A 47,095-nucleotide genomic window follows, 5' to 3' on the forward strand; every position below is an offset into this window, starting at 1 on the left:
TTAATTTATTGAGGGAGGGTAGAAGCACGGAAATTATAATTTATGCGCCGTATGTGTCAGCGGCTAGCAATGCAGCGATTGCCCAAGCTGGAAATGACCATCCCATAGTAGCCAAGATGCCAACAATTGCTGAAACAGTCGCAGCTCCAGCAAGAGCCGAAACCAACCAAGCGGGAGGATCGTATATGCCAAGTTCCGCCAAAACAGCGACCACATCACTGTTCGCATTTATTTCGGCACCGACTTGAGCAAAGCTGATTAGTAATACACCCAGAACTAGAACAGTCGCGATTGAGATTTTGAAAACGTGATTTTGTGTTAAAGTCAGCATAAATTAACCTCCTTACTTTTTTAATATGTTTCTATACTTTTTTAATATGCTTCTACCCTCTCTTTACACATTGACCTTATGCAAAAAATGTGAAATGAACTTCACAATTCTACACAAATATGGTATCATGATAAGTAATTAATGAATAAGGAGTGATAATACATGTTTAAAAAAAGTGACGAAATGGAAATGTTTATTACTAATCGAGCACTAAAGATACAGATGATTTTCTTTAATTTGGCCCTCCTGGTTTGGGTCTTATATGATGTATTTCAGGCAAGTAAACTAAACTTAGCTTTCTTGATTCTTGTGATTGGGAATATACTGTTTTTTGCTACTCAACTTATTTATCGAAAAAAAATGGTGAGTAATAATGATGAAAAATAATTTGCGTGAATACAGGAAAGCCCGCAAAATTACCCAGGAACAATTGGCACAAAAAGTAAATGTAAGCCGAAGAACTATTATTGCTATTGAAAAAGGTAACTACAATCCTTCTCTACTTCTTGCGCTCAGGATCTGCAAAGAATTAGATTGTCATGTTGAAAATGTTTTTATGTTAGAAGATAAGGAGGCACAATAATTAATATATCAGCTTGTCAAAAAAGTTTATTTAACAGAAAGGCAAGCTTTTTTTATCGAAACAATTTATACGGAAAATAGCGATGAGGGGTTTATCGTGTTATTTGAACATGGAAAAATGGCCAAAACAAACTTGAAAACATTATCTTTCCAGAAAAACACCCCAGAAAGACTAACATCAGTACACCTCTAATTCAAAAAGATTTTGCCTTACTTTCCCAATATAAAAACAGCCGAAACCATAACAAGTAAATCTATCACTATATTTGGCAGGATAGATAAAGAGGAACATGTTTGACACACATATCAGAATAAACAAATATGGAGAAGAGCATAACATATGTTGGACGGACGCTTTGCGGGATGTATTGCGTTCAGATATAGAAAAGGCTCTTTTTCTGTAAAGATTGCCTAATTAGTGATGGTTTCGCCATCACCTCGTCAACTTTTTAATCAGTCTGTTGCCCTCTTTTGGACATTAATTTCTGAAAGGGGGCTCTATATTTTTATATATATCATAATATCTACATCTAAATCATATGAATTATTAATAATTAGTTAAATATTATTAGAAAAAGACATTATTTTATTGTAAATTTGATAATGTAGTATCAACTGATGAAGCCTCAGTAAGAGTCTAAGTACCTTGGATTTCGGACTGTGGGAGTCTATCTATTCCGATTGGCGCAGCTATGGAAAATTTGGTGATAAAATGCCGGTCACTAAAAAACATGAGCCTCTTATCCAAAGAAAAGGATAAGAGGTTCTTTGTTTAATAAGGATTTTGAAGTGTTATGCCATGGACTTGCAACACCTTCTTCTCTCTGTTAGACAGAAAGAGATTGAAAAGCATTTTTTGCAGAATAATTGATTGAAAAAATTAAGCCGTCAGTCTTCAATCTTTTTGTTGTTTTAATTTGAGTACTTTGCAAAAAAAATTTTATGGTTTATAATGCAAACTAGTTAAAGATACATATTGGAGCGTGATCCAATTGATGCCTTTCAAGGAAATGGCCAGGTTAAACAAACTGATTCACGAACCGGCCCGCCTGGCAATTATGAGTGCCCTCAATGCCTGCACCATGGCTGAATTTCTGTTTTTGCAGGAATTGACCGGCCTTACCAAAGGAAATCTGTCTTCTCACCTGTCCAAATTGGAAAAAGCTGGCTATATTCTGATCAACAAACAATTCGTCCGTAAAAAAATTCCGCATACCACCATTCGTATTACAAATGAAGGCAAGGCTGCTCTACACAACTATTGGGAACAGCTGGACCGCATTCGTGAAGTGACAAAAAAGTGGCAGAAAGATTAGAAGTAGTTTCCCTCCTCCACACAAACTGCGGGGAATTTTGTTTATTGGCTCATTCAGTTTGCATCAACGCTTTCCGGCAAGACAAGTTGTTACTTTCTGATAAAGAGAGAAAAAACAGCAGTGATGAGATATAGTCCAAACGCAATCATATACAAGGTCCGAACGCCGGTGAGATCCGCAACGTAACCCATTACCAGGACCGACAACCCGAATGTGACAAACATAATGGTTGTTATGGCAGCAAGCACTTTTGGCAACGTTTTTTCCGCAATGTTTCTTAACTGGTTTGGAATCCCCATGGCAATAGACAGAACAAGCGGCCAGCCAGGGATTGGAAGAAAGGCCGAACAGGATAGTAACTATACTAAGAAATGAACACCCCAGAAACAGATTTAATACCACTCTTTTTTCTTTACTACGTGAAAAGATCCATACGCCCCCCCTCCCAATATGGCACCAATAAAATATCCGGAATTAATAAACCCCCACCACTCTTCTCCTTTATGCAAAATTTCTTTCACAAATACCAAACAAAATGCAACCGGTCCAGACTGCTTCCCCGATATTTGACACAAACTTCATCATTGAAATAATTCTCAGGTCTGAATCTTTCCATAGATATATCCAGCCGTCAGCCAGTTGTCTCCATTTGCCGGTTCCTGTTTCTTTCGTGTTTTGTGACAGGTCTTTCACAAAAAACAGGCTGAGAGTTGAGAAAACCATAAGAATGGTTCTACTATACCGGAGGTTGCTCAAAGGATACGTTTCTGTTTTCGTCATAATGGAAATACGTAATGCCAGCATTGGGGGTTCGGATTCCGATAGGTGAATTGGGTGGTTTCCGAACTGGACTGTACCCGGGTCAGGCGGTTTTCAACATCGTAGACGTTGGTTTTGATTTTGTCGTTTGTCAGTTTCCCGTTTTCGTCATAGGTATATGCTTGTCCGTTGATGGCCGTCAGTTGGTCGGTATCGTCGCAGTCAAAGGTGATTCATGTTTCATTTTAAAACTCTATTTCTTTTTTTGATGAAACGCCAGATCATTAAAACAACAGTCGCATCTAAAGCTCCTATAATATCCTTAACATAATAATCTTCCACTTTTTCATAGGGCGGATCTCCTAAACCCATTGCTTCTCGAATATAAGGATCCAATAACCATTCAATATATGGGCCTGAAATCAAGAGCACAAGTAAGAATATTAATGATAAACTTAGTATTATCAATTTAATAAAATTCCTTATCATAATTAACCTTCTTTCCCATGGTTGAATGTTCATCTCATCAGATAATTATCCAAAAACCGTGAAACCAAATGGAATATATAGTAAATACCCACAAAAATAAAAGAAATATTATGAGGGCGTTCAAAAAACCAAAAAAAATAATTTTATGTACGCAGCTGCATTATATGTTAAAAAAAGCAAACAGATCAAAAACAGCAACTATCGAGAAAAGTATGCCCCACATGCGATCAGAGCAGCCTATGCTTGACGACCACTCCCTAAATTCACTTTCTCAGCTATATCTAACAGTCCAAGTCGTTACGGTATCCCTGGAAGAGATAGGATCTGGATCATACCTGTATGCGCTGTGAACCGACCATAGGAATCGTACGCATAATCAGTGTTACCGCCGGCATATAATTGACCCAGAATCGCCGAAAAAGAATTGACCCACTCCCGTCGAATAATCCCCTTCGAATAAAAAGGCCATTTTCTTCGGAGGGAGATCTATGCCAGGGAGTGGGACTGTGATTAAATTACACAAATTGAAGGCGACTGGCAAGAGTATTCGGGCGATTTCCAAGGGGATGTCCGTCTATTTCGTAAGCCTGACGCATCTCATTGAGGATCTCCGTAAAGCCTACGAGGAAAACCGATTGGACAAGCGTCTGCGAGTCTATATGAGACCACGGATCCTGCGGGATTGGTTAATTCTGTCGCTGTCAACAAAAAGGCTGAGGAAAAATGAATTGGACAAGGTTATACATCAAGATATTAGGTTAACCACTTGATTCCAATTGTTTGTGATGCAACTAAATAAAGATAATTCCTGGCTGGAAACATCAAATGTGGAAAGCCCTCTCCATTTACCGGAGAGAGCTTTTTTACGCATCTAAACTAAAATCCTCTTCCCCATCATCACCATATCCTGCTCAACTCCATCCAAGAACCCGTACTTGCAGTGCTGTGGTTTATCAGGGGACTATCCAGTTTGCTACTCGCTTTCGCTCGCCCGGTTCATGATTTCCTGGATAATCGAGGTTTTGGCATCCGCATAGTGTTGTACGTGCCGCCACACACGCTGAGCGAGGCTGCGCTTGGCACACGCATACTTGTCCCGATCCGTGTCGTTGGCTCGCAACCAATCGCGGAAGCGCAACATTCTGTCAATCTCAGGTGTACCTGCGCTGAATACGTGCAGATTGATATCGGTATCAGGCCCTTTGAAGAGTCGGTGCTCAAACCACTCAGGTTCCCGGACCCTCAGCATATATCCACCGGCTTCCAATGCCGGGACATAGGATAGTTCATCGGCAGAGTCCGCCACAACCAGCAACATATCGATAATTGGTTTGGCACGCAAACCCGGCACCGATGTCGAGCCAACGTGCTCCACCTGCAGTGCTTTGCCGCCAAGTATGGAACGAACCCGGTCAGCCTCCCGCTCGAACAGTTCAGGCCAGTGCGGGTCGTACTCAACGAGGGTAATGGGCGCGTTATGTGGTTTTCGCTCACCCACTGTGATCTTCTGAAGATCTTCATCGCTCACAGGCATAGAGTTGGAATCATTCCGCATTGATGGCAATTGGATCGACCTCCTTGTTACCTTTTTTAAAAAATACGAAGCAACATTGAAAAGGTTCCGTCAGGCCTTGATTATATCACTAAACCCAACTTGAAAATAAATGACAACGAAATAAAAAATGCCAAGCCCTGGCTGCAAGCATAATTGTGATTGCCAAATCCCCTCATTTTTTGGAAGAAAGCACATATCCTTTGCGACCGGCCCCAATCCCCGCAAATGTCATGAGGATTGTTACCAGTAACAGGAGGACGAGTGATGAGCTCCACGAATGCGTCCAATCAAAGAGAAAGCCGAGTAAAATCGGACCAATTGCGGCAAGCACATATCCAACAGATTGGGACATACCGGAAAGATTTGCTGCTTCTCCAGCATTGGCTGTTCTCATTCCCAAAAGCAAAAGAGCCAGACTGATGCTTGCTCCCTGGGCAATACCGTTCAGTGCAATGCTGATGATCAGAATAGGCGTTTCACTAGCAAACAAGCCCAAAATCCCGGCTAATTGAATGATGCCGATAATGATGGCGATCCCCTTTTGGTGCGGGAGCCGGTTCGCCAGGACAGGCGTGATAAAAGTTGTCGGCAAACTGATAAATTGCATAATTGAAACCAGCCAGCCTGCCAATCCTTCATTTATTCCATGGCTTTGCAAAATCGCTGGAAGCCAGGCAACCGTACAGTAAAACAGAAAAGATTGCAACCCCATAAAAAACGTCACTTGCCAGGCCAATGGCGAACGCCACAGCGAACCTTGTCCTGTTACAGTCGGCACTGGCTGAACAGAGGATCTTTTGTTATGCCTCTTTAACTGGGGAAGCCAAATAAATATGGCGGATATAGCAAACAAAACCCAAAACGCCAGTGAACTTTTCCATCCCAGATGCAGCTCCTCGGCCAGCGGAATGCTCACCCCTGATCCAACAGCCGCAAAAGTAGCCATGGAAGTAGTGTAAATACTTGTCATCAGCCCAACCTTTTCAGGAAACTTTTCCTTTACAATAACGGGCAGCAAAACATTTCCGATCGCAATACCAATTCCGACCAATGATGTCCCAAAAAAAGCCCCGAGAATCGTTCCGGTTGAGCGAATAAGAATTCCGCTTGCCAGAATAATCAATCCCGCAAATATGGTTAATTCATTTCCCCACTTCCGGGATAATTGCGGTGCTGCCAATGACAATAACGCAAAAGCAATTAGTGGAAGTGTTGTAAGGAATCCGGCCGTTCCGTTGGATATATCGAGGTCTGCACGAATCCACCCGATCAATGGACCGACCGAAGTGATTGCGGGACGCAAATTAAATGCAACAAAAACAATTCCCAAAACCAAAAGGATCCTTCTCTTCATTTGATTATTCATTAATGGATAACTCCTTCAAGACATAAACCCAAGTGAAAGACATTCATATATTTGTTCAGGTCACGGGAAAATCATTTCTCAAGCCTGCTCATTAAAAAGATCAAATGTTGACCAATTTATATTGTCAGTAACCCGGATTTTTAATCTGCATCATAATTCTTTCTTTTTATCGATTTTCGGGTAAAAAGGGAAAAGTCCGAAACCGTTGTCCCTTCCCCCTCCCTGCTTTCAATCCAAAGTTTTCCTTCATGGGCTTCCACCAGTTTTTTTACGATCGTCAGGCCAATTCCGCTTCCACCCAAATCCCGGCTCCGCGATTTGTCCACTCTGTAAAACCGTTCAAACACCTTGGGCAAATCGGATAACGGAATTCCCGCCCCATTATCTGAAACCACAAGCATGCCGCCCGTCGTCTCTTCCTTTACCTCCACTGCAACCTTGCCGCCGGAATTGGTAAATTTAAGCGAATTGGAAAGGAGGTTCATCAAAATCTGCATCACCCGCTTGCGATCCACGTTTACCCTGACGGCATCATCCACCTTAACCTCAAGATCAATACCTTTTTGTACATATGCGGCCTGGATCGTACGGACACCCTGCCGAACGATTTCCGCCAAATCCTCTTCTTTCCTGTTCAGGGTAAAGCCGGGCGACTCTACATGGGTCAATTGCTCCAGGTCTTTGACAAGATGGGTTAACCGCTCAATCTCTTCATAACAGGAATGGAGCCGTTCTGGTGTCGGTATCCAGATGCCGTCCTGGAAAGCCGCCAAATGGCTTCTCAGGGTAGCTAGTGGTGTCCGTAACTCATGAGCGATATCCGAGGTCAGATTTTTCCGCAAAGACTCCTGTTTTTCCAGTTCTTCCGTCAAGTGATTCAGCGCTTGGCCCAGATCGGACAATTCATCTTCTCCCTGGACAGACACCCGTGTTTTTAAACAACCTTTCGTTATTTGCTCTGCGACCTGGCGCATTTCAATCAAAGGGGCGGTAATCCGTTTGGTGACATAAAGACTGACCAAAACAGCCAGAACCATGGCTCCGAATGCAGTTAACAGGGTGGACTGGATCATCGCCTGCTGAAAATGGTAATCCAGATGGGCCGCACGGGGATCAATTCCCGGCAATTGCTTGTGATAAAGCGTCAGGTGATAATCGGTGGCCAAGATAAAAAAGAGGCTGGCAATAAACACCGTCCCGGACGCAATCCCGATACATGCGAGAGCAAGACGCATACGCAGTCCCTTGAATTTTTTCATCGCCTATCACCGCCAAACCGGTAGCCAAATCCGTATACGGTAAGGATATAAACCGGACAGGAGGGATCCGCTTCAATTTTATGGCGCAGATTTTTAATATGCTGATCAATGGTTCGCATCTCACCCGGGTAATCATACCCAAAAACTTTTTCAATCAGTTCTTCTCTGGCAAAAGAGCGGCCGGGATGCCGCGCCAATACCAACAGCAACTTATATTCAACGGGGGTTAAGTTCGCGTCTTTCTCTTTTTTGAACACCTTGCGTTTCACTGCATCGATTATCAGATCACCATTTTGAAAAGAAATACGGTCCGCAAGCAAGTCATTTCCCGAACGACGGAGAATAACTTTCACCCGGGCTACCACTTCACGGGGACTGAATGGTTTCACCACATAATCGTCGGCCCCGATTGCCAGTCCGGTGATCCGGTCTTCTTCCGCTGCTTTCGCAGTAAGCATAAGAATGGGAACCGGAGAAATTTGATGGACCTGCTGGCATACCTCTTCTCCCGACAGGTCGGGAAGCATCAGATCAAGGATTATTAAATCGATCGGAAAATGGAGGATCATTTCCACAGCTTGTTTTCCATTAGCAGCTTCTTTTGTTTGGAATCCTTCGCTGTGCAAATAGGATGCAATCACATCTCTGATTTTTTCTTCATCATCTACAATGAGTATCGATTTCACTGTCATTCACCTCTTTCCCGAGCAAATGAAAAACTACAGATATTGTACACTATTTTCAGCTTCTGCTCACTTCACAAGATCTTCATAACCTCCCGGTAAAATATGAATTTGTGAATGCAAAAGATGGGAGGACGATGATGAAAAGAAGACGTTTAGGGAATCTGATCGGGCTTCTTGTAATGGTTGCCCTTATTGCAACAGCTTGCAGCAACCCTGAGACTGGCAATCAAAAGGCGGACAAGGCGGAAACTGCCGGCGAGAACCTGGGCCAGCCGCAAATTTCCAAAGACAGTCAGGGCCGTACCGTCAAAGATTTTACGGTTGTTGCCAAAGAATCCAAGTGGCAGATAGCGCCCGGTTTTAACGTAGATGCCTTGACCTATGACGGAACGGTACCTGGAAAAACAATTCAGATAACACAAGGCGACCGGGTAAGGATGAAGTTGTTAAATCAAATGAAAGAACCTGTCTCTATCCATTGGCATGGTTATCCGGTGCCTAATTCCATGGATGGAGTTCCGGGAGTAACACAAGATGCAGTGGCACCGGGAAAAAGTTTTACCTATGATTTCATGGCAACTGTCCCGGGCACCTACTTTTACCACTCGCACCACAACAGCGCTGATCAGGTGGATCGCGGGCTTTACGGAGCTTTTATTGTCCTGCCCAAACAGGAGAGCTACCAATATGATCGCGATTACGTGCTGATGCTGGATGAATCGATGAATTGCGGAAACATGGATCACGGTAATATAAATCATTCCAACATGAACCATGAAAACCATCATGCAAATTTGAATATGGATCACGACACCATGATGAAAAATATGTATAACGTCTATACGGTAAACGGAAAATCCGGTTCCCTCATCAAACCCTTAAAAGTAAAAAAAGGAGAACGAGTCCGTCTCCGTTTTATCAATGCCGGATATTTGTCTCACCATATCCATCTCCAAAATCAGGAGGTTCAGGTGATCGCCAGTGACGGGAACGAAATAAAAAATGCACCAACCATCAAGGATCAACTCAATGCCATTGGCCCCGGTGAAAGATATGATATTCATTTTGTAGCTGAAGAAAGCTTTGCCATTGATCTGCATGACGGTACATCTGCAGCCAAAAATGTTTTGGTTCCAGTACAAGTGGAAGGAAGCAAAGAATCAGCATTAAAACCGGATCAGGCACAACTGCCAACTTTGGATTTGACCAATTACAGCAAAGATTCAGAGAAGAACTTGGATCATTTCCAGTCTACTTTCACTCTTCACCTGAATTCAAGCATAGTAAACGGAAGCCAGGTGTACACAATTAACGGCAAAACCTGGTCCAACACGGATCCCCTTCCGGTCAAAAAGGGAGAAAAAGTAAAAATCAAGCTCGTTAACGAAGGAAAATCGGATCATCCGATGCACCTTCATGGTCATACCTTCCAGCTTCTGACCAAAAACGGTAAACCTGTTTCAGGAATGATCAACAAAGATACCCTGGTAGTAAAACCCGGAGAAACTTACGAAATCGGTTTTGTTGCCGATAATCCCGGAATCTGGATGTACCACTGCCATGAACTCCATCACGCCACTACAGGAATGATGACCAGTATGAATTACGAGAATTACAAATCAACATATCAAACCAATCTGAATAATGCTCACGAATAAAGAGAACAATCTCCCAGACTCCTGGGGGATTGTTTCGATAAAGTGTGAGGAAGCGAATATCAGGACTGAAACTTCTTTAATGCATCATTGGGATTAAAATTTTGGAAATTGGGACGAAAGAGTGCCAAGCCAAGCATAGAGACTCTCAGATGGTACACCAAGGGAATTCTCCCAGGTGATCATTGCCTGGTAATTGGAGGAACTTCCATCAGTATTATCCGTGAAGCTGAAAAAAAGGTCGGTAATGTGGTGGTTGCAGATTTTTCCGAGGTAATCTGCCGAGAATTAAAACAATATGTTTCAAATAATGTGACTGTTATAAATAGTGATATTCTTCAGGCGCCGGCAGATTGGAACAATCGGTTTCATTTTGTCTTTGCCGATACATTGATCAATCGGTTCGATTGGGAAGAAGCAAAACAGTTCAGCAAGGAGATTTTCCGGATTTTGCGGCCAGGGGGTCAAATCAGGACAACTGTCAAAATCGGGTTGTACCCAATGGATAAGAAATTAATTGAGATTGCAGGAGAAGAAGCAAAAACTTTTTGGGATGAGAAATCACAAACAATAGTTTTTAGTAAGGCTGAAAAATGGCTGGAACGAGGATTGGTTGCTCATGGATCTATTTCCAAGAAGGATCTTCTAGTTTGGTATACAAATCGGGGTAGAGAAAAGCGTTATTCATTAGATGACCTGAAGATCCTGTTTGATCATACCGGTTGGATTAATTTTCATACAGAAAAAGATTATCTCTCAAAGGACCGTGTGAGATTAGTTGTTACAAAACAGGGTTGATCAGTAGGAGGGGATAAAATGACTTTTTCTACTAACAACGAATGGACCAAATATTTGTCCGAGTTTGACTGGAATCGCACAGAACCTTATGATCCAAAGGAACTTTTGAGCATGATGTACAAAGTTGTTGAAAATGGATTTTACGGAACGAATCATCCATTAGCAATTTCTTGGCTGGCTGGTGAGTTAAGCAAGGAAGAACTACAATTTATGGGGATTCAAGAATATTGGTATTTTCGTTGTACTGTTTGGTGGAATGCAGGTAAAGTGCTTCATTGTCCGGATTTGGAAGATCAGCGTCTTCTACTCGGACCACTGGCAGAGGAAGCCGGTATCGGAGATGAACCACATGAAAAACAGTTCATTCGTTATCTGCAAGGAATTGGAGTAGATATGGAAACAGTTTTCAGTACTGGAGTTTTACCTCAAACAATTACCTGTGTTGATGAATTTTATAATCTTAACTCCTACGGAAAATTAGTCGAAAGCTTGGCTGCCAATAACCTCGTTGCGGAAATTATGAGACCCAAACAATATCCTTTGGTGTTGGAGTCTTACCGAAAGAATTATACATGGGTTCCTGATGATGCGTTGGTCTTTTTTCGAACGCATTCTGAAGCGGATATTGAACATGCTGAAATAGGAGAAAAGCTTTTCTTGAAATATGCAAAAAGCATGGAGGCACAGCAATTAGCCTGGTCAGCTTTGACACGAAGCCTTGCGGCACGCTGGTGCTTATATGATGGGATCCTTCAATATATTAAGAAAAAAAACTCCCCTTTATTACCGCTATGGAGAGCGTTCCCGGTGATAGGAGATGTTTAAAATCAAAGAAGATTTATCTGCATTGGAAATAGTCGATTGTACCTTAAGAGAAGGCGAACAACAGTCGGGAGTCAGATTTTCGGCGGAAGATAAAATTTATCTCCTTCATCAATTGGAAGAATTCGGGATTCAAATTGTTGAAGTTGGGCACCCTGGAATATCTCCTGAAGATGAAGAAATTTGCTCTAGGGTAATAAAAGCTGCTCGTTCCGCCAAAACCCTTGCCCACTCAAGAGCTACCGTAGAAGAGGTGCAGGCTGCTGCCAGAGTAGGTGCTGATTGGGTAGGGATATGGGGATCGGTTAATCCAATATCGTTAAAAACAAAATGGACCAATAAGTCACTCGATGATATTTGTCGATTGATTTACCAGGCTATCTCTGAAGCTAAACGTTTAGGGTTACGAGTTCGTTTAACTTTAGAAGATGCTTCCCGATCTGATTGGACTGTGTTAAACCAAACTGCCAGGATCGCAATCGAAGCTGGTGCAGACCGTATCAGTTTGGCGGATACAGTTGGGATATGGGAGCCGACTTCCTGTCATCAGTTGGTGTCAAGAGCAGTAACTGAATGGAAACATCCGGTAGAAGTTCACTGCCATAATGATTTTGGACTAGCGTTGGCCAATACACTTGCTGCTGTGGATGCTGGAGCTCAAGCTGTTGATGTATCGATTTTGGGGATTGGGGAACGTGTAGGAATTACGGATCTTCTTCAGCTAGCTGTAGTATTGGAGGAAAGTAGAGGGGAGCAACGTTTCCATTTGCAAAAAATTTCTTCTCTCGCCGATGCAGTAAAGAATGCAACAGGCTATAATCCTGATGAATTGCGCCCTGTAATAGGGAAAAATGCTTTTACTCATACATCAAAATATCATCGGAATGCTGTAATAAAAAATCCAGTTTCTTATGAACCTTTCCCTCCTAAAAAAGTAGGAAGAAAGAGAAAAATCATCAACAACCGCCCGCCTTTAAGAGAGCCTCGATTGCCTGTCAAACTTAAGATAAGTTGTCCATTTAAAAAGGAATCATCAGAGTTGAAATATCATCGGGATGGACCCGGTGATCGCTGGGTGTTGATCGATCATCGAGTGGATAAACGCGCGTCTTTCTATATGATGCGTCGGACAATAGATAAAGGAATGAAACCTCATTCGTTTGGAAAACATGTTGACACCCACACGCATCATTGCGATAGCACACTGATCTTTATGGGGAATGAACCCGATGGAAGTGGTTTAACCTGTATGGTTTATCTCAATGGAGAAGAAAAAGTCGTGCATAGTCCGGCAACTATTTTTATTCCGGCCAAGGCAGAACATACCTATTCCTATGTTTCCGGAACGGGCGATATATATAATATCGTTCTTGCTCCAAACTATAATGAAAGTTTATATGAAAAGACGGAGATCCCAGTTATTTTCCCATGAAAACAATCATATTAATGGGCTTTGAAAAAGATAAGAGTTTATTAATCATCGCCGTATCCTTTGTAAAGGTATACGGCTCCTTTTGAGTCAATATGCTTTTCGCATACACACCTTAAAGGAGGATAAGAATGAAAACCTTACTACTAGTAAAATCAGGATGGCCTCTTCCCTTGAGATTGCCGGCTTATAGACATTTTTTCCGAAAAGGTTGGGAGGTAGCAGTCGTAGATAGTTTGTTAAACCAATCCCTTCAGATTGCAGACATTTCTATCTGTGCCGAGTTGAATGATCCCGACGAAGTATATTTCGCTGTAATGAAAAAGATTAAGAGAAAACCGGATGCTATTTTAACTATGAATGATTCAGGGTTGGTTTTGGCAGCAACATTAGCAAAACGGATAGGACTTCCGTTTTTAGAAATAGAAAAGGCCAAAAACGTTATTCAAAAGACGAAGCAACGGGAAGCATTTAAACAATCCGGAATGCCGACTCCTTGTTGGAAAAAGGTTCACAGCTCTGAAGAAGTTGTGAAAATGTTAAAGGAATGGGGAGAGCTTGTGATCAAACCCGTTGATCGCTCTGCGGGTGCAGCAGTGAAATGGTTGAAGAACGAAATCGATGCTGATAGATACTTTCAGGAAGCTTTAAACGAATCACCTACTAAACGGGTGATGATTGAAGAGTTCTTAGAGGGGCCAGAAATCAGTGTAGAAATGGTGTTTGCCGATGGTCAATATCACGTAGTTTGTATTATCGACAAGACTGTGACATCAGGACCATACTTCATTGAACTGGGGCATACTGTTCCCTCAAACCATCCATTAGACTACTTGGAAAAAGCAGGAGAAGCAGCACTTATGGCTTGCCAGGCGCTTGGGCTTAATTGGGGAATATGCCATATCGAGATAAAATTGACAGAGCAGGGGCCTGTTGTGGTTGAAGTAAATCCACGTGTTCCAGGTGGATGCATTCCCGAATTAATTAACCGGGCTCTTGGAATCAATTTGTATGATTTGGCGTTGCGACAGGCTACCGGAGAAATGTTAACTCTGGAAGATCTTCAACCGATCCGTAGAAAAGGGGCAGCCATTCGATATCTTCTCAGTCCTGGAGGCATATTTATAGGTGCATCCTCTCCTTGGACGTCTCAACCGCCACATGGCTTGGTAGAGTTGTCTGTTCTTGTTGAACCAGGATCCAATCTTCCTATTCCGTCATCCAATGCAGGCAGGATTGCTTATGCCATTGCGGAAAGGCAGACTGCAAAAGAAGCTGAAGTTTTGGCGGAAGAGGCAATCAGAAGCATTGTTGTACAAACTAAATGATAGGAGGATACCAACATGTGTGGCATTGCTGGTGAATATTGTCTGGAAGCTCCTACTGATACTGTTTATCGGATTCTTCAAATGCAGAAACATCGGGGACCAGATACTTTAGGATTGTTGCAGTTCGACTCCATTGCAATCGGAGCCAACCGTCTTTCTATTTCGGGGTCAAACTTTGCTCCTTCCCCAATGATGGCGGAACATTCAGATATTATTCTCGCGTATAACGGTGAAATTTATGGATTATCAATTAAGGAAAATCAATCGGATACCGGGTGGCTATTAAGATATTTAGAAAATAATCCCCTCTCTGTCCCTGATCTTAATGGGATGTTTTCAATGTGCTGGGTAGACGTTAAGAAAAAAAAGCTTGCCGTTGCACGTGATTTTTTTGGAATCAAGCCGCTTTATATATGGAAGAGTCCACAAAGGTTCCAATTTTCTTCTGAAATATTCCCTTTGGTTCGTGTCAATGAATTGCATCCGGTGTTGGATGAACTGGCTTGTTTGGAATATATCGGTCTGGGAACACGAGTCGGTTCCGATACACTATTTTCCAACATTGAACGTTTGGAACCGGGAAATATTTTATACGTAGAGCAAAAGAAAAATGAGTTGCATTATAAGTTAAGATGTCCACAGAAACATCGGTTATATAGGGATACAATCAAAAAAGATCTTTTGCAAGCTATTAAAGAATCTGTTCTCCTGTGTGCGGATACAAATCGTCCTCTTGGAGTTTTTTTGAGTAGCGGTGTTGATTCAATGGCAATTGTTTACATCCTGGCTGAAGCGGGAATTGACAATCTCCATACTTTTAGCCTAATTCTGGACAATGATGGTATTGAAAATTTGGAACAATTATCTCTTCCAGGTTTAGCGTGGAGAAAATGGAAACACACACCGATCACTGTAACAGATGCAGATGTTTGGGACTTATTTCACCGTTTTCTTGATATAACTTCTCAACCTTGTTTTCCACCTAGTGCTGCTTACACACTCTTGCTTTCCAAAGTCGCAGCGGAAAATGGAGTAAAAGTTGTTTTGAGCGGAGAAGGATCAGATGAACTTTTTGGAGGGTATGATTCTTACATCTCCTTTCTCCGGACAGACAATCCCGACCCGTGCAATTTCTATCTCAACAACTCTGTTTTTCGGACGGCACTCAATCTGTTTACAGACTCTGGAGAATATTATATTGAGATGCTTCGACGAAAAATGTCTTCTGTTTATGAAGGTAAAAAACCACTGAGTATGCAATTGCTAGCCCTTGAAAGGAAACTAAGTCTTCAACCGCTATTGGAACGAATTGATCATGCCAGTATGTATTTTTCAATAGAAGTTCGAACGCCGTTTCTTCATGGAGATGTTCCAATTATTGCTTGGAATGTTCTGGGAGAATTCGATCCGGCACTGGGAACCAAACCATATCTTCGCAGAGCTTTGCGTCCACTTCTTCATGATTGGGCAAATGTACCAAAGCGTCCTCTCCGCATTTCTCTCGACAGTTGGTTCCAAGGGGAACGGCTTCGATCGGCCGTTGATTATATTATTTCAGACCCATATTTGACAATTGTTAATAAGAAAAAGTGGGAGCAGTTTGTAAATCGGTTGTTGAACCATCCAAATACTTCAGAGTTGATGGTAGCAATCAGAATGTATCAATTGCTTTCTTACCTTAATCGGATAAAAGGAGATTCAAAATGAAGATAAAATTGCTCCCATTTATTTGGAAGGGCAATTTGGTTCCGCTTTATTTAATTGTTTTAATTTTCATTACAGCCATCGGAACTTACTTTGTCATTCCTTTTTTAGCTATTTATTTGACCCGTTCCATCCATATCTCCCCATCACTTATTGGAATATTGTTTTCGATTAACTGGGTGGTTAGCCGTGGTTTAATGGTATTTACAGGGATTCTGTCAGATAAATACGGAGCAAAAAAGTTCGTCATTCTGGGACTTGCTTTAATTGGCACATCTTACGCGGGTTATACTATGGCAAAAGATTACATACTGTTAATCATAGTTTTTGTGATTAGTGGAATAGGGATTGCATTGTTCCAACCAGCAAGCAAAAGCTTATTGGCTGTATTCACTCTTCCAGAATCGCGCATGGCCATATTTGCCTGGAGAAATACAGGGTTTAATTCTGGGGTTGCCCTTGGATCATGGTTAGGCGCTTTTTTAGCCAATTATTTTTCAATAAATAAATTGTTTCTGGTTGCTGCTGGAATTTACTTGATGATGATTATTCTATCCATATTTCTGATTCCTCCGGAAAAAGTGTCCTTTTCCCAAAGTGTTTCGTTTTTTAAAAATTTACGTATCACTTTTCAACACCGAGAACTTATGATCTTGACTATCAGTTCTGTGGGATTCTGGGCGTTGTTCACCCAGCTGAACGTGACTGTCCCACTTGCCGTTCACGATTTGAAAATGGATATGTGGATATCCTGGGTATTTGGGATCAATGCAGTACTGACCATTCTATTGCAAATTCCTTTAAACCATATAGCAAAACAGCTTGGTTTAAGTCCTCAACAACAAATGTTTTATGGCCTGTTATTGATGGGAATGAGTTTTTTGTTAATCGCTCTTTTGCAGTTAGGTTTAGTCTTCCTGTTATTGTTCACGATCTGTTTTACCATTGGCGAGATTTTGGTGGCGCCGCATTTTGATACAATTGCGAGTTTGCTTGCTGATAAACAAAATGTCGGCACTTTTCTTGGTGTATCCTCTATTGGCTGGGCAATCGGAGGAGGATTGGGAGGAATTGTCGGCGGTTCTTTATTGGATTTTGGAAGGAATATTGGAATTAACCAATTGATATGGATTGTTTGTATGATTACAGCGATCATTTCAAGTATTCTCTTTGCCAAACAACCGATCGTGAAAACAAAATAAAGAATAATGGGAATTATCTCGATAAAGGTGGTTATTCCTTTGATGAAACGAAAAAAAATTATTCTAATCGGAAGTTATACTCACCATTTGGAACGGGCAGTAATGCAGGGATATGATGTGATTTTTATTCAACAGAAAAACAAAATAACTCCTAAAGATTTAGAGTTGGCCAAAGAAGTTTATGCAATAGATTTTCAAAACCCTGACTCGCTTTTGGAACTTGGTAGTTATTTTAAAAAAGCCCACTTAATTGAAGGGGTTTTTTCGTTCACTGAAAACGGCCTGATACCAGCTGCAATACTGGCTGAAAACTTGGGGGTTGAATCAAATTCGTTGAATACGGTTCATCTCTTGAAAAACAAATTGGAAATGAGAAAGCATCTAAGTGAGAAAGGAATTGCTGGGGTAAGTTGCCGGGAAGGAAAACAGTTGGAAGACGTATTCTCGTTCGCGAATGCTTATGGTTATCCCCTTGTGGTAAAGCCGATAGAAGGAACTGGAAGTCAAGGAATCCTGTTACTGAAATCCAATGAAGAAGTTTTTACGAATTTGCCAACATGGCTTTATGAAAATGGCGTTCCATTTTTAATTGAAGAATTTATCGATGGCCCTGAATTTAGCGTGGAAACGTTCAGCATCAACGGGCAGCATCAAGTTATCGCAATTACGCAAAAGGAGGTGCAGGAGAATTTTGTGGAAATCGCCCATTCTGTACCTGCCATTATCAATAAAGAACAAAAGCAACTAATTTCAAATACCGTACATGCTTTTCTAGATACGGTAGGACTCCGCCATGGGCCAAGCCACACAGAAGTAAAGTGGACTCGCAAAGGTCCAAAAATCATTGAATCCCATAATCGGCCAGGAGGAGATAGAATTACGGATCTAGTATGTATGGTTTACGGAATTGATTTGATTGCCTGGACTCTGGATCCAGGGGGCGGAAACAAGTTTATCAGGTATCCATCTACTGCCAGAGGAGCAGCAATTCGATTTTTGGCGTTGCCACCCGGAACTGTTCAATCCATGAATCCTCCAGATATTCTTAAACACGTTCCGTTTGTAGTAAAGTATCAGGTCAACATCAGACCAGGCGATCGTATTGGCGCAATCAAAAAGTCTTCAGATAGGCAGGGGTTCGTGATGACAATCGGTGAGTCTTCTCAAACTGCCTTGGAAGCATGCGATCGTGCTATTCAATTGCTGGACATCTGTATAAAGTGAGACAAGGAGTGAAAAAAGGTGCAAGTTGATTTTGGCAGAACTGTAGATGATTACTTAAAATATCGTGCTGAGTATCCCAGTCGATTGTTTGATCGATTAAAAGAAAAAGGAATAGGAGTAGCTGGCCAAAAAATTTTAGACACAGGGGCGGGTACGGGTTATCTTGCGCGCCCCATGGCAATGCAAGGAGCACATGTTACCGCATTGGATCCATCTTTGGATATGTTGAAGGCTTCGAAAAAAGTTGATGAAAAGTTTGGTGTGTCTATTAGTTATGTTCAGGGGGTTGCTGAGCAACTTCCGTTTAAGGACAGTTCTTTTCAAGTTGTGACGGCTGGGCAATGCTGGCATTGGTTTCAGGGAGAAAAAGCCGCTTTAGAAATTTTCAGGGTTCTTGAGTCAGAGGGCAAAATAGTCATTGTCCATTTTGATTGGTTACCAATATCGGGAAATATAGTTTATGCTACGGAAGAACTAATTCTCCATTTTAATCCTGAGTGGAAAGGAGGAGGAGGAATCGGGATTTATCCTCATAGGTTGCTGGATTTGGCAAAGGCGGGCTTTCGGAACTTGGAGACCTTTTCATTTGATACAGATATAGTATATTCTCACGAAAGCTGGAGAGGGCGCATTCGTGCCAGCGCAGGTGTCGGAGCAAGTATGTCTTCTGATAAAGTAGTTGAATTCGATTTAAAATTAAAAACCATGTTGGAAGATTCCTTTCCGGAACCCTTGAAAATTCCACATAGAGTTTTTACGGTGATTGGAACAAAATTAAATGATTTGTAGACTTCCCGTCCCTCCTTTTTGGAATAGACGTCGTGATGAACTCAACCAATTAGAGGTAAGTTCGTGACAAGTCCAAAAACGGCACAAAAATTGAAAGATGGCGGGGATTACTATATAAGACATGTGTAACCTCCGCAGACTACAAGCAAATCCCGATTCGGGGTTGATTTATGGATATCAACCTAAAAAGAAATCATGAAAAAAGCCGGAGGTTTTCCCACTCCGGCCTCTTTGTTGCCCCAATTATCTAAAAACTGGAACTTCCAACGTTTCTTCCTGATTCCGGATAGGGTCTCCTTTTTCAAATAGTAATTTCTCCATATTAACTGGAGAAAATATTTTAGAAGATCGTATCCATACACTGATGCTTACATTGAACGTTGGTTTCGTACGCTAAAAGAGGAAACGGTTTGGCTCCAGGAATATAAATCGTTCCAGGAAACCAAACAGGACATTGATCATTACATAGCCTTTTACAATGATGAAAGGCCTCACTCTGCGCCTGGATATCTGTCACCGCAAGAATTTCGCCAAACTGTAACTTCAAAGGTTGAATAATTGTCTGGACATATGGGGTTCATTAAGAATGATATTCCCTATCACTTTCTGTAGACAATTATAACATTTTATCTACCATTCGCATAAAATGGGTTTCAACTCTGCTTAATCACAACGTTACAAAATATTGATTTTGTAACGGTATAAGCGTGGTTTTAGGAACAAAAATACCCTTGATTTTTCCATTTTTCCTTGATTCTGGTTTTCGAAGATTTAAAAATTACCGGATTTCGATCTTGCAAGTTCACAATCATTTCTTTATGTTGGCACCAGCTGCCCGATCAGCGTTCATCGATTAAACTGCAATCATTTTTACTGTTTGCTTTATCATTCTGTTTTTGGATAAAAACAAATAATCTGAAATCAACGCCAAATAAATGAGCTTCTCATTTCGTCTGTAAGGGCTTTTTATTTTTTTCAGGACCAATAAGTCTCGTTTGATTAAAATGCGCTGAGATCGCCTGTAAGACCCCTATAAAGCGAATCGGGAATGTATGTTCGTTTCTGGTACATCGATGACTCAGTTTCGTTACCACTGTTGTCATTAATTAATTAATTATTTCATAAATTCCGATAAATCCTATTGTTCCTTGTTCCAAATATTTTTTGTTCATTTACAAATAAACAGGCAATCTCGTGATACCGAGATTGCCTGCAAAAAGTCTTTATCTTACGCCTGCTTTCACTTTTACTTTCCGATAACATAACGGCCCTTTGTCCCAGAAATTCTTTTCGGAACATCCAATACAGGATGAACCTGCACTGATGGGTGAACACGACATACTATTCCAGCCCAAACTCTCACAGGTATTAAATGTGGAAGGCCCCTTGCACCCTAACTTGAACAGACAATAACCTTTCAAATCCCCTTCATCGCCATAGGATTCGGCAAACAATCCCTGATCAAAATATGGTTTTCGATGACAAACCTGATGGACGGTCTGCTTGTAAAACATTTTCGGCCGTCCCTTTCTGTCAATTTCAGGCGCGGTATCATAAATTAACAGGTGCAGTAATGTGCCGACCATTACTTCTGCAATTGGCGGACATCCCGGAACCAGGACAACAGGTACATCCGGAACCAGTTCTGCAATGGAAACCGATTCTGTGGGATTGGGTGATGCAGCAGGAAGTCCTCCCCACGCTGAACAACTCCCAAAAGCGATAACAGCCTTTGCACCTTTGGCTGCCGCAATAATTTCTTCCCTGACCGATCTTCCGCCAATGATCAGGTATTCATCTTTTAAAGGAATAGCCCCTTCAACAATCAATATATATTCGCCTTTATGTTTTTCAAGAATTGATTCCTTGTTCTGTTCAATTTGATATCCAGACGCAGCCGAAAGCAATTCGTTGTATTCCAGCGTGATCAAATTCAGCAACAGTTTTTCAACATTGGCATCACGCAGGAAGGACTCTGTACACCCTGTACAATCCAGTGCATTCATCCAAACAACAGGGGTTCGCTGCTTCTTTAACGCTTTGCGAATGTGTTCCTTATCAAAACCATACAGATCCGACCAGATTTCCAGGCAAGTTTCCATATCCGGATCCAATTCAGTCTCAAAATCTAATGTTCTGTTTTCAACGATACTCATAATGTACTACCTCCAAATCTTGGTGAATACTGGTTTCTTCTGCCCTTCTTGACAAACCGGCATAGTCAGTTGAAGGCTTTATTTATTGCACAGGCATAATTGTGCTGCTTTTCAAGAGCAGATATTTTTGTATTTATTGGCTTGTTTTTTCAGATTTAAACTGGCGGTGTTTTGTTTATGCTGAAACCTTGACGAAATCGAATTTCAACCTCCCTGTTAAAAAGCTGCTTCCCGTTGCTTTTTTGCAGCATTGTTTTTAACTGTATTTTTTGCTATATGTGATTTTTCAAACAAACAAATACACCCTTTTATTTTAGTTTAACAAAAAAATGCTCTTGATTTGTGATTTATTGAACAAATAAGTTTATATTTTGTGAACAGTATTCGTTTGTTTATTTATAAAATTTAATAAAATAGAAATTGGAATCAGGAATATTTCAATGAATTATTAATAATAAAAGAGCACCTCTTTCAGCCGGATCCCTTTTACCAATAAAGAGGTAAAGGTTTGGCTTAAGAGGTGCAATCATCCAGTTTCAGATAGATTTTTCAAATAGTGGGATCTTCTGAGTCCAGGAGCTTATATCCAACTTTCTTGATGGCTTCCTTGTTTTTATCAGGTTAACAAGGCAATCATAACCCCGGCTGCAGTAGCGGTGCCGATGACTCCTGCAACATTTGGTCCCATGGCGTGCATAAGCAGGAAATTGGAAGGATTCTCCTCTTGCCCCATTTTCTGAACCACCCTTGCCGCCATAGGCACTGCGGAAACTCCTGCTGCCCCAATCATAGGATTTACTTTGCCGCCGCTGAGCCAATACATCACTTTGCCCAACAGCACCCCGCCAACTGCTCCAAAGAAGAAGGCGACGGCTCCCAGGATAATGATTTCGATGGTTTGTACAGTCAGGAAACTGGCTGCATCCATGGTAGCGCCAACTGACAGGGCCAGTAAAATGGTGACAATATTGATCAGCTCGTTGGCAGCCGTTTTGGAAAGCCGTTCTACCACACCGCATTCACGCATCAAATTCCCCAGCATGAGCATACCAATCAGGGGAGCCAGAGGCGGAAGAAGCAGAACGATAACGATCGTACAAACGATAGGGAAAATAATTTTCTCCCGTTTGGAAACCGGGCGGAGCTGGGCCATCACTGTCTGTCTCTCTTTTTTGGTTGTAAGCAGGCGGATCGCTGGAGGCAGGATAATCGGAACCAGGGACATATAGGTATAGGCGGCAACAGCAATTGCCCCAAGCAAATGGGGAGCCATCTTCATCGTCAAATAAATGGCAGTCGGCCCGTCAGCACCACCGATAATACCGATGGCTCCCGCTTCCTGAATACTGAAGCCCAACATTCCGGCACCAATGAGGGCAACAAAAACCCCAAACTGTGCAGCCGCTCCCAGCAAGATCGTTTTCGGATTGGCCAGAAGCGGGCCGAAATCCGTCATTGCTCCTACTCCAAGGAAAATCAGGGGCGGGAATATTTCATGTTCAACACCATAGAAAAAGTAGCGCAACAAGCCGTGCTCACCCATAATGCCTGTTACCGGCAAATTGGCCAGAATGGCTCCGAAGGCGATCGGCAATAAAAGCAAGGGTTCAAACCCTTTTTTAATGGCAAGGTACATCAGGACAAGACCGACCAGAATCATGATAATATTACCGATGGTTAAATGCATAAAACCGGTTGTATTCAGGAGTTCATGCAAGTTTTCTGTAATTCCCATCGTCAACCCTCTTTCTTTGCATCATTAGGCCATGGCTATCAAAGGGTCATTGGTACTTACCGATTGGCCGGCAGCTGTATAGATTTTGTCAATAACCCCGTCTTTGGGAGCTACAATCTCGTTTTCCATTTTCATGGCTTCCAGAACCATTAACACTTGTCCAGCCTTAACCTGTTCACCTTCTTTTACCTTTACACTTAAAATATTACCTGGCATGGGTGCGTAAATGCCGTTTGAATTACCGTTGGTTGCTGGTTTTGATGGAGCAACTTCCTGTTTTGGTGCGGCAGACGCAGTCACTGGTGATGCTGGATTTACCGCTGTTTTTACTGGAGCGGCAGCGTCTGCCGTGATCTCTTCAACCTCTACCTCAAAAAACTGACCATCTACATTAACCCGAAAGCGTCTCAATTTGATTACCTCCTGTGACGTAGCATTGCATTATTTCTCATATTCTCCATACGTGCCGACTGAATCCATAGGCTCTGCGGAGTTAACCTTCTGATGCTGACGATACGGTGCGGAATGCCATCCAGATTCGCAGCGACAGCAGCACACGCTGCCGCTATCTTGGCCGGGACGTCTCCTTCCTTGTCAGAGGTTGCAGTTGCGGATTTTTCAACTTCATTATCCGTTTTATTTATTGGGGGGGCTATTTCAACCGGATCACTCGGCTTTTTATAAAACACGAACTTTATTAGTTGGATAACTCCTTGCAAGAGGATCAGGACGAAAAAAACGATTATTATATTGATTAAGGAGAATGATAAGGCATCCATCTGGGAATCCACGATCACTTCACCTCCTTCGGAACTTGCCAAGGCAATCAGGATCATTGCCTTTGGCGTACCTGTTTCTGTTTTACCCTCCACCTGCATTATTTTTTTTGGGAGAGGGTCGGCATCAGGATTACAGCCAGGACAAGAAATCAAGGTAAATGGCCCCCACTTTTACACAATCTATAAAGATAGCCGGCAGGTCCAGGAACGTGGGGTGTTGGACGAAGTCCCTGGCGAGAGCTATCATTTCGTTGAGACTGGCAGCATAGGCCCCTAAGGCATTAACAATTTCTTGTTGGAAAGACAGGCACCTTACTGCAATAGCTATAATGATGGGCAGCAAGACTGCTGCGGTCCCGATATTGCCAAGTACGGATGAGAGAACCTGCCACGATCATGACTGCTACAATCAGGCGTGTTTCACTGGTACCCGCCGTCCGGATGACCGTATCCAATCAATAATGTAGTTCCAAACAGAACAACAATATTGAACCAATGGCAGCATCAACAAGGAAATCGTAGCGGCGGACATTGCTTTTCCCCTCTTAGTTTCTTTTTCCAAACACTCCCGATATTCCAGTGGAACAACATTTCCTAAGCAACCTATCCTACACTCCATTACACAAGTGCTCTCCAAGATGTTATAATGAAATATTGCCATGTTTTTTAGCCGGAAGAATTTCTTTTTTGCTGACCAAAAGTTCCAAGGACTTGGCCAGGTTAAGCCGCGTCTGTCGCGGATCAATGACGCTGTCAATATAGCCGCGTTCGGCAGCTACATAAGGATTGGCAAACAGATGCCGGTATTCCTTGATCATTTCTTCCCGGGCAGCCTGTGGATTGTCTGAAGTCTTGATCTCTTTCCTGAAGATGATGTTGGCAGCACCATCCGGCCCCATAACCGCAATCTCGGCTCCAGGCCAGGCAAAGACCTGGTCAGCCCCCAAATCGCGACTGCACATGGCAAGGTATGCTCCGCCGTAAGCTTTGCGGATGATCACGGTAAGCTTGGGTACCGTGGCTTCAGAATAAGCATGCAGCATCTTGGCGCCGTGGCGGATGATTCCTCCGTACTCTTGATTGGTTCCGGGCAAAAAACCTGGTACGTCAACAAAGTTAACAACAGGAATGTTAAAGGCATCGCAGAACCGAATAAACCGGGCAGCCTTGTCGGAGCTGTCAATATCCAGACATCCGGCCAGTACTGCCGGCTGGTTGGCAATAATTCCTACTGCCCGCCCGTTTAACCGGGCAAAAGCAGTGATGATGTTGGGAGCGAACAAAGGCTGGACTTCAAAGATCGTGCCCCGATCCATGACCAGGTTTAATATTTCCTTCATATCGAAGGCTTTATTGGGATTATCGGGAAGTATTTGCAACAGCCCTTCTTCAATCCGTCCGGGATCATCGCCGGTGTTTTGATACGGGGCATCCTCCATGTTGTTACTGGGCAAATAACCAATTAGCGTTCTGATCGATTGCAGGCACTCATCTTCATCACTGGCGGCAAAATGGGCTACCCCGCTGGTCCGGTTATGGGTCAAGGCGCCGCCAAGCTGTTCGCCGCTTACTTCTTCCCCGGTAACCGCTTTGATAACCTGCGGGCCGGCAATAAACATCTCACTTTTCTCCTGCACCATGAAGATGAAATCCATCAAGGCCGGGGAATAGACGGCACCACCCGCACATGGTCCCATGATGGCAGCGATCTGGGGAATAACTCCGGAGGCGATTGTATTACGGTAAAAGATCTGTCCATAGCCGCTTAAAGCGTCAACGCCTTCCTGAATCCGGGCTCCGCCAGAGTCATTGATGCCGATGATGGGCATGCCGACCTTGAGGGCCAGATCCTGCAATTTGGCAATTTTTTTGGCATGCATCTCACCCAGAGAACCGCCAAGTACTGTAAAATCCTGGGCAAAAACGGCTACCGGCCTGCTGTCGATGGTGCCGTACCCAGTTACTACCCCTTCTCCAGGGGTTTCCTTTTTATCCATGCCAAAATTGGTGCAGCGGTGGGCAACAAAAGAGTCAAGTTCGTTAAAACTTCCGGGATCAAGTAAAGCCGTGATCCGTTCGCGTGCTGTCTTTTTTCCCTGCTGATGCCGTTTGGTGATTTTTTTCTCGCCACCACCGGCCCAGATTTTGTCCAGTTTCTTTTCCAGTTGCTGTAATTGTTCTTCCATAGCCATTTTGCTTTCCCTCACTTTGTTTGGCGTTCAGATAATTCCAGCAGGATCCCGTTTGTTGCCTTGGGATGAACAAAAGCGATCCGTGCGCCCCCGGCTCCATAGCGCGGTTTCTCGTCGATCAGCCGGATGCCTTTTTCCCTTAATTCAGCCAAGGCCACTTCGATATTATCCACACGCAGGGCAATATGCTGGATCCCTTGCCCGCATTTGGCAATGTGTTTGGCGATAGGCCCATCCGGATCAGTTGACTCCAGCAACTCCAGTTCACTGTCCCCTACCGGCAGGAAAGCTGTCTTCACCTTCTGTTCGGCCACCTCTTCGGTCCCTTGGCACTTTATCCCCAGAATCTCTTCATAAAAGGGCAACGCCTCCTCAAGGCTCTTGACAGCAATCCCGATATGATCTACACACAAAACTATCATTTGTCTGAACCTCCTTAACTGAAAGTGGAAAATTGTTTTGAGATAAACTCATCTTATGGATTTCTTGCTTCACACTTTTTGCCTGACAGACTGTTAATCATTGTTTTTGCTGCTGTCCAGGGATCAAGTTCCCGGCAATATACCCTGGACAAGACTTCTTCGGACTGGAACCCTTCACTTAGCCGCATCTGAACCAACCGCTCCACCTGGAGTATGACCTCTTCTTTCAGCCGTTGCTTTCGCCGGCTAACTATGAGTCCCGACTGCTCCAGATGCCGTCGATGTGCCATAATCCCCTTCAGCACATCCTCAACCCCCGTACCCTGCCAGGCAATAGTCTTGAGTACCGGAGGCTGCCATTCATCGTCATTTTGTTGTCCCAACTCCAAAGTTGACTGAAGATAACGCACCAACTTGTCGGCATCACCACGGTCAGCCTTATTGACAACAAAGATATCTCCAATCTCCATAATGCCTGCCTTGGCCGCCTGGATATCGTCTCCCAGACCGGGGACATCAACCATGATGACCGTATCGGCCACCCGCGCCACATCTACCTGGGACTGACCGGCACCTACCGTTTCCACAAACAGATAGTCACAGCCGAAAGCATCGAGCACTACCAGAGCATCCCGGGCCGCCCACGATAAACCTCCCAGATTTCCGCGTGTCCCCATACTGCGTATAAAAACCTCAGAATCCAGGGACAATTCTCCCATTCGCACCCGGTCACCCAGCAGAGCCCCGCCGGTAAAGGGGCTGGTGGGGTCAACAGCCACCACCCCCACACGGCGATTCTGCTGCCGCAGCAATTTCACCAGGGAATCGGTCAAGGTGCTCTTGCCACTCCCGGCCGGCCCGGTAATGCCAATGATGTATCCCTGTCCACTTTTGCTGTAAAGCTGTTTTAAAATCTCCCTGCCGGCAGGGTCATTCCTTTCTACCAGGGAGATGATCCTGGCTGCTGCCATTTTGCTCCCCCGATAAAACTCCTGGAGCAATTGTTCCAGCGCATGAGATCCCATCATTTTTCCCCCTTATCCTTAAAGCCCGGCCGGGACTTTAAAGAGTTCATTCCTTCAGCCTTAACTGGCCCGGTTCACATGAGTGTGAACAAAGTCGATAATTTCCTTCAAGGACGTCCCCGGACCAAAGACGGCAGCAATACCGGCTTCTTTTAGAGCCGGAATTTCATCTTCAGGGATTACTCCGCCGCCAATCACCAGAACCTGGTCCCCCATTTGTTCCTTTACCAGCTTGGCCACCCGGGGAAAGAGAAGTTCGTGCCCACCGGAGAGGCTGCTCAGTCCCACTACATCCACATCTTCCTGAATCGCTGCGGCAACCACCTGTTCCGGTGTTTGCCGAATTCCGGTATAAATTACCTCCATACCGGCATCCCGAAAAGCACGGGCAATCACTTTGGCTCCGCGGTCGTGGCCGTCGAGGCCTACTTTCGCCACAAGGACACGTATCTTACGCATTTTTAGGAACCCTCCTTCTTTCTCCTAAACAATTTCCGTGGGTCGATATTCACCGAAAACATCCCTCAGGACATCACAAATTTCGCCAAGGGTTGCATAAGCCTTGACAGCCCGGTATATGGGCGGAATCAGGTTCTCATCAGTCCTAGCCCCTCGTCGCAGTTCGGCCAGGCAACGTTTAACCTCCCTGTTATCCCGCTCTTTACGCAGCTGTTTCAGGCGCTGTGCCTGGGATTGGCCCACAGCCGGATCAACTTTCATGATTTTTGACCTGGATTTTTCTTCTACCTGGAATTTATTGACACCGATGATAGTCCGCCGGCCGGATTCAATTTCCTGCTGGTAACGGTAGGCGCTATCCTGGATTTCTCTCTGGATATAGCCCTGTTCGATCGCTTTGACTGCACCGCCCAGATCATCAATCTTCCTGATGTAATCGGCAGCTTCTTTTTCCAGGCGATTGGTCATGCTCTCAATATAGTAGGAGCCGGCCAGAGGATCGATGGTCTCAGCAACGTTGCTTTCATACCCGATAATCTGCTGCGTCCTCAGAGCAATGCGAACCGCTTCTTCCGTAGGCAGTCCCAGAGCTTCATCATAAGAATTGGTATGCAGGGATTGGGTTCCGCCAAGAACAGCTGCTAACGCTTGCAGGGTAACACGAACAATATTGTTCAAGGGTTGCTGTGCTGTCAGGGTGTGGCCACAGGTTTGCGTGTGGAAACGTACCTTCATGGAACGTGGATTTTTGGCACCAAAGCGTTCCTTCATGATCCGGGCCCAAAGACGCCGGGTTGCCCGGAACTTCGCGATTTCTTCCAATACGTCATTATGGGAGGCGAAGAAGAAGGACAGCCGTGGGCCAAAATCATCAACATGAAGGCCAGCCTTGAGAGCTGCCTCAACATAGGCAATGCCGTCGGCCAGAGTAAAGGCAATTTCCTGGGCGGCTGTGCTGCCGGCTTCCCGAATATGGTAACCGCTGATACTGATCGTGTTCCATCTTGGCACTTCCTTGGAACAAAAGGCAAATATGTCGGTGATCAGACGCATGGAAGGACTGGGTGGGAAAATGTAGGTGCCGCGGGCGGAATATTCTTTTAAAACGTCATTCTGAATGGTTCCGCGCAAATCTTTCCAGGGTACCCCCTGCTTTTCTGCCACGGCCATATACATGCACAGAAGTACGGCGGCCGACGCATTGATGGTCATGGAAGTGCTGACCTTGCCCAGGGGGATTTCATCAAAAAGAACCTCCATATCGCCCAGGGAGGAAACAGCTACTCCCACTTTGCCTACTTCCCCTTCGGCCATGGGATGGTCAGAGTCATAACCAATCTGGGTGGGTAAATCAAAGGCTACACTTAAACCTGTTTGTCCCTGTGACAGAAGATATTTGTAACGCTGGTTGGATTCGACAGCCGTGCCAAAACCGGCGTATTGGCGCATGGTCCAAAGGCGTCCCCGGTACATGGTGGGCTGCACGCCACGAGTGTAGGGATATTCACCAGGGAACCCGAGATCTTCCAGATAATCCAGTTCTTCAATATCCTGCGGCGTGTACAGGCGTTCCACCGGGGAACCGGAGACCGTCATAAAGTCAGAATGTCTTTCCGGGTATTTGCCGATTGTTTTTTGCAGCGTACCCGTTTCCCATTTGTTTTTGGCTTCGGCAACAGCCTGCAAATTATCTTTTTTTACCATTTCAAAACCTCCTCTAAACAGGTTTCATACTGCCAGTTTCCTGGAAACGAACATGCCAGGACAAGGCTTCCGGCAAGTAATGGGGGATGTGTCCTCCTTTACGCAAAGCTTTGTCAAGATAATCTTGCAGCAAGGGACGATAATCGGGATGGGCGCAATGATCAATAATCAATCTGGCCCGCTCCAACGGACTTTTGTTGCGCAGGTCGGCAACACCCCATTCAGTGATAATTACATGGACATTGTGTTCGGTATGGTCAACATGGGAAACCATGGGCACCACGCAGGAAATGGCACCATCGCGGGCCGTGGAGGCCGTGGTAAAAATGGTCAGGTAGGCGGAACTGGCAAAATCGCCGGAACCGCCGATGCCATTTATCATGCGTGAACCCATGACATGGGTAGAATTGACATTGCCATAGATATCCGCTTCAAGAGCCGTATTCATGGCAATCACCCCCAGTCGGCGGGCAATTTCCGGATTATTGCTGATCTCCTGGGGTCTGAGAATGATCTTCTGACGATAGTTTCTGATATTTTCCTTGAAACGGCGTACTCCTTTCTCAGATAATGTCAGGGAAGTACCTGAGGCAAAACGAAGCTTGCCGGCATCCAGAAGATCCAGGACAGAATCCTGGATGACCTCGGAGTATAATTCCAGATCATTGAAGTCCGAGTTGACCATGCCTGCCAGAACAGCATTAGCCACGCTTCCCACTCCGGATTGCAAAGGCAGAAGATTTTTTGGCAATCGATTATGTTTGATTTCGTTATGCAGGAAACTGATCAGGTGATCGGCCATCCGCTGGCTGACCTCATTTATGGGCACCAGAGGCCGGACATCATCCTGGATGTCGGTTATGACGATCGCTGCGATTTTGCCTGGATCGCAGGGGATATAAGGGGTTCCGATCTGCTCGTCAACCCGTGTCAACGGGATCGGCTGACGAGCAGGCGGATCTGCGGGAATATAAATGTCATGCATGCCTTCAAGCTCTAACGGCTGGCTGGTGTTTATCTCAACAATCACCTTGTCGGCCATCTGTACAAAAGTAGGTGTATTACCAATAGAAGTGCTGGGGATCAGGTTACCCTCAGGAGTTATGGCCACTGCCTCAGCGATGGCCAGATCCAGGTGGCCAAAAAAGCCATAACGGGCCTGCTGGGGTGTCTGGCTCAAATTTAAATCAATATACTGCACTTTTCTTTCGTTAATGGCATTCCGAATGGATTTGTTTGTCTGATAAGGAAGCCTCTTGGCAATGACCCCAGCCCGGGTCAAAGCTCCATCCAGTTCATCACCAACGGAAGCTCCGGTCCACAGGTTGATCTTCAACTGTTCTTCCCTGGCTCGTTCAGCCAAGGCCAAGGGCACTGCTTTGGGATAACCGGCAGGGGTAAAACCGCTGGTTCCTATATTCATGCCATTTTTGACCAGCTTGGCAGCCTCGGTGGCTGGCATAACCTTTTCCAGTAACTCTGATCGCTGAATCCGATTCTCTGTCACTTCTATCCCCCCTCATGGATGTTTGAAAATATACTTGTGCCAACTTTGTGAACAAATACACATTTACAACTACAACCAAAGATATATAAAAAGACCTGACTATCCCCTATCAATATGGTTAGGGATATGCCAGGTCTTATTAGCTGATATTGCAGTCAGGGTGTTCCTGATTGCTTGCTAATAAAGTGGCGATTATATATGATCAATCAGATATGTTTTGGAACGGCAGAACTTGCTGGCAATCCCTGTTGTTGGGATACTTTCCATTCCAGATACTTTTCGTTTATGCTTTTAAATGCAGCAATAAGCGCCTTTCGAGCGCTTCCGTAATATCTTGCTTCCAGACGTTCCACCAGTTCATCAATATCATCGCCCAACTTGTAACCGATAGCCAATTCACTTACAAAACGCCTTGCCAAACCTGTTGCCAAGGTACAATCAAGATGAACAATTTCCCCTGTATCAGGATTTACTTCCGCACTGATTGCAATCACTTCGTAAATCTTGTAGGCGGTAATCGCAGATGGTAACTTGGCATGCCCGGTAAAAAAAATCGTATCCTTTGCCAACTCTACCACTTCCCTATAGTTCTTTGTACCCTACCAGGCTTTTTAAGTTTGGATACAAATTGACTGATCCATATGATGGCTGATTTGAAACAGCACTCCCTTTCCTGAATGAAAGACCAGTTGTTTGCTAGGACAGACTCAGTAATTAAAAGTTGATTGACTGCCAATTGGATTAAGCGCTGCGTTCTGCTATTGATTTATGACAGCTTGCCTACCAAACTTTGCAAAACAATATAAAAAGACCTGGTTACCCCATAAAAAACGCTGTCGGGGATTTGCCGGGTCTTATTAGCTGCTTTAGTCAGGGGGGACCTGCCTGTCCACTAATAAAACGGCCTTTATATTATTACTGGTAAAAGCAAAATTTGTTTTTCAATAACAAATACAAAAAAACACATTTGAAATAACAATACCTTATGGAACCTTATGTAAATATTCACTCATTTTTCCAAAATGTCATTTCTTTGCGATTATAATTTATGTCATAGTATAAAAATTTAACAGATAATAAAGTTTCGTTAGTTTTGTTGCCTTGTCCGGATTGCAATCTTGTTGACAGATCTTTATGAACAATTCATAGTTAAAAAGAAATATATGGATGAGGAGATGGAATAGCTTGAATGTAATTGAGAAATTCGGAAAATTTCTGGGAAATACATTTCCGTTTTGGGTATTGCTTATCTCGGTTTGTGCTTTTTATAAACCTGATTACTTTGTCTGGATCAGCCCTTATATTCCCATATTACTAGGAATCGTTATGTTTGGAATGGGCTTGACGTTGACTGTTGATGATTTTAAAGAAGTGTTTCGCAGGCCGAAAGAAGTTACAATTGGAGTAATCGGGCATTTTGTAATTATGCCGCTCGTAGCCTTTTTTCTGTCTGTTTTGCTGCGACTTCCTCCAGAGGTAGCAATCGGAGTCATTTTAGTCGGCAGTTGCCCCAGCGGAACCGCTTCCAACGTAATGACCTTCCTGGCAAAAGGAGATGTTGCTTTGGCAGTTTCGATCGCCTCCGTTTCCACCATCCTGTCCCCCATCGTAACACCACTCCTGATCATCCTGTTTGCAGGGAAATGGACTTATATTGATCCGTTAAATCTGATCGGATCCATTGTTCAGGTAGTCATTATTCCTATCATACTGGCACTGATTATCAAATCGTTTTTCAGACCGTTTGCCAAGGCCAGTGAAAAAGTATTGCCGATCGTAACTGTAATCACGATCATTATTATCATTTCCGCAGTCATCGCCGGGAGCCAGCAACAACTGGCACAATCCGGATTACTGATTTTTATGGTTGTTGTTCTGCATAACGGAATCGGCTTTTTATTGGGCTATCTGATGGCCAAACTCTTTAAAATGGACTTGGCCAAGCGCAAAGCCATAACCATGGAAGTTGGCATTCAGAATTCAGGATTGGGGGTAGCCATCGCCATGAGCAATTTCAGTCCGTTAGCAGCGGTTCCCAGTGCTATCTTCAGTGTTTGGCACAACATTTCCGGCTCCATCCTGGCTGCGCTTTTTTCCCGAATGAAAGAGAAAAAATAATTGATTGGTAAACATAAAAGCCCCATTACAATACGGGGCTTTTACTCGTCTCAAAGTCTATTAAATATCTCAAGTTCTTCAAGAGTATTTTCCGGAGATAATGAAATGCGTACAGTTTGCCTAATCTCTTCTAATGACTTGCCCATTGCCTGTAAAACATGACTTGGTTTTCCAGAACTACAGGCTGAACCTGTTGATAAAGCAATATAAGGAGCCAATTTTTTAATCAAAACTTCATTATTTTTCCTTACAAATCTTACACTTAAAATTCCTGGAATTTTCTTTTTGTTGTCATGATTTAATTGAATATGATCTCCAAACCGATCCTTTAAGATTTTAGTTAATTTTTGTTCTAGAAACATCAATTTCTCTATATTTCTGTCTAGATTCTCATTTGCCAATTCAGCTGCTTTTCCTAATCCGACAATATTATGTACTGCTAAAGTTCCGCTACGATAGCCGTCTTCTTGAGAACCTCCATGAAGCAAAGGGGTTAATTTTGTTTTCACATTGGCAAGCTGTTTCCGTATGAAGCAAACTCCTACTCCCTTAGGTCCGTGAATTTTATGTCCGGACATTGATAAGAATCGTATTCCAGGTAATTCTTTTAAGTTAATTGAGATTTTCCCACAAACTTGTGTGGCATCTGTATGAAAAAACACTTGATGTTCTCTACAGATTGAAGCAATTTTTTCAATTTCGTTCAGTGATCCGACCTCGTTATTTCCCCAAATTATACTGACTAAAATGGGTTTGTTTTTTTTAATGGCGTTCTCCAGATCTTGAATATTTATTCTGCCAAATTGGTCTACACCCAGGTAAGTAACTTTCCAACCTTTAGACTCTAAATATTGGCAAGTCTCTAGCACAGATGGATGTTCCGTTTGGGATGTTATAATATGGTTTCCCTGTTCACTATAGGTATTAGCTACACCTTTGATTACCATATTATTGCTTTCTGTAGCTCCACTCGTAAATATTATTTCGTCATCATCACAACCTAGAAGTGTTGCCAATCGTTTTCGAGCCAACTTCACAGCGTTTTGGGCATTTACAGCTAGGGAATAAAACTTGCTAGAGGGATTTCCATACTCTTCCTTTAGATAAGGGAGCATCTCTTCCAGTACTGAAGAAGCTACTTTAGTTGTTGCGCTATTATCAAAATAAATCATTATGAATCATCACCCATGAGAATTAATGTACGAAACAACTTCTCAGAGTTGCCTGCCATCTTGTACTCATTTTTCAAAATGCGAATTCCTCTTTCGAGATGTGCATTAAAAAGATTAGGAAAATATTCTTCATCGGATATTGATTTTCCAAGATGTTGAGCAATTAAACATTTGAATAAATAATCATATTCTCCGGTTAATGTACTGCGATTAAACTCCATACCAGATCGATCAGGTTCCGACAATTCGATCGGTGTTGGATCTCGAAGAGATAAAGCAACTGCGATCCTTGCAATAATATTTGGTGTAATATTTAATACCATATGAAGCTGTTTTAAATATTCTTCAGCTGTTTTTGATGTATGCAAGCGATAATTCATGTTCTCATCTCCGTTTTGGTCAACGAAAAATACTGATCCGGGATTATTTTAGTGCTATTTTTGCTATGATGATATTCTAATGTATATTCTCTGGCGATGTATGGGAATAATAGAGTATAAAGATGTTCATCTATTTCAGTGTTGGTAGACAGTATAATAATTTGTTCACCCATTTCAGGCAAAAGCTTCTTAATTAATGCATGACGATGTTCGAAGTCTAGTCGACCAAACAAGGTATCAAAAACAAAAGGTAGTTTTCTTCCCGAAACACGAAACACCGCCCATATTAAACACAAAATCAACAACTCTTTTTCACCAGAGGACAAATGATCTATCTTAATTCTCATCAAATCCTGATCATAAAGTTCCACTTCAAATGTGTCTGGATCAATCTGAATCTCATTAATAAATGGTTTTTTCCTAAACAACGAATTCACCATTTTGATTGCTTCTATTTCAACCTGCTTCAACTTCTTTTGGAATTGAATTCGTCTAAATTTTTTACTGATTTCCATAATTTGTTCAGACAGATATACTGTACTACTAGATTTTTTTTCAACCTTCATTCTTTCCTTATATCTATTCTTTTCTTTTAATAACTTCTCGATTTTTTCGTTCACAATCTTTATCTCTTTGTTTACAGTTTCTATTTCTATACGTAATTGCTCAGTAAATATTGTCGTTTCTTCAATTTCGTTCAATAACTCTTTCAAGTCCAATGCTTCGTTGTTTAATTCAATTAATTTTCTTATCTCTTGAGATTTTTTTAGTAATTGCTGATTATCATTATACAGTTGAATATAGTCCTTTGCTTTCACTTGCATCAATGCTTTTTGCATATGTAAAACTTCGCTTAATTGAAGACTTGAGGGTTGATGGATCAATGAAATTTTTTCTTCTTGTATATGCTTTTGTATAAAAACTAGCATTTTCTCATATAGTTCGTGGACCAATAATGATTGATTATCTTGAAAATGGTCAAGCAACGCTTCTCTTACTTTAGATTGATCAACCAATTCTTTTAGGTAAGAAATTGCTTCATTCTTCCGTTCATGTTCCATCTGTTTAACAACTTCGGAAAGAAGTGGTTTATTTAAAAAAAATGGAAGTTCATTAGAAATAAATTTTTTAATTTTTTCATGGTTATTTTGTCTTTTTTGTTCAATCTTTTTTTCTTCTTCAATTAGGTTCTCTTTTTCTTCGTTATGAAGCCCGCCTAAATTGTGAAATTGGACTTTTTTCTCAGCTAAAAGTTCCTCACTGCGTTGTAGTTGATTTTTTAATGCCCGGTATTTTTTCTCAAGATGAATTTTTTTATCTGCTATTACTTCGATTTGATCGCTAGTTATTTTTAACTTCTTTTCAGAATCAGACAGATTTTTTTTCGTATATAAGATTGTTTTATAATCTTTTAAATCAGTTTCAAGTTTTTCGAACAAATCTAAATTAAATAAGATCGAACTCATCTCTTTCAGATACGAATTTAAATGACCATGATTAATTAATTTATGAATTTCTTCCCCATCAAACAAAGTCAGCTCAAATAAACGAGGCGGGATTTCTTCTTTTAACTTATTTTGAAAGTTCTCAGCCTCTAATGTACTTAAGAGATTGTTATTCTTATATACATACAAATTCTCTTTAAACCGATTTTCTTTCAAATCCCATACTCTCGTTATTTGAAATACATTTTTCTTGTAATCCTCAACTTGTAAAATAGTCACTGAAATTTTACATGTATTCTGCCCATTTATTTTTGCTTTTCTATTCCAAAGAGATAGGATTTTTTCTTTATAGCCTTCAGTTTCAGAACGAAAACCATAAGAAAGCGATCCAAATAAAGCTAATTTTATTGATTCTAGTAGTGTTGTTTTGCCAGATCCGTTTTTTCCTCCAATCAAAATAATATTTTTCTTATTTGGAGTATGATCTAAAAAAAATGAATGCTCTCCATAATATACTCCAATGTTATACAAAATTACATTATGTAACTTCATTATTAATCATCCTTTATAAGTGCAATGCATCTTGCCCTAATACTTTGTCAAATTCTTGAAACAAACCTCTTCTAATCTTATAGCCTGCATAATCTCTTTCGATATTGATTAATTTTTTTATTAAAGTAACATTGATACCCGATTCAAGACAGAGTCGCTCTAAATCAGTTATTTGTTCTTTTTCAAATGTAGGACGCTCATCTTGTTCCCAATCAATCTCTTTACCGGTCACTTCATAATAAATTTTTGGAACTTTATCTTCCCAATCTCCTTCTTTTCTCCATAAATGACGAATATACTTCATTTCTTCAATACTGATTAATTCTAGAAATCCTTTGTATTTTTTTTGAATCTCTTTCTGAGTCATAAGTAGTTTTTTAAGAATAATTTCACGTGCTTTTAGTGTAAACGGCCCTAATCCTAGCTGCTTTAGACCATCTTTTGTTTCTACAAATAAGTCCAATTCTTCAACCTCTGCCAAATCAATATTTTCCCTTTTTAGATAATCTCCCAATTTTTCAATGGGGATTTGGTTTTCTTTTGGAATTTGCATATCGTTTGGAGCAGAAATCAAATAAATTCGTCCATTTGTTCTTTGTTTCTGTCTTAAACTGCGATCAGATCGAATACTAATCAAATAATTACGAAACTCAAGTAAAGGCTTTAACCATTCTTCTCCATTATTGATAAAACCACTTAAAGCTTTGTCCTCTTTTACAACAGTGCAGGTCCAGCACCCAAAACGGCTATTACCACATGAGCCGGCGCTCTCTTTTATCTCTTTATCGATCATTAAGGGGCATTCAGAATTAGAATCTTGGTATAGCTGAAGCAAATAGTGATTATCACTTCCCCATGGTGATTCATTTTCTAATAAATATTGCCACACATCATCAACTGTAAAATCTTTAATCGGTGCAAAAACAAAAGCATTGGGAAGAGTTGAATGGCGCATCAAAAGTTTACCTTCAACACTGTGTGAACGAATGACTCCAGCTCGTGTACTACTTTCTTTCTCTCGAACACCTAATACCATAATTACTTCGCCATATTTTGATACCTGATCAATAATAAATTTGTTGGCAGGTTCAATTTTTAAGCGATCAGTGCACCACCGAAACTTCTGCCTAGGAGTTGGATAACCTCTGCCGATCAGGGAGACCCAAAAAGTTTTACTTATATCTGGTTTTACCTTATTTGTTTCAATAGGCAGTCCCCGTTTAATTGCTTCATCTTGAATTTTACCCAATGTACGGGTGATCAAATCAATGATTAACGGGGTTTCTACAAGCGTATCAGAAGAAATAATATATACCATTTTTTTTAGTTGTTCTTTTTTCAGCTCTGACAAGGCCGAAAAAACGAGTTGTACTACAGCCGTAGAATCTTTACCACCACTAAATCCTACTACCCATGGGCGTTCATCTGATAGGTAAACTTCTTTGATTCTTTCTTTTGCTTTTGAAAAAATCTCATTCTCTTCGAAAATACACAACATGGTTGGTTCCTCCGTCAAATATTCTACTTTAAAATTATAAATTATTATAATTCAATTGATAAAACATAAATATAATAATATATAAAATGAATCTAAAAAAACAAGGATAAAAATAGTCTATAATAGAACACATATTCATTCAATAAAACCATTTTGAAAATAGACTTTTGATTCTTTATTTTAAAGAGATGTGTTTAAAAATGGCCAAAAGAATAACCTCTATAAAGAAATAGCCTCTTTGAGCAGGAGGCTATTTATCACTTTTTACAATCCTCAACCACTTGCTGTATCGATTTTTGTTATTTTTAAGATCTTCATTCCAGTTACCTAACAAATACAGTTTCTGTTTTGCCCTTGTAAGAGCTACATATAAAATTCGCGCTTCTTCGGCTAGATAATCTTCTTTATATCTTTCCAATGCTGAATCATAATGATCAGAAGCCTTGATGATTTGAGGATTTGTATACTCATTAAATTTAAATTCAATTCCTGATTCATCGTCTACCAGAATCTTTGGATATAGATGTTCTGACTCTAATTTTCGATCCAAATCTACAAGAATAACATAATCATACTCTAAACCCTTCGCACTATGAATTGTTGTTAATAGAACAGCTTGTCCGTTATCATTTACGGTTGCTTGCGGCTCATTTGTATTATGCAGAATCTGATTGTCAAGCCATTGAAGATAGTCAATAAGACTTATTTTTTCTCCAGAAAAACGAAATCTTATCATTTCCTTCAACTTTTCTAAATTGGCCCTGGCTTGTAATAACCCATGGTATTTACAATATCCGCGAAGGTTTAATGCTGGATGCTTATATATTTCTTCTAAAATTTGGGCCACACTGTAGTGATATATCACTTTCCGCAGATCTTTTTCTACTTGTTGTAATTTATGATGATTATGTTGAAACCAATTGATTGACAATACTTCTTCTTTTTTTACAAGATTATTGGATGTAGTCAACCAGTTTAAAATCCGACTTATATTAATAATCTCTTCTCTCTGAAAAAAACCGCCGCCTTCTTTAATTTTTAACGGAATGCCGGCCTTAGTTAATGCTTTCTCATAGTCATGCAACACTGAATTGGTACGACATAAAATTGCATAACGTGGGTATTCCGTTTCTTCTACTGTTTTTAAAAATGATATAACAATCTCTTTCTCATTCTCTTGATTTGTATTTATAAAATGCACGCACTCACCAGAATGATCCTCATTTTTTCCAGATTGAAGAGGTTCAAATAAAAATTTCGGTTCATTCATAGATTGAATTTCTTTAAATAAGCGATTAACAAATTTAACAATCCCCAGAGATGAGCGATAATTGGTAAACAGATGATAAACCTTTCCTCTCTCTTTCATCCATTTTTCAAAAAGGTCATAGGACTGTAAATCTGCCCCCCTGAATTGATAAATCGATTGTTTAATATCCCCAACAACAAATAACGATGGTCCAGTTTCTTCACTGCAAATCATTTGAAATATTTTTGCTTGATAATAAGAGGTATCCTGAAATTCATCAACAAAAATATAACGAAATCTATTTGCAATCTTTTTTTTTACATCTGGAATGTTGGTGATTGCTTTATATGTTAATTCTAGCAAGTCATCCACATCAATATTTAAAACTTTTCTCTCTTCATATTCTTTCTCAAGAAGATATAATAATTCTGCTAATGCTTTTTTTATTTGTCCCCGTTCATCGGGATTACTTAAGGCCCAAGATTTCATCGTCTTTTCGTAAACTTGTTGAATATCAGTACCTTTTGAACGAACAGATTCATATAACATCTTCAAATATTTTTTTATTAGAAATACCGGCATCATCCTGATTAATGGATGTGTCTGCCCATTTTGCTTTTTAATCCAATCAGACATTACTTTATCAACAGATTTGCTCAACTGACTGGAAGAAATTTTTGCTTTGGGAGAATAACTGTTGTTTTCCAAACGAAATGGACCTGCGAGATTCAAAACGGTATGACAAAACTTATGGATCGTCGAAATTTGGGCGGTATTAATCAATTCTAATTCATACCAAAGTCGTTTTTTGATCTGATCATCTTGCAATACATTCAGTTTTTTATAAAGTGTTCCTTGTAATCGATTTTTCATTTCCTCCGTTGAATTATTAGTAAATGTAATAATAGCAAAATCTGTAATAGTAAGTGTCGGATCTTTTTCCAACAACCTTAAGACCCTTTGAACCAGCACTTCTGTTTTTCCTGCACCGGCACCTGCTTTAATTAAAATGAAACGTTCATCAGAATTAATGATCTCTTTCTGTTCTGAAGATAATTCCATATAAAACCCTCACTTGTATGATATTAAAAACAATAATTTCCAAATAAAACTTGCTCTTTGAAAAATAAATATTTGTCTCGTCCAGGGGCGACTTTTCATGATGTCCCTAGATAATGATCAGATAATGATCATAGGATTATTTGGAAAGTTCTCTCTCCTCCTGTAGCTTTGACTCCCCAGTACATTCTTTTGTATTCTAACCTGCAGGCTGTTCCCTTTGACTACTCATGCCAAATGGCAATGGCCCTTAGTGCGATTGAGATCACAAGGCGAAGGTGATTGATCAGCAAGTACACTAGGGATATCCTGAAGATCCCATTTCTTTGATTCTTAAAAGGAAAGGAAACATTTGGTCCTTGGTGGAAAATTTTCACGGAGCTTCTTTCCTGCGAAATCAAATTATAACTGCTTATGCAAACAATTTTTCCAAGTAATTCAAATTGGTTAGAAGCCACCACATGCTACAGCTGGCATTCAGCCATTTTCATAAATATCCAGCCCTGCAAGCCAGAAACACAAAAACGTTTACAATTAATCCCAAGCTCATCCGGAAGTTCTAAGAAACCAAGTAGATGTCTGTCTGATCTTGGAATCCAGACCGGCCACGTTTCGGATGATTGCAATGGGTGCTACAAGAACAACGATTGATACGGATAAGATACCATCTCGTGAAAAGTCTAACTCGTGAAAAACAGATATTTCTCCAGCTTTTGTTTTTCAAATGTGTCCTTTATCACAAGGTTGAGGCACTGCTACGCAGCAACCAGAATACACTCCAGTAAGGATGATGAGTGAATGAGGTAACTACTTCCTCTTGCCACAGGACTTAATGATTCAGATATAAATTTTTGCAAAGATTTACATATGGACAATAGCTGCAAGTCTTAGAAGGGCTCTGTTTCAATAAATCAGTTTGTAATGCTTCATCAATTATACTTTTAATTTTTGAATCACCTAATTGTTTTCGTTTTTCCATATACCAAGAAGAGAATTGAGGTTTCTCGTCCATAACGGATGACCAAACTAAAAAGGTATCAAAATCATCTACATAAAACGGGTAGTTATTATTATAAATTTTTGTAATAACATAACTTGGTTTGTTGACAGTTACCCTTTTTCCTTCATTTAAATCTATTACAAACTTTTCACCAGATATAAAATCCCCAAATTTTACTTTAGGATTTTTTATATTGCAAGTAAATATTTGCCCAATGAAATTTTCAGCGAATAATTTTGCATAATAAGCAGCTTGATTAATTACATCTTCTCTTAAGGGAAACCATTTTCGTTCCTCTTCAAGTGCATTTTTTACTAATCTAGGAATTAGTCTGATTATGCTGTTTAACATATTACAAGGAATTTCTTTACCTTTATACTTGTTTACTAATGAACGGATTGCATTTTTATAAACTTTTCTTGCCAAATAAAAACCCAACTGAAATTCGTTTGAAAATACATTTGAATCAGGATCCTTGAGTAGATAGTAAAAACGTCGTGCACATAGACGATATGTTGTTAAATCAGCAAAATTTAAACTGTCAGGAAATTGTTTAATAACAGGATATTGTTTTAGTTCTTCTTCGATATAATCTTTAGCCTCATATCCCATTATTTTGTACAAGATTTTTTCCTGAACCAACTCGTCTAACAATTTATCCGTTTTTTTATTCACGTCAACTCCAAAGCTTCTAATGATTTCCAAAAAATAAGGAGAAGGATAAGTTGGTTTACCAAATGAGTCATTAGAAAAAGAAAAGCGAATACACTTTTTGGCGGATTGAAAAAGACAATAGAAATAATAACGAAAACGATCGGCATGTAACTTCTCCATTTCTTTTCCATTTTTAACTTTTAAGAGAGTAGTAGCCGACAAAATTGCAGCTTCTAAATCTGTATTCATTGGCCAATTATATTCCTCATAGTACGGATAATAATTTTGATTAAATTGCATGACATAAATTTCTTTATATTCCTTGTAAATAATGTTATGTAAACTTGTTACCATCAATTTATTACTTCCAGCGACTTCTTCTGGTTTTTTCTCAATTTCAATTTCTCCTGAAACAAAACGAATGAGTAAATCAGCAAATTCTTCAGCTGTCACCTTGATCTGGATGCTTTCTGATGAAATTTGAATAAATTCCTTCAATAACTTATCGACTTCCCTAAAAAAGAAATAATCATTTTGTTTTGTTTTAATACGGGACTCTAATTCTGATATGATTTCATTTAATGAATTAACATATTCAGATATATACTTTTCTCCTAAGTCGAATAATTGCTCCTGAAATCTTTTGATCTCTGTTAAAATAGTTTGCCATAACTCTAATTCTTTCTTATTAACCCCTTTTAGTGGATGATAAAAATAATCACTGAAATCAATTTGCTCATAAACCTCATTTAATTTATTGAATTGATCAATCCATTCATCAATTTTATCTAATCCTTCAAAAAATGTTTCTATTTTTTCAAAAGAGGACAAGCTTTCTTTTCCACCTATATACCAATCAGTGTTTAAAATTCGTTTAAACAAATTGATATCAAAAAAATCTTCATCGTTTCTTTTTCTTAAATCAATTTTAGAACCAAACAAAATCTTAATGAAATCAAGAGTAGTTAGCTGTTTAATTTGATTATCTTCAGTAATACAAGCCAATCCATACTGTTCAGCAATCTCCTTGACCATCGGGCGCAACTTTTTTGATTGTGGACTGATAATAGCCACATCACGAAGAGATATATGCTGACGAGCTACAGATTTTGAAATTAAATTGATTATATGACTAATTTCTTGTTCAATACTACTAAATTGGTAAAAAGAAATACTTTCGTCACGATAGGTTATTCCATCTGAAAATAATACCTTAGGTGCATTAGATAAATAAGAAGAGCCAGGATCAATTGTTCCAATTTTTTTCCACATATTCTCAGGTACATAGGTACTATACACTTTACGAATAATCTCATATGCTTGATTCACCCCTTGATCAGATCTTTCAAAAGGTACGATGAGAGTAACTTTTTTACCTAATTGTTCAAATCGATTCATTAAACATTCATGTAAATGGTTAAAAAAAAGAAAAGGTCCGTCCATGATCAGTTCATCAAATTCATAAAAATCTTTGTTCTGAACAAGATCTACAAACCGTGAGTATAAATCTGGTCTCTTTCCAGCAAGTCTCAAATACTCTTGATAAATTTCAACAACTATCTCCCAGGATTCTTCAAAACTAAGCTTATTAATTTCTTCGATTGCCATGTTACTGCTTCTAAACATCATAAAAAGATTGACTAAATTTGCTGAAATAGTAATCCATTCTTCTGATTGAGGATAAACCTTTTGAATCGCACGTTTAATTAAAATTAACACTTCACTCTTGGTTAAGGATTTGGATTTAACAATATACTTTATCCATCTATTAAACTCATAAATATATTCATTTACATCGAACCCTTTAACTTTTAACCGATTCATCCTTTGTTGAATAAATATTTTTCGGTGACTTTCTAAAATCCATGTAGGTGTTAAATGGAGGATTTTCTTTCCTGATTTATATTTAACTAATAGGTAATCATTTACATCGTTTGTGGAAGGAGTATAAATCAATTCCACAATTAATTCCTCCCTCTATAAGAATAGATTTTTTCACTCATTCTCTCGTTTGGATTATGATCAACAGATAGGACTGCAGATTGTTTTGCTGTTTCTTTTGTTGATTTAAAATTCATTCTTGAGTTACCTCTTCTGCTATTTAAGGGTTTACTGACCTAGGAAATACTTTTCTTTTTCTTTGTTTTTCATTACAAGAATGCCTTTTATATAGAAAAACTGCAATAATTTCATGATTATATTATTTTCTTACATTTACTTATATATTATAATATTTAATTGTGAAGTAATTTTTAAGGGGGGATAAAAATGATAAGATTAACGGAAGAAGAAGAAAAATTGCTAAAAGATAGTTGCGATAAAAACAAAGTGCAAACGGAACATATGAAAGAACTGATGGAAGTAGAACATAACTACAGTCTTCAGGAAAAAGCCAGAAGAGATGGATTAAAGGGATTGCTTAAAGAAAAAATTGAAAACTGGACAGGTGATCAGCAATCATGAAGTTTGTAAAACTTAAATTCAATAATTATAAAATTTATTATGGAATACAAGAAATCGATCTGGATATTCCTCCACAGCAACCACCTTATCGAAAAAATTTGATTCTCATCGGCGGGTTAAATGGAAGTGGGAAAACGACAATTTTGAAAGCAATCTGCCTTGCTTTATTCGCCCGTAGAGGAATGAGCAAAAAAGAATATGAAAAATTATTAAGTGACGCTATTAATAAAAAGGCATTTAGTGAGGGGATCCGTAACTGTTCGGTTGCTTTAACACTTCAAAACGATGATGAGTTGATTACAATTGAAGTTATCCTTACATATAATGACCACGCAAGTTTAATCTCTGAAAATAGAAAAGTTTATATACTGGATCAAAAAACACAAGAGACTAGAGAGTTGACTAGTATTACTGGGGAACAATTTAATCACTTTATTAATGATCGAATCCCATTAGATACTGCTGGCTTTTTTTTATTTGATGGAGAAGAAATTCAAAGTTTGGTGGATAAACAGGATCAGGGAGAACTGAAAAAAGCCATACAACAAATTTTCTCTATCAACATTCTTAAAAAGCAAGAAAACGATCTAAAAAATTTACTTAGAGATTATGAAAAAGAGTATGCAGAAACAGCAACTGATAAACAACATAAGTCTGTATTGATGGAAATCAATCAACTTAAGGATAAAATAGATCAACTACAAAATTTAAACCGGGAGATCAATGAAGAATTATCGGATTTAAATACCCAACGTAAGCTTATCGAACAAGATCGTAGAAAAAAATTGATTCAAAATCAAGATTCTAAAGCGATTATTCAAAAAGACATTGAAAGATATGAACAAGATTTACAAAAAAAAGAGGATGAAATTAAAAAGTTCGTTGAAAGAGATATTCATTTGTTACTCCTGAACCCATTTATCCAAAAATTGAAAGATCGACTCTCGCTTGAAAAAAAGTATCGGATAAAGAAAAATATAATTAATGCCAAGTTTGAGACTTACGAAAAATTTATGGATCAATTAATCAAAGAATTAAAAGAAACATCGTTGCCTTTATTGAAAAATTATCAAGTCAATCAATTAAAATCAGCTGCAAAAAAAGCTTGGGCAATAATCCATGATATGAAAGAAGCAAAAGAACTTGAAAACTTTCAATTTCTTCACGATTTGTCTCAAGGAGATTATGAAAAATTAGCCCAGTATCCTGTAAGTTACCAAAATGAACTCAAAGAGATGATTAAACGAAAAATCAAACTAAAAGGAGTTATATCTCGATTAGAAGAGAAGTTATCCGGTGCTCCAGATGCTCTTGATACCTCCGAAGAAGATCAGAAACTGACAGAAATCAATCAACGGATTGGACAATTGTCGTATCAATTGAAAATGAATAAGCAATCCTTGATGACCTTTAATTCGGAACTGAGGAGCAAACAAAAAACATTCGCCCAAATAGAGCAAAAGCTAAACAAAAGGGTTTTCATACAAAGGAAAAGAGATTATACGAATAGGATTATTCAAGCAACCCGTGAATTTATTGACGAATTTACCAAACTAAAATCATCAAAAATTCGCAATGAATTTAAATTCATCCTGGATCAATTAATCAGAAAAGATCAAGAGTTTTTTGATGTTGAATTTGATGAGAACAAATACACATTCCAAATTTTCGATTTTCAAGGAAATAGGATTAATCTTCAAGATCGATCTGCTGGAGAAAAGCAAATCATTGCATTATCATTTATCTGGGCACTCACAAAAACAGCTGGATTGCCTTTACCTTTTGTAATTGATACACCATTGGCAAGACTGGACAGTATTCATCGCAACCATCTCGTAAAATATTTCTTCAACCAACTAAGTGACCAAGTTATCATTTTATCTACGGATACTGAGATTAGCCAAGAATTCCAGGATGCAATGAAAAACTATCTTTTTAGAGAGTATCGCTTGGATTATATTGAGAAAAATCATACACAAATAAAAGAAGGTTATTTCATTTTTTAGGGTGATTGACTAGTACTACAGTTGTAATTTTTTGAACTTAGTGTATGATGAATTTATTACAACTAGCTGATGGGGGATCCTAATGGCCTTTCAAACGAATGAGGAACTTGTTGAACATAATGGAATAGACGCTTTGGCTTGGTCTGAGGAATTTGAAGCGTTAGCCAATCGGATTGGTAAACAGTTTCCGCGTGTGGAAGCGCGATAACGTTGTCGCGCTTATCTA

The 47,095-nt window shown here is 40.4% G+C and carries 42 protein-coding genes and 1 pseudogene; 17 read left to right on the top strand and 26 right to left on the bottom strand.

From position 1 onward, the window contains the following. Positions 1–40: 40 nt before the first annotated feature. The gene (locus H2C83_RS13685) at positions 41–331 is read right to left on the bottom strand and encodes a hypothetical protein (RefSeq protein ID WP_181741713.1); all 291 of its coding nucleotides are present in this window, start codon (positions 329–331) and stop codon (positions 41–43) included. Between the two features lie 373 nt (positions 332–704). Here H2C83_RS13685 and H2C83_RS13690 point away from each other — a divergent pair, with 373 nt between their 5' ends. Together H2C83_RS13690 and H2C83_RS13695 are read left to right on the top strand one after the other, a co-directional pair. After that, on the top strand, positions 705–914 hold the full coding sequence (locus tag H2C83_RS13690; RefSeq protein ID WP_181741716.1) for a helix-turn-helix transcriptional regulator: 210 nt from the start codon (positions 705–707) through the stop codon (positions 912–914). 982 nt (positions 915–1,896) lie between these two features. After that, positions 1,897–2,229 carry a transcriptional regulator gene (locus H2C83_RS13695; RefSeq protein WP_312853928.1) on the top strand — a complete coding sequence of 111 codons (333 nt, stop codon included), beginning with the start codon at positions 1,897–1,899 and terminating at the stop codon, positions 2,227–2,229. An 89-nt stretch (positions 2,230–2,318) separates the two neighbouring features. On the opposite strand, the gene H2C83_RS13700 is transcribed toward H2C83_RS13695, so the two are convergent. The 3 genes from H2C83_RS13700 to H2C83_RS13710 all read right to left on the bottom strand — a co-directional run bounded on the left by H2C83_RS13700 (position 2,319) and on the right by H2C83_RS13710 (position 3,510). After that, complete coding sequence (locus H2C83_RS13700; protein ID WP_181741718.1) at positions 2,319–2,528, bottom strand: hypothetical protein; 210 nt, start codon at positions 2,526–2,528, stop codon at positions 2,319–2,321. 202 nt (positions 2,529–2,730) lie between these two features. Further along, complete coding sequence (locus H2C83_RS13705; RefSeq protein WP_181741720.1) at positions 2,731–3,033, bottom strand: hypothetical protein; 303 nt, start codon at positions 3,031–3,033, stop codon at positions 2,731–2,733. 195 nt (positions 3,034–3,228) lie between these two features. Beyond that, positions 3,229–3,510 carry a hypothetical protein gene (locus tag H2C83_RS13710; protein WP_181741721.1) on the bottom strand — a complete coding sequence of 94 codons (282 nt, stop codon included), beginning with the start codon at positions 3,508–3,510 and terminating at the stop codon, positions 3,229–3,231. 473 nt (positions 3,511–3,983) lie between these two features. Here H2C83_RS13710 and H2C83_RS13715 point away from each other — a divergent pair, with 473 nt between their 5' ends. Next, positions 3,984–4,247, top strand: coding sequence for an ATP-binding protein (locus tag H2C83_RS13715; RefSeq protein WP_312853929.1), 264 nt, complete (start codon positions 3,984–3,986; stop codon positions 4,245–4,247). Between the two features lie 203 nt (positions 4,248–4,450). Here the strand turns inward: H2C83_RS13715 and H2C83_RS13720 are convergent, their stop codons facing one another. The 4 genes from H2C83_RS13720 to H2C83_RS13735 form a co-directional block, all read right to left on the bottom strand. After that, positions 4,451–5,032, bottom strand: coding sequence for a GrpB family protein (locus H2C83_RS13720; RefSeq protein WP_181741786.1), 582 nt, complete (start codon positions 5,030–5,032; stop codon positions 4,451–4,453). Positions 5,033–5,204: 172 nt separating this feature from the next. Further along, positions 5,205–6,398 carry a CynX/NimT family MFS transporter gene (locus tag H2C83_RS13725; RefSeq protein WP_181741725.1) on the bottom strand — a complete coding sequence of 398 codons (1,194 nt, stop codon included), beginning with the start codon at positions 6,396–6,398 and terminating at the stop codon, positions 5,205–5,207. 140 nt (positions 6,399–6,538) lie between these two features. Next, entirely contained in the window at positions 6,539–7,657 is a 1,119-nt protein-coding gene (locus tag H2C83_RS13730) for a sensor histidine kinase (protein ID WP_181741727.1), read from the bottom strand. After that, the gene (locus H2C83_RS13735) at positions 7,654–8,343 is read right to left on the bottom strand and encodes a response regulator transcription factor (RefSeq protein ID WP_181741729.1); all 690 of its coding nucleotides are present in this window, start codon (positions 8,341–8,343) and stop codon (positions 7,654–7,656) included. The genes H2C83_RS13730 and H2C83_RS13735 overlap by 4 nt, the downstream gene beginning before the upstream one ends. A gap of 134 nt (positions 8,344–8,477) precedes the next feature. Between H2C83_RS13735 and H2C83_RS13740 the strand changes: the two genes are divergently transcribed. From H2C83_RS13740 to H2C83_RS18615, 10 genes are all read left to right on the top strand, one after another. After that, positions 8,478–10,001, top strand: coding sequence for a multicopper oxidase family protein (locus H2C83_RS13740; protein WP_181741731.1), 1,524 nt, complete (start codon positions 8,478–8,480; stop codon positions 9,999–10,001). An 87-nt stretch (positions 10,002–10,088) separates the two neighbouring features. After that, positions 10,089–10,796 (top strand): class I SAM-dependent methyltransferase, encoded by a 708-nt coding sequence (locus tag H2C83_RS13745; protein WP_181741733.1) that lies wholly within the window; start codon positions 10,089–10,091, stop codon positions 10,794–10,796. 18 nt (positions 10,797–10,814) lie between these two features. After that, complete coding sequence (locus tag H2C83_RS13750; RefSeq protein WP_181741735.1) at positions 10,815–11,621, top strand: iron-containing redox enzyme family protein; 807 nt, start codon at positions 10,815–10,817, stop codon at positions 11,619–11,621. Then, entirely contained in the window at positions 11,614–13,050 is a 1,437-nt protein-coding gene (locus H2C83_RS13755) for a LeuA family protein (RefSeq protein ID WP_181741737.1), read from the top strand. Before H2C83_RS13750 ends, H2C83_RS13755 begins: the two co-directional genes overlap by 8 nt. A 128-nt stretch (positions 13,051–13,178) precedes the next feature. Beyond that, positions 13,179–14,375 carry an ATP-grasp domain-containing protein gene (locus tag H2C83_RS13760; protein ID WP_181741739.1) on the top strand — a complete coding sequence of 399 codons (1,197 nt, stop codon included), beginning with the start codon at positions 13,179–13,181 and terminating at the stop codon, positions 14,373–14,375. 15 nt (positions 14,376–14,390) lie between these two features. Further along, positions 14,391–16,082 carry an asparagine synthetase B family protein gene (locus H2C83_RS13765; RefSeq protein ID WP_181741740.1) on the top strand — a complete coding sequence of 564 codons (1,692 nt, stop codon included), beginning with the start codon at positions 14,391–14,393 and terminating at the stop codon, positions 16,080–16,082. Beyond that, positions 16,079–17,281, top strand: coding sequence for an MFS transporter (locus tag H2C83_RS13770; protein ID WP_181741742.1), 1,203 nt, complete (start codon positions 16,079–16,081; stop codon positions 17,279–17,281). The genes H2C83_RS13765 and H2C83_RS13770 overlap by 4 nt, the downstream gene beginning before the upstream one ends. Positions 17,282–17,323: 42 nt before the next feature. Next, on the top strand, positions 17,324–18,505 hold the full coding sequence (locus H2C83_RS13775; RefSeq protein ID WP_246333929.1) for an ATP-grasp domain-containing protein: 1,182 nt from the start codon (positions 17,324–17,326) through the stop codon (positions 18,503–18,505). An 18-nt stretch (positions 18,506–18,523) separates the two neighbouring features. Next, positions 18,524–19,294 (top strand): class I SAM-dependent methyltransferase, encoded by a 771-nt coding sequence (locus H2C83_RS13780; protein WP_181741746.1) that lies wholly within the window; start codon positions 18,524–18,526, stop codon positions 19,292–19,294. Positions 19,295–19,615: 321 nt separating this feature from the next. Beyond that, a complete protein-coding gene (locus H2C83_RS18615) occupies positions 19,616–19,852 on the top strand; it encodes an integrase core domain-containing protein (protein WP_181741788.1) in 237 nt (78 codons plus the stop codon). Between the two features lie 665 nt (positions 19,853–20,517). Here the strand turns inward: H2C83_RS18615 and H2C83_RS13790 are convergent. The 12 genes from H2C83_RS13790 to H2C83_RS13845 all read right to left on the bottom strand — a co-directional run bounded on the left by H2C83_RS13790 (position 20,518) and on the right by H2C83_RS13845 (position 31,842). Beyond that, a complete protein-coding gene (locus H2C83_RS13790; protein ID WP_181741748.1) occupies positions 20,518–21,450 on the bottom strand; it encodes a hydrogenase small subunit in 933 nt (310 codons plus the stop codon). Between the two features lie 616 nt (positions 21,451–22,066). Further along, positions 22,067–23,185 carry a sodium ion-translocating decarboxylase subunit beta gene (locus H2C83_RS13795; RefSeq protein ID WP_181741750.1) on the bottom strand — a complete coding sequence of 373 codons (1,119 nt, stop codon included), beginning with the start codon at positions 23,183–23,185 and terminating at the stop codon, positions 22,067–22,069. Positions 23,186–23,209: 24 nt separating this feature from the next. Then, entirely contained in the window at positions 23,210–23,596 is a 387-nt protein-coding gene (locus H2C83_RS13800; RefSeq protein WP_181741752.1) for a biotin/lipoyl-containing protein, read from the bottom strand. Between the two features lie 5 nt (positions 23,597–23,601). Beyond that, positions 23,602–24,117, bottom strand: a complete 516-nt coding sequence (locus tag H2C83_RS13805; protein WP_181741754.1) for an OadG family protein — start codon at positions 24,115–24,117, stop codon at positions 23,602–23,604. A 128-nt stretch (positions 24,118–24,245) separates the two neighbouring features. Continuing rightward, positions 24,246–24,419, bottom strand: a complete 174-nt coding sequence (locus H2C83_RS13810) for a hypothetical protein (RefSeq protein ID WP_181741756.1) — start codon at positions 24,417–24,419, stop codon at positions 24,246–24,248. Positions 24,420–24,605: 186 nt separating this feature from the next. Next, a complete protein-coding gene (locus H2C83_RS13815) occupies positions 24,606–26,150 on the bottom strand; it encodes an acyl-CoA carboxylase subunit beta (protein ID WP_220184186.1) in 1,545 nt (514 codons plus the stop codon). A 17-nt stretch (positions 26,151–26,167) separates the two neighbouring features. Continuing rightward, a complete protein-coding gene (mce, locus tag H2C83_RS13820; RefSeq protein ID WP_181741760.1) occupies positions 26,168–26,578 on the bottom strand; it encodes a methylmalonyl-CoA epimerase in 411 nt (136 codons plus the stop codon). 53 nt (positions 26,579–26,631) lie between these two features. After that, positions 26,632–27,606, bottom strand: a complete 975-nt coding sequence (gene meaB / locus H2C83_RS13825; RefSeq protein ID WP_246333925.1) for a methylmalonyl Co-A mutase-associated GTPase MeaB — start codon at positions 27,604–27,606, stop codon at positions 26,632–26,634. A 57-nt stretch (positions 27,607–27,663) separates the two neighbouring features. Further along, a complete protein-coding gene (locus H2C83_RS13830) occupies positions 27,664–28,062 on the bottom strand; it encodes a cobalamin B12-binding domain-containing protein (RefSeq protein ID WP_181741761.1) in 399 nt (132 codons plus the stop codon). A 24-nt stretch (positions 28,063–28,086) separates the two neighbouring features. Further along, positions 28,087–29,766 carry an acyl-CoA mutase large subunit family protein gene (locus tag H2C83_RS13835; protein WP_181741763.1) on the bottom strand — a complete coding sequence of 560 codons (1,680 nt, stop codon included), beginning with the start codon at positions 29,764–29,766 and terminating at the stop codon, positions 28,087–28,089. Between the two features lie 13 nt (positions 29,767–29,779). After that, positions 29,780–31,273 carry a succinyl-CoA:acetate CoA-transferase ScpC gene (gene scpC / locus H2C83_RS13840; protein ID WP_312853930.1) on the bottom strand — a complete coding sequence of 498 codons (1,494 nt, stop codon included), beginning with the start codon at positions 31,271–31,273 and terminating at the stop codon, positions 29,780–29,782. A gap of 206 nt (positions 31,274–31,479) precedes the next feature. After that, on the bottom strand, positions 31,480–31,842 hold the full coding sequence (locus H2C83_RS13845) for a DUF3870 domain-containing protein (RefSeq protein ID WP_181741765.1): 363 nt from the start codon (positions 31,840–31,842) through the stop codon (positions 31,480–31,482). Between the two features lie 616 nt (positions 31,843–32,458). On the opposite strand from H2C83_RS13845, the gene H2C83_RS13850 reads away from it, so the two are divergent. Beyond that, positions 32,459–33,391 (top strand): bile acid:sodium symporter family protein, encoded by a 933-nt coding sequence (locus tag H2C83_RS13850; protein WP_181741767.1) that lies wholly within the window; start codon positions 32,459–32,461, stop codon positions 33,389–33,391. Positions 33,392–33,441: 50 nt separating this feature from the next. Here the strand turns inward: H2C83_RS13850 and H2C83_RS13855 are convergent, their stop codons facing one another. The 6 genes from H2C83_RS13855 to H2C83_RS13880 form a co-directional block, all read right to left on the bottom strand. After that, the gene (locus H2C83_RS13855) at positions 33,442–34,563 is read right to left on the bottom strand and encodes a cysteine desulfurase family protein (RefSeq protein WP_181741769.1); all 1,122 of its coding nucleotides are present in this window, start codon (positions 34,561–34,563) and stop codon (positions 33,442–33,444) included. Next, on the bottom strand, positions 34,563–34,943 hold the full coding sequence (dndE, locus tag H2C83_RS13860; RefSeq protein ID WP_181741771.1) for a DNA sulfur modification protein DndE: 381 nt from the start codon (positions 34,941–34,943) through the stop codon (positions 34,563–34,565). Before dndE ends, H2C83_RS13855 begins: the two co-directional genes overlap by 1 nt. Next, positions 34,940–36,940, bottom strand: a complete 2,001-nt coding sequence (dndD, locus tag H2C83_RS13865; RefSeq protein ID WP_181741773.1) for a DNA sulfur modification protein DndD — start codon at positions 36,938–36,940, stop codon at positions 34,940–34,942. The genes dndE and dndD (H2C83_RS13865) overlap by 4 nt, the downstream gene beginning before the upstream one ends. A gap of 13 nt (positions 36,941–36,953) precedes the next feature. Beyond that, entirely contained in the window at positions 36,954–38,438 is a 1,485-nt protein-coding gene (dndC, locus tag H2C83_RS13870; protein WP_181741775.1) for a DNA phosphorothioation system sulfurtransferase DndC, read from the bottom strand. Between the two features lie 250 nt (positions 38,439–38,688). Further along, entirely contained in the window at positions 38,689–40,749 is a 2,061-nt protein-coding gene (locus H2C83_RS13875; protein WP_181741777.1) for a UvrD-helicase domain-containing protein, read from the bottom strand. Between the two features lie 826 nt (positions 40,750–41,575). After that, positions 41,576–44,362, bottom strand: a complete 2,787-nt coding sequence (locus tag H2C83_RS13880; protein WP_181741779.1) for a PD-(D/E)XK nuclease family protein — start codon at positions 44,360–44,362, stop codon at positions 41,576–41,578. 306 nt (positions 44,363–44,668) lie between these two features. On the opposite strand from H2C83_RS13880, the gene H2C83_RS13885 reads away from it, so the two are divergent. The 3 genes and pseudogenes from H2C83_RS13885 to H2C83_RS18180 form a co-directional block, all read left to right on the top strand. Beyond that, the gene (locus H2C83_RS13885) at positions 44,669–44,863 is read left to right on the top strand and encodes a hypothetical protein (protein ID WP_181741780.1); all 195 of its coding nucleotides are present in this window, start codon (positions 44,669–44,671) and stop codon (positions 44,861–44,863) included. After that, the gene (gene dndD, locus H2C83_RS13890; RefSeq protein ID WP_181741782.1) at positions 44,860–46,869 is read left to right on the top strand and encodes a DNA sulfur modification protein DndD; all 2,010 of its coding nucleotides are present in this window, start codon (positions 44,860–44,862) and stop codon (positions 46,867–46,869) included. The genes H2C83_RS13885 and dndD (H2C83_RS13890) overlap by 4 nt, the downstream gene beginning before the upstream one ends. Positions 46,870–46,951: 82 nt before the next feature. After that, positions 46,952–47,074: pseudogene (locus tag H2C83_RS18180) on the top strand (IS701 family transposase); the annotation flags it as partial. Positions 47,075–47,095 lie beyond the last annotated feature (21 nt).

The sequence above is a fragment of the Thermoactinomyces mirandus genome (genome assembly GCF_013868055.1).
Classification (GTDB): domain Bacteria; phylum Bacillota; class Bacilli; order Thermoactinomycetales; family Thermoactinomycetaceae; genus Thermoactinomyces; species Thermoactinomyces mirandus.

What these genes read in the sequence shown, in the direction of transcription:
- mce (WP_181741760.1), bottom strand. Translation starts at nt 26,578, where the DNA reads ATGATAGTTTTGTGTGTAGATCATATCGGGATTGCTGTCAAGAGCCTT.
- H2C83_RS13685 (WP_181741713.1), bottom strand. Translation starts at nt 331, where the DNA reads ATGCTGACTTTAACACAAAATCACGTTTTCAAAATCTCAATCGCGACT.
- H2C83_RS13760 (WP_181741739.1), top strand. Translation starts at nt 13,179, where the DNA reads ATGAAAACCTTACTACTAGTAAAATCAGGATGGCCTCTTCCCTTGAGA.
- H2C83_RS13755 (WP_181741737.1), top strand. Translation starts at nt 11,614, where the DNA reads ATGTTTAAAATCAAAGAAGATTTATCTGCATTGGAAATAGTCGATTGT.
- H2C83_RS13720 (WP_181741786.1), bottom strand. Translation starts at nt 5,032, where the DNA reads ATGCGGAATGATTCCAACTCTATGCCTGTGAGCGATGAAGATCTTCAG.
- H2C83_RS13885 (WP_181741780.1), top strand. Translation starts at nt 44,669, where the DNA reads ATGATAAGATTAACGGAAGAAGAAGAAAAATTGCTAAAAGATAGTTGC.
- H2C83_RS13855 (WP_181741769.1), bottom strand. Translation starts at nt 34,563, where the DNA reads ATGATTTATTTTGATAATAGCGCAACAACTAAAGTAGCTTCTTCAGTA.
- H2C83_RS13705 (WP_181741720.1), bottom strand. Translation starts at nt 3,033, where the DNA reads ATGCTGGCATTACGTATTTCCATTATGACGAAAACAGAAACGTATCCT.
- H2C83_RS13700 (WP_181741718.1), bottom strand. Translation starts at nt 2,528, where the DNA reads ATGGGGATTCCAAACCAGTTAAGAAACATTGCGGAAAAAACGTTGCCA.
- H2C83_RS13835 (WP_181741763.1), bottom strand. Translation starts at nt 29,766, where the DNA reads ATGGTAAAAAAAGATAATTTGCAGGCTGTTGCCGAAGCCAAAAACAAA.
- H2C83_RS13740 (WP_181741731.1), top strand. Translation starts at nt 8,478, where the DNA reads ATGATGAAAAGAAGACGTTTAGGGAATCTGATCGGGCTTCTTGTAATG.
- H2C83_RS13730 (WP_181741727.1), bottom strand. Translation starts at nt 7,657, where the DNA reads ATGAAAAAATTCAAGGGACTGCGTATGCGTCTTGCTCTCGCATGTATC.
- H2C83_RS13815 (WP_220184186.1), bottom strand. Translation starts at nt 26,150, where the DNA reads ATGGAAGAACAATTACAGCAACTGGAAAAGAAACTGGACAAAATCTGG.
- dndD (WP_181741773.1), bottom strand. Translation starts at nt 36,940, where the DNA reads ATGAAGTTACATAATGTAATTTTGTATAACATTGGAGTATATTATGGA.
- dndD (WP_181741782.1), top strand. Translation starts at nt 44,860, where the DNA reads ATGAAGTTTGTAAAACTTAAATTCAATAATTATAAAATTTATTATGGA.
- dndE (WP_181741771.1), bottom strand. Translation starts at nt 34,943, where the DNA reads ATGAATTATCGCTTGCATACATCAAAAACAGCTGAAGAATATTTAAAA.
- H2C83_RS13725 (WP_181741725.1), bottom strand. Translation starts at nt 6,398, where the DNA reads ATGAATAATCAAATGAAGAGAAGGATCCTTTTGGTTTTGGGAATTGTT.
- H2C83_RS13830 (WP_181741761.1), bottom strand. Translation starts at nt 28,062, where the DNA reads ATGCGTAAGATACGTGTCCTTGTGGCGAAAGTAGGCCTCGACGGCCAC.
- H2C83_RS13875 (WP_181741777.1), bottom strand. Translation starts at nt 40,749, where the DNA reads ATGGAATTATCTTCAGAACAGAAAGAGATCATTAATTCTGATGAACGT.
- H2C83_RS13690 (WP_181741716.1), top strand. Translation starts at nt 705, where the DNA reads ATGATGAAAAATAATTTGCGTGAATACAGGAAAGCCCGCAAAATTACC.
- meaB (WP_246333925.1), bottom strand. Translation starts at nt 27,606, where the DNA reads ATGATGGGATCTCATGCGCTGGAACAATTGCTCCAGGAGTTTTATCGG.
- H2C83_RS13795 (WP_181741750.1), bottom strand. Translation starts at nt 23,185, where the DNA reads ATGGGAATTACAGAAAACTTGCATGAACTCCTGAATACAACCGGTTTT.
- H2C83_RS13750 (WP_181741735.1), top strand. Translation starts at nt 10,815, where the DNA reads ATGACTTTTTCTACTAACAACGAATGGACCAAATATTTGTCCGAGTTT.
- H2C83_RS13765 (WP_181741740.1), top strand. Translation starts at nt 14,391, where the DNA reads ATGTGTGGCATTGCTGGTGAATATTGTCTGGAAGCTCCTACTGATACT.
- H2C83_RS13775 (WP_246333929.1), top strand. Translation starts at nt 17,324, where the DNA reads ATGAAACGAAAAAAAATTATTCTAATCGGAAGTTATACTCACCATTTG.
- H2C83_RS13710 (WP_181741721.1), bottom strand. Translation starts at nt 3,510, where the DNA reads ATGAACATTCAACCATGGGAAAGAAGGTTAATTATGATAAGGAATTTT.
- H2C83_RS13770 (WP_181741742.1), top strand. Translation starts at nt 16,079, where the DNA reads ATGAAGATAAAATTGCTCCCATTTATTTGGAAGGGCAATTTGGTTCCG.
- dndC (WP_181741775.1), bottom strand. Translation starts at nt 38,438, where the DNA reads ATGTTGTGTATTTTCGAAGAGAATGAGATTTTTTCAAAAGCAAAAGAA.
- H2C83_RS13790 (WP_181741748.1), bottom strand. Translation starts at nt 21,450, where the DNA reads ATGAGTATCGTTGAAAACAGAACATTAGATTTTGAGACTGAATTGGAT.